Annotated in this window: 52 protein-coding genes and 1 riboswitch (1 of these 53 running past the window's edge); of the genes, 22 read left to right on the top strand and 30 right to left on the bottom strand. The window is 75.0% G+C overall.

Annotated features, from left to right (window positions below):
• Positions 1–108 precede the first annotated feature (108 nt).
• Entirely contained in the window at positions 109–1,749 is a 1,641-nt protein-coding gene (locus ACZ462_RS21070; protein WP_467808787.1) for a solute symporter family protein, read from the bottom strand.
• The gene (locus ACZ462_RS21065) at positions 1,746–2,111 is read right to left on the bottom strand and encodes a DUF485 domain-containing protein (RefSeq protein WP_467808789.1); all 366 of its coding nucleotides are present in this window, start codon (positions 2,109–2,111) and stop codon (positions 1,746–1,748) included. The genes ACZ462_RS21070 and ACZ462_RS21065 overlap by 4 nt, the downstream gene beginning before the upstream one ends.
• A gap of 255 nt (positions 2,112–2,366) precedes the next feature.
• Here ACZ462_RS21065 and ACZ462_RS21060 point away from each other — a divergent pair, with 255 nt between their 5' ends.
• On the top strand, positions 2,367–3,902 hold the full coding sequence (locus ACZ462_RS21060) for a S8 family serine peptidase (RefSeq protein ID WP_467808790.1): 1,536 nt from the start codon (positions 2,367–2,369) through the stop codon (positions 3,900–3,902).
• Positions 3,903–4,061: 159 nt separating this feature from the next.
• Here the strand turns inward: ACZ462_RS21060 and ACZ462_RS21055 are convergent, their stop codons facing one another.
• Both ACZ462_RS21055 and ACZ462_RS21050 read right to left on the bottom strand, forming a co-directional pair.
• On the bottom strand, positions 4,062–4,799 hold the full coding sequence (locus tag ACZ462_RS21055; protein ID WP_467808791.1) for a lysoplasmalogenase: 738 nt from the start codon (positions 4,797–4,799) through the stop codon (positions 4,062–4,064).
• The gene (locus ACZ462_RS21050; protein ID WP_467808793.1) at positions 4,796–5,716 is read right to left on the bottom strand and encodes a sterol desaturase family protein; all 921 of its coding nucleotides are present in this window, start codon (positions 5,714–5,716) and stop codon (positions 4,796–4,798) included. Before ACZ462_RS21050 ends, ACZ462_RS21055 begins: the two co-directional genes overlap by 4 nt.
• A gap of 235 nt (positions 5,717–5,951) precedes the next feature.
• On the opposite strand from ACZ462_RS21050, the gene ACZ462_RS21045 reads away from it, so the two are divergent.
• The 4 genes from ACZ462_RS21045 to ACZ462_RS21030 all read left to right on the top strand — a co-directional run bounded on the left by ACZ462_RS21045 (position 5,952) and on the right by ACZ462_RS21030 (position 8,857).
• Positions 5,952–6,923 (top strand): DEDDh family exonuclease, encoded by a 972-nt coding sequence (locus ACZ462_RS21045; protein WP_467808794.1) that lies wholly within the window; start codon positions 5,952–5,954, stop codon positions 6,921–6,923.
• Between the two features lie 63 nt (positions 6,924–6,986).
• Complete coding sequence (locus ACZ462_RS21040) at positions 6,987–7,220, top strand: hypothetical protein (RefSeq protein ID WP_114057021.1); 234 nt, start codon at positions 6,987–6,989, stop codon at positions 7,218–7,220.
• 73 nt (positions 7,221–7,293) lie between these two features.
• Positions 7,294–8,091: an SURF1 family cytochrome oxidase biogenesis protein gene (locus ACZ462_RS21035; RefSeq protein WP_467808795.1), complete on the top strand. Its 798-nt coding sequence runs from the start codon at positions 7,294–7,296 to the stop codon at positions 8,089–8,091.
• Positions 8,092–8,101: 10 nt separating this feature from the next.
• Complete coding sequence (locus ACZ462_RS21030; protein ID WP_467808796.1) at positions 8,102–8,857, top strand: SDR family oxidoreductase; 756 nt, start codon at positions 8,102–8,104, stop codon at positions 8,855–8,857.
• 57 nt (positions 8,858–8,914) lie between these two features.
• Here the strand turns inward: ACZ462_RS21030 and amaP are convergent, their stop codons facing one another.
• From amaP to ACZ462_RS20980, 10 genes are all read right to left on the bottom strand, one after another.
• Positions 8,915–9,472, bottom strand: a complete 558-nt coding sequence (amaP, locus tag ACZ462_RS21025; protein WP_467808797.1) for an alkaline shock response membrane anchor protein AmaP — start codon at positions 9,470–9,472, stop codon at positions 8,915–8,917.
• Between the two features lie 5 nt (positions 9,473–9,477).
• Entirely contained in the window at positions 9,478–10,116 is a 639-nt protein-coding gene (locus ACZ462_RS21020; protein WP_467808799.1) for a DUF6286 domain-containing protein, read from the bottom strand.
• On the bottom strand, positions 10,113–10,487 hold the full coding sequence (locus tag ACZ462_RS21015) for an Asp23/Gls24 family envelope stress response protein (protein ID WP_467808834.1): 375 nt from the start codon (positions 10,485–10,487) through the stop codon (positions 10,113–10,115). The genes ACZ462_RS21020 and ACZ462_RS21015 overlap by 4 nt, the downstream gene beginning before the upstream one ends.
• Before the next feature lie 14 nt (positions 10,488–10,501).
• Positions 10,502–10,693 (bottom strand): hypothetical protein, encoded by a 192-nt coding sequence (locus tag ACZ462_RS21010; protein ID WP_467808800.1) that lies wholly within the window; start codon positions 10,691–10,693, stop codon positions 10,502–10,504.
• Between the two features lie 12 nt (positions 10,694–10,705).
• Positions 10,706–11,131, bottom strand: coding sequence for an Asp23/Gls24 family envelope stress response protein (locus ACZ462_RS21005; RefSeq protein ID WP_467808801.1), 426 nt, complete (start codon positions 11,129–11,131; stop codon positions 10,706–10,708).
• Between the two features lie 136 nt (positions 11,132–11,267).
• On the bottom strand, positions 11,268–12,047 hold the full coding sequence (locus tag ACZ462_RS21000) for an enoyl-CoA hydratase/isomerase family protein (protein ID WP_467808802.1): 780 nt from the start codon (positions 12,045–12,047) through the stop codon (positions 11,268–11,270).
• A 175-nt stretch (positions 12,048–12,222) separates the two neighbouring features.
• Positions 12,223–12,444, bottom strand: a complete 222-nt coding sequence (locus ACZ462_RS20995) for a helix-turn-helix domain-containing protein (protein WP_361087662.1) — start codon at positions 12,442–12,444, stop codon at positions 12,223–12,225.
• 353 nt (positions 12,445–12,797) lie between these two features.
• Positions 12,798–14,396, bottom strand: coding sequence for an ABC-F family ATP-binding cassette domain-containing protein (locus tag ACZ462_RS20990; protein WP_467808804.1), 1,599 nt, complete (start codon positions 14,394–14,396; stop codon positions 12,798–12,800).
• A gap of 804 nt (positions 14,397–15,200) precedes the next feature.
• A complete protein-coding gene (locus ACZ462_RS20985; RefSeq protein ID WP_467808805.1) occupies positions 15,201–16,643 on the bottom strand; it encodes a hypothetical protein in 1,443 nt (480 codons plus the stop codon).
• 172 nt (positions 16,644–16,815) lie between these two features.
• Complete coding sequence (locus ACZ462_RS20980; protein ID WP_467808806.1) at positions 16,816–17,946, bottom strand: alpha/beta hydrolase family protein; 1,131 nt, start codon at positions 17,944–17,946, stop codon at positions 16,816–16,818.
• Positions 17,947–18,311: 365 nt separating this feature from the next.
• Between ACZ462_RS20980 and ACZ462_RS20975 the strand changes: the two genes are divergently transcribed.
• From ACZ462_RS20975 to ACZ462_RS20945, 7 genes are all read left to right on the top strand, one after another.
• The gene (locus ACZ462_RS20975) at positions 18,312–19,571 is read left to right on the top strand and encodes an inorganic phosphate transporter (RefSeq protein WP_467808808.1); all 1,260 of its coding nucleotides are present in this window, start codon (positions 18,312–18,314) and stop codon (positions 19,569–19,571) included.
• A gap of 20 nt (positions 19,572–19,591) precedes the next feature.
• Positions 19,592–19,813 (top strand): hypothetical protein, encoded by a 222-nt coding sequence (locus ACZ462_RS20970; protein WP_467808809.1) that lies wholly within the window; start codon positions 19,592–19,594, stop codon positions 19,811–19,813.
• 163 nt (positions 19,814–19,976) lie between these two features.
• A riboswitch (cobalamin riboswitch) is annotated at positions 19,977–20,071 on the top strand.
• Positions 20,072–20,128: 57 nt separating this feature from the next.
• A complete protein-coding gene (locus ACZ462_RS20965; protein WP_467808810.1) occupies positions 20,129–21,088 on the top strand; it encodes a cobalamin biosynthesis protein in 960 nt (319 codons plus the stop codon).
• The gene (locus ACZ462_RS20960; protein WP_467808812.1) at positions 21,085–22,608 is read left to right on the top strand and encodes a cobyric acid synthase; all 1,524 of its coding nucleotides are present in this window, start codon (positions 21,085–21,087) and stop codon (positions 22,606–22,608) included. The genes ACZ462_RS20965 and ACZ462_RS20960 overlap by 4 nt, the downstream gene beginning before the upstream one ends.
• 166 nt (positions 22,609–22,774) lie before the next feature.
• Positions 22,775–24,871, top strand: a complete 2,097-nt coding sequence (locus tag ACZ462_RS20955) for a putative cobaltochelatase (RefSeq protein WP_467808813.1) — start codon at positions 22,775–22,777, stop codon at positions 24,869–24,871.
• On the top strand, positions 24,871–25,470 hold the full coding sequence (gene cobO, locus ACZ462_RS20950) for a cob(I)yrinic acid a,c-diamide adenosyltransferase (protein WP_467808814.1): 600 nt from the start codon (positions 24,871–24,873) through the stop codon (positions 25,468–25,470). Before ACZ462_RS20955 ends, cobO begins: the two co-directional genes overlap by 1 nt.
• Positions 25,464–26,870, top strand: a complete 1,407-nt coding sequence (locus ACZ462_RS20945; protein ID WP_467808815.1) for a cobyrinate a,c-diamide synthase — start codon at positions 25,464–25,466, stop codon at positions 26,868–26,870. Before cobO ends, ACZ462_RS20945 begins: the two co-directional genes overlap by 7 nt.
• Before the next feature lie 2 nt (positions 26,871–26,872).
• Here the strand turns inward: ACZ462_RS20945 and ACZ462_RS20940 are convergent, their stop codons facing one another.
• A complete protein-coding gene (locus ACZ462_RS20940) occupies positions 26,873–27,631 on the bottom strand; it encodes a ZIP family metal transporter (protein ID WP_467808816.1) in 759 nt (252 codons plus the stop codon).
• A 94-nt stretch (positions 27,632–27,725) separates the two neighbouring features.
• Between ACZ462_RS20940 and cobC the strand changes: the two genes are divergently transcribed.
• Both cobC and ACZ462_RS20930 read left to right on the top strand, forming a co-directional pair.
• Positions 27,726–29,153, top strand: a complete 1,428-nt coding sequence (gene cobC, locus ACZ462_RS20935; RefSeq protein WP_467808817.1) for an Rv2231c family pyridoxal phosphate-dependent protein CobC — start codon at positions 27,726–27,728, stop codon at positions 29,151–29,153.
• Positions 29,154–29,377: 224 nt separating this feature from the next.
• Complete coding sequence (locus ACZ462_RS20930; RefSeq protein WP_467808819.1) at positions 29,378–30,619, top strand: CapA family protein; 1,242 nt, start codon at positions 29,378–29,380, stop codon at positions 30,617–30,619.
• Between the two features lie 21 nt (positions 30,620–30,640).
• On the opposite strand, the gene ACZ462_RS20925 is transcribed toward ACZ462_RS20930, so the two are convergent.
• Positions 30,641–31,594 (bottom strand): SCO1860 family LAETG-anchored protein, encoded by a 954-nt coding sequence (locus ACZ462_RS20925; protein ID WP_467808820.1) that lies wholly within the window; start codon positions 31,592–31,594, stop codon positions 30,641–30,643.
• A gap of 316 nt (positions 31,595–31,910) precedes the next feature.
• The gene (locus ACZ462_RS20920; RefSeq protein ID WP_467808822.1) at positions 31,911–32,999 is read right to left on the bottom strand and encodes an amidohydrolase family protein; all 1,089 of its coding nucleotides are present in this window, start codon (positions 32,997–32,999) and stop codon (positions 31,911–31,913) included.
• Between the two features lie 67 nt (positions 33,000–33,066).
• On the opposite strand from ACZ462_RS20920, the gene ACZ462_RS20915 reads away from it, so the two are divergent.
• Positions 33,067–34,149 (top strand): pyridoxal-phosphate-dependent aminotransferase family protein, encoded by a 1,083-nt coding sequence (locus ACZ462_RS20915; RefSeq protein WP_467808823.1) that lies wholly within the window; start codon positions 33,067–33,069, stop codon positions 34,147–34,149.
• A 61-nt stretch (positions 34,150–34,210) separates the two neighbouring features.
• On the opposite strand, the gene ACZ462_RS20910 is transcribed toward ACZ462_RS20915, so the two are convergent.
• The 6 genes from ACZ462_RS20910 to ACZ462_RS20885 form a co-directional block, all read right to left on the bottom strand.
• The gene (locus ACZ462_RS20910) at positions 34,211–34,918 is read right to left on the bottom strand and encodes a DsbA family oxidoreductase (RefSeq protein ID WP_467808824.1); all 708 of its coding nucleotides are present in this window, start codon (positions 34,916–34,918) and stop codon (positions 34,211–34,213) included.
• Positions 34,919–35,044: 126 nt separating this feature from the next.
• A complete protein-coding gene (locus ACZ462_RS20905; protein WP_467808826.1) occupies positions 35,045–36,493 on the bottom strand; it encodes a peptidoglycan D,D-transpeptidase FtsI family protein in 1,449 nt (482 codons plus the stop codon).
• Positions 36,494–36,555: 62 nt separating this feature from the next.
• Positions 36,556–37,218, bottom strand: coding sequence for a response regulator transcription factor (locus tag ACZ462_RS20900; protein WP_467808827.1), 663 nt, complete (start codon positions 37,216–37,218; stop codon positions 36,556–36,558).
• Positions 37,215–38,474, bottom strand: coding sequence for a sensor histidine kinase (locus ACZ462_RS20895; RefSeq protein WP_467808835.1), 1,260 nt, complete (start codon positions 38,472–38,474; stop codon positions 37,215–37,217). The genes ACZ462_RS20900 and ACZ462_RS20895 overlap by 4 nt, the downstream gene beginning before the upstream one ends.
• Before the next feature lie 192 nt (positions 38,475–38,666).
• Positions 38,667–39,782 (bottom strand): hypothetical protein, encoded by a 1,116-nt coding sequence (locus tag ACZ462_RS20890; protein WP_467808828.1) that lies wholly within the window; start codon positions 39,780–39,782, stop codon positions 38,667–38,669.
• A 111-nt stretch (positions 39,783–39,893) separates the two neighbouring features.
• Positions 39,894–40,757 (bottom strand): IclR family transcriptional regulator, encoded by an 864-nt coding sequence (locus ACZ462_RS20885; protein WP_467808829.1) that lies wholly within the window; start codon positions 40,755–40,757, stop codon positions 39,894–39,896.
• 160 nt (positions 40,758–40,917) lie between these two features.
• Between ACZ462_RS20885 and ACZ462_RS20880 the strand changes: the two genes are divergently transcribed.
• From ACZ462_RS20880 to ACZ462_RS20865, 4 genes are all read left to right on the top strand, one after another.
• Complete coding sequence (locus ACZ462_RS20880; protein ID WP_467808830.1) at positions 40,918–42,447, top strand: aldehyde dehydrogenase (NADP(+)); 1,530 nt, start codon at positions 40,918–40,920, stop codon at positions 42,445–42,447.
• A gap of 46 nt (positions 42,448–42,493) precedes the next feature.
• The gene (locus ACZ462_RS20875; RefSeq protein ID WP_467808831.1) at positions 42,494–42,715 is read left to right on the top strand and encodes a hypothetical protein; all 222 of its coding nucleotides are present in this window, start codon (positions 42,494–42,496) and stop codon (positions 42,713–42,715) included.
• Positions 42,716–42,815: 100 nt separating this feature from the next.
• Positions 42,816–44,069 carry a TerD family protein gene (locus ACZ462_RS20870; protein WP_467808832.1) on the top strand — a complete coding sequence of 418 codons (1,254 nt, stop codon included), beginning with the start codon at positions 42,816–42,818 and terminating at the stop codon, positions 44,067–44,069.
• A 113-nt stretch (positions 44,070–44,182) separates the two neighbouring features.
• The gene (locus ACZ462_RS20865; protein ID WP_467808833.1) at positions 44,183–44,368 is read left to right on the top strand and encodes a hypothetical protein; all 186 of its coding nucleotides are present in this window, start codon (positions 44,183–44,185) and stop codon (positions 44,366–44,368) included.
• A gap of 31 nt (positions 44,369–44,399) precedes the next feature.
• Here the strand turns inward: ACZ462_RS20865 and ACZ462_RS20860 are convergent, their stop codons facing one another.
• Both ACZ462_RS20860 and ACZ462_RS20855 read right to left on the bottom strand, forming a co-directional pair.
• The gene (locus ACZ462_RS20860) at positions 44,400–45,839 is read right to left on the bottom strand and encodes an alkaline phosphatase PhoX (RefSeq protein WP_468252539.1); all 1,440 of its coding nucleotides are present in this window, start codon (positions 45,837–45,839) and stop codon (positions 44,400–44,402) included.
• A gap of 274 nt (positions 45,840–46,113) precedes the next feature.
• On the bottom strand, positions 46,114–47,688 hold the full coding sequence (locus ACZ462_RS20855) for a hypothetical protein (RefSeq protein ID WP_467806655.1): 1,575 nt from the start codon (positions 47,686–47,688) through the stop codon (positions 46,114–46,116).
• Positions 47,689–48,020: 332 nt separating this feature from the next.
• On the opposite strand from ACZ462_RS20855, the gene ACZ462_RS20850 reads away from it, so the two are divergent.
• Complete coding sequence (locus ACZ462_RS20850; protein ID WP_467806654.1) at positions 48,021–49,865, top strand: endonuclease/exonuclease/phosphatase family protein; 1,845 nt, start codon at positions 48,021–48,023, stop codon at positions 49,863–49,865.
• Between the two features lie 228 nt (positions 49,866–50,093).
• The gene (locus ACZ462_RS20845) at positions 50,094–50,354 is read left to right on the top strand and encodes a hypothetical protein (RefSeq protein ID WP_467806653.1); all 261 of its coding nucleotides are present in this window, start codon (positions 50,094–50,096) and stop codon (positions 50,352–50,354) included.
• A gap of 114 nt (positions 50,355–50,468) precedes the next feature.
• Here the strand turns inward: ACZ462_RS20845 and dapD are convergent, their stop codons facing one another.
• The gene (gene dapD / locus ACZ462_RS20840) at positions 50,469–51,449 is read right to left on the bottom strand and encodes a 2,3,4,5-tetrahydropyridine-2,6-dicarboxylate N-succinyltransferase (RefSeq protein ID WP_467806651.1); all 981 of its coding nucleotides are present in this window, start codon (positions 51,447–51,449) and stop codon (positions 50,469–50,471) included.
• 9 nt (positions 51,450–51,458) lie between these two features.
• Complete coding sequence (locus ACZ462_RS20835) at positions 51,459–52,685, bottom strand: MFS transporter (RefSeq protein ID WP_468252535.1); 1,227 nt, start codon at positions 52,683–52,685, stop codon at positions 51,459–51,461.
• Between the two features lie 124 nt (positions 52,686–52,809).
• Here ACZ462_RS20835 and ACZ462_RS20830 point away from each other — a divergent pair, with 124 nt between their 5' ends.
• Positions 52,810–53,691, top strand: a complete 882-nt coding sequence (locus ACZ462_RS20830) for a winged helix-turn-helix transcriptional regulator (protein WP_467806649.1) — start codon at positions 52,810–52,812, stop codon at positions 53,689–53,691.
• A 142-nt stretch (positions 53,692–53,833) separates the two neighbouring features.
• On the opposite strand, the gene ACZ462_RS20825 is transcribed toward ACZ462_RS20830, so the two are convergent.
• The 3 genes in view from ACZ462_RS20825 to ACZ462_RS20815 are tightly spaced (at most 35 nt apart) and all read right to left on the bottom strand, a layout consistent with a single transcriptional unit that may run on beyond the window.
• Entirely contained in the window at positions 53,834–54,178 is a 345-nt protein-coding gene (locus ACZ462_RS20825; protein ID WP_007263433.1) for a metal-sulfur cluster assembly factor, read from the bottom strand.
• Positions 54,175–54,636 carry a Fe-S cluster assembly sulfur transfer protein SufU gene (gene sufU, locus ACZ462_RS20820; RefSeq protein WP_114057060.1) on the bottom strand — a complete coding sequence of 154 codons (462 nt, stop codon included), beginning with the start codon at positions 54,634–54,636 and terminating at the stop codon, positions 54,175–54,177. The genes ACZ462_RS20825 and sufU overlap by 4 nt, the downstream gene beginning before the upstream one ends.
• Before the next feature lie 35 nt (positions 54,637–54,671).
• Positions 54,672–55,074: the end of a cysteine desulfurase gene (locus ACZ462_RS20815; RefSeq protein ID WP_467806647.1), read on the bottom strand. Its footprint extends 854 nt past the window's final position; only the last 403 of its 1,257 coding nucleotides appear in the window; its start codon lies off the right edge, out of view; the stop codon is at positions 54,672–54,674.

Genomic DNA, 55,074 nt, shown 5'->3' with positions numbered 1-55,074 from the left:
GAGGTCACGCGGCGGGATACCCGATCGAACGAGGTACGGCGCGGCCGTGTCGTAGGGACGTACGACACGGCCGCGCCGGGTGGGGGCGCCCGCTCCGCCGGGCGGCGGTCAGTGGGCCCCGGTGCCGGTCAGGGAGCGGACCTCCAGCTCGGCGAACTTCGCCGGGTCGGCCTTCTCCTTGGACAGGACGGTGCCGAGCCAGCCGAGGAGGAAGCCCAGCGGGATGGAGACGATGCCGGGGTTCTCCAGCGGGAACCAGTAGAAGTCGGCTTCCTTGAACATCGAGGTGGGCTTGCCGGAGACGACCGGGGAGAAGAGCACCAGGACGACGGAGGAGACGAGGCCGCCGTAGATCGACCACAGGGCGCCGCGGGTGGTGAACCGCTTCCAGAAGAGGCTGTAGAGGATCGTCGGCAGGTTGGCGGAGGCGGCGACCGCGAAGGCGAGCGCGACGAGGCCGGCGACGTTGAGGTCGCGGGCGAGGGCGCCGAGGAAGATCGCGGCGGCGCCGATGACGACGGTGGACCAGCGGGCGGCGCGGACCTCCTCCTGCTCGGTGGCCTGCCCCTTGCGGATCACGTTGACGTACAGGTCGTGGGCGAACGACGAGGACGAGGCGAGGGTGAGGCCCGCGACGACGGCGAGGATGGTGGCGAAGGCCACGGCGGAGATCACGGCGAGCAGGACGGCGCCGCCGGTGGAGCCGGCGCCTCCGCCGAGTTCCTGGGCGACGAGGGGGGCCGCGGTGTTGCCCGCCTTGTTGGAGGCGATGATGTCGGTCCGCTCCAGCAGGGCGGCGGCGCCGAAGCCGAGGGCGATCGTCATCAGGTAGAAGGCGCCGATGATGCCGATGGCCCAGTTGACGGACTTCCGGGCGGCCTTGGCGGTGGGGACCGTGTAGAAGCGGATCAGAATGTGCGGCAGGCCGGCGGTGCCGAGGACGAGGGCGATGCCGAGGGAGAGGAAGTCCAGCTTGCTCGTCGCGTCCTGGCCGTACTTGAGGCCCGGTTCGAGGAACGCGGCTCCCTGGCCGCTGTTCTCGGCGGCCTTGCCGAGCAGCTCGGAGACGTTGAAGTCGAACTTCAGCAGCACCAGGAAGGTGATCAGCAGGGCGCCCGCGATGAGCAGCACGGCCTTGATCATCTGGACCCAGGTGGTGCCCTTCATGCCGCCGATGGTCACGTACACGATCATCAGGACGCCGACCAGGGCGACCACGGCGATCTTGCCGCCGTCGCTGGTGATGCCGAGCAGCAGCGAGACGAGGACGCCGGCGCCGGCCATCTGCGCGAGCAGGTAGAAGATCGACACGACGATGGTGGAGGTGCCGGCGGCGGTGCGCACGGGCCGCTGGCGCATCCGGAAGGCGAGGACGTCGCCCATCGTGTAGCGGCCGGAGTTGCGCAGCGGCTCGGCGACCAGCAGCAGCGCCACGAGCCAGGCGACGAGGAAGCCGATGGAGTAGAGGAAGCCGTCGTAGCCGAAGAGGGCGATGGCGCCGGCGATGCCGAGGAAGGACGCGGCGGACATGTAGTCGCCGGAGATGGCCAGGCCGTTCTGGAAGCCGGTGAACTGGCGGCCGCCGGCGTAGAAGTCGGCGGCGTCCCGGGTCTGCCGGCCGGCCCAGACGGTGATGATCAGGGTGGCGACGACGAAGAGCCCGAAGAGGGTGATGATCAGCGGCCGGTGGTCGCCGGCGCCGGAGGCGAGCACGGGGGCGGTGGCCGCCGCGAGGTCGTGGGTGCTCATCGGCCGTTCTCCATCCGCGCCTTGATGGCGTCCGCCTTGGGGTCGAGCTTCGCGGCCGCGTGGCGCGCGTAGAGCCAGGCGATCAGGAACGTCGTGGCGAACTGGCCGAGGCCGAGCACGAGGGCGACGTTGACGTTCCCGAAGAGCCTGGTCCCCATGAAGCCGCCGGCGTAGTTCGACAGCAGCACGTACAGCAGGTACCAGGCGACGAAGGCCACGGTCAGCGGGAAGGCGAAGGAGCGGTGGGAGGTGCGCAGGGCGGCGAACTCGGGGCTGCGCTGGACGGCCTCGAACTCTTCGGCGGTGGGGCTTGCCGGGGACGTTCCCGCGCCGCCCGGGGGCGGTGCTGCTTCGGTGGTCACGGGGGGCTCTCCTTGTGACGCGGGTGCAGTGGGGACGGACAAATCAACCTCCGGGTGGGGAGCGGGCGTGCCGTTCCCCCCGACAAGGGCACGTACCGCATGCTGCGGCGGTTCAACTCCGCCGGATTCTTTGGAAACTGATTCCTCGAACGGATGGCGCAAAGGCGAACACCGGCATTAGGTTCACCTGTCATGAACCCGTCGTCCTGCGCGACCGCGCGCGGACGACTTTTTCACGGATGATGTGGAGAACCCATGGCTCATCTGGGATCCGGCCGTCGGCGCCTCGCCGTTCCGGTCGGCCTGGCCCTCACCGCCTCGCTCGCCTTCCTGCCCTCGGCCGCGGCCTCCGCCGCCCCGCTGGGCACCACGGCGGACACCGCGGCGGCGGAGCAGACCACCGGCCCGAAGCTGTCCTACGTGGCGAACCTGACCGCGTACGGCACGGCGAAGCAGGCGAAGAAGGCCATCGAGCGCGCGGGCGGCACGGTGGTGACGTCCTACGACCAGATCGGCGTGGTCGTCGCGCACTCCCAGAACCCCGACTTCGCGAAGACCCTGCGCGCCCAGCGCAGCCTGTTCGTGTCGGTCGGCGCCACCCGCACGGCCCCCCTCACGGCGGCGAAGACCACCGACGAGGGCGCCACCCAGAAGCTGAGCGCGGCGGACGCCGCCAAGGCCGCCGCGGCGGCGCAGACGGGTCAGGAGCCGCTGGAGCCCAACCAGTGGGACCTGCGGGCGATCAAGGCCGACCAGGCGCACAAGATCAACGATGGCAGCCCCGACGTGACCGTCGGCGTCATCGACACGGGTGTCGACGACACCCACCCCGATCTGGCCCCGAACTTCGCCAGGTCCCAGTCGGCCAACTGCGTCGGCGGTGTCGCGGACACCTCCGAGGGCGCCTGGCGCCCGTACCCGGACGGCAGCGACCACGGCACCCACGTCGCCGGCACCATAGCCGCGGCCCGCAACGGCGTCGGCATCACCGGTGTGGCGCCGGGCGTCAAGGTCGCCGGCATCAAGGTGAGCGAGCCCGGCACCAGCCTCTTCTACACCGAGGCGGTCGTCTGCGGCTTCATGTTCGCCGCCGAGAAGGGGATCGAGGTGACCAACAACAGCTACTACGTCGACCCGTGGCTCTACAACTGCAAGTCGGACAGCGACCAGGGCGCGCTGGTGGAGGCCCTCACCCGGGCCACCCGCTACGCCGAGCGCAAGGGCGTCCTCAGCGTCGCCTCGGCCGGCAACTCGAACCACGACCTGGCGGCCGACTCGATCCTCGACGACTCCAGCCCGAACGACACCACCCCCGGCCCGCGCACCATCGACCCCAGCACCTGCCTGGACCTGCCGACGCAGCTCCCCGGCGTGGTGACCGTCAGCGCCACCGGCGACAAGGGCCTCAAGTCGTACTACTCCAGCTACGGCCTCGGCGTCGTGGACGTGGCGGCCCCCGGCGGCGACAAGTGGCAGGTCCCGGCCACCCCCGACGCCAACGGCCGCGTGCTCTCGACGGTCCTCGGCGGCGGCTGGGGCTACAAGCAGGGCACCTCGATGGCCGCCCCGCACGTGGCGGGCGTCGCAGCGCTGCTGAAGAGCGCCCACCCGAACGCCACCCCTTCCCAGCTCCAGCGCATGCTGAAGTCGCAGTCCACCAAGGCGGACTGCCCGGCCCAGGTGTACGACGCCTCGGGCAACCTGGTGGACGCCGCCACCTGCCAGGCCAAGTGGGGCCAGACGGGCTACTACGGCGCCGGCGTCGTGGACGCCCTCAAGGCCGTGAAGTAACACCGCCCGCACCGCAGGCGGCGGAGGGGCCGGCCGGGATCACTCCCCGGCCGGCCCCTCCGGCCGTCCCGCCCCGGCCAGGCCCGTCCGGCGGATCAAGGGGCGGACAGGCCGCGGCGTCCGGTGCCTCGCAAGGCGCGGGAGGGTCGACAGCAGGAGCTAACGGGGCACTTCGGCAACGCGGCGAGGTGCCGTGCCGGACGCCCCGGCCCCGGCGAGGACCCCGGCGGCCAGCAGGTACTGGGCCGCCGAGTAGGTCGCCATGATCCAGAAGTCCGGGCGGGGCGGCTGCGGCCAGGCGGCCACCCCCGTCGCGATCAGGGTGTCGGAGAGCAGGAACAGGGCGCCGCCGAGCCCGGCGCGCGGGCCGAACGCCCCCGAGCGGAACGCCATCGCGGTCAGCAGCAGGCTGTAGCAGGCGACGGGGATCCGCAGGTCGGCCGGCAGGTCGCCCCACAGCAGCCCGACGGTCCCGACGAGCGCGGCGGCGTACGCGGCCCCCAGCCACGGGTGCGCCCTGCCGCGGCGGAAGAGCAGGAGGTAGCAGACGTGCCCGGCGGCGAAGGAGCCCATGCCGGCCAGGAAGGCGGGCTCGGCGTCGAAGAGCAGGGCGACGTCCCCGCCCCAGCCGAAGATCAGCGCCGCGACCAGCAGGCGGGGGCCGCGGCGGGTGAGCACGCACGCGGCGAGCAGCGGCATCAGCAGCGGCTTGGCGAGGATGTGCCCGGTGTCCCAGCCGGCGAGCAGCGAAGCGAGGTCGGCGGCCGCGGCGGCGGCGAAGGCGGCGAGCAGCAGGCGCCCGGTGCGCTCCCGGCCCCCGGTGCCGCCGGCCGGGCCGGGCCGCGGGCCCCGCTCCGCTCCCCCGGGCGCCGCGGCGCGGCCGGAGGGGGCGCTCACGCGGCCCGCTCGGGGGCGGGTGACGGTGCGGGGGCCTCGGCGGCGGGCTCGGCGGGCGGCGCGGCAGGCTCGGCGGGCGGCGCGGGCGGCGCGGGCTGCCAGCCCGGGCCGCGGAAGACGCGCCCGGCGCGCTCCCGCCAGGTGCGGGCGGCGCGCACGTCGCGGGCGATGGCGGCGTACTCGTGGGTGGCGACCCGGAGCGGGTTGTAGGTGGAGATGTTCTTCGTCAGCCCGTAGACGGGCCGCTCCTCCTCGCCGACCCAGGAGCCGAACATGCGGTCCCAGACGATGAGGATGCCGCCGAAGTTGCGGTCGAGGTAGCCGCCCTGCGAGGCGTGGTGCACACGGTGGTGGGAGGGCGTGTTGAAGACGTACTCGATCGGCCGGGGCAGCTTCCCGATGCGCTCGGTGTGGACCCAGAACTGGTAGGCGAGGTTGATGCCGTAGCAGAAGGGGATCGCGGCCGGGTGCACGCCGAGCGCCACCATGGGCAGGTAGAACCACCAGGTGGTGGCGCTCGTCCAGGGCTGGCGCAGGGCCGTCGTCAGGTTGAAGCGGCGGCTGCTGTGGTGGACGACGTGGCAGGCCCACAGGATGCGGACGACGTGGTGGCTGCGGTGCTGCCAGTAGTAGAGGAAGTCCTGGACGAGCAGCATCAGCAGGACCGTCCACCACAGGAACGGCACGCGCAGCGGGGTGAGTTCGTAGACGGCGGTGAAGACGGCGACGACGGGGATCTTCCACAGGAGGTCGAAGCCGATGCTGCCGAGCCCCATGGCGATGCTGGTGGCGGCGTCCTTGGCCTCGTACCCGGCGGCGTCCTCGTCGGGATGGAGGCGGTAGCTCACCGCTTCGATGACGGTGAGCAGCACGAAGGCGGGTATGGACCACAGCACCACATCGGGCAGGTTCGGCATGTCGGCACCATAGAGGCGCCCTCCGGGCCGCCGCTAGAGGTTGTTACCGATCGGTATCCATCGGAGTTACCGGCGGTTCGCGACGGGGGCTGCGGACGCCCCGGACCGGCCTCCCCGTCAGCCCCGCGACGGGCCGAGGGGCTGACGGGGCGACAGCAGGCCGGGCTCCGCGGAGGCGGACGGGGCGCGGCCGCGTGGGCCGGGGTGTCGGCGGGGGCCGATATCCTCTGTGACCATGCTCGACGACCGTACGACCGCAGAGACGACGTGGCCGGCCGCGTACCCCACCGGGTACGCGGTCGTCGACGTGGAGACGACCGGCCTCGCCCGCGACGACCGCATAGTCTCCGCCGCCGTCTACCGGCTCGACGCGCAGGGCGACGTGGAGGACCACTGGTACACGCTGGTCAACCCGCAGCGGGATCCCGGGCCGGTGTGGATCCACGGGCTGACCGGCGACATGCTCCGGGACGCGCCCCTCTTCGCGGACATCGCGGAGGAGTTCGCGAGCCGGCTCGAAGGCCGGGTGCTCGTCGCGCACAACGCCATGTTCGACTGGCAGATGATCGCCCGCGAGTACGCGCGGGCCTCCGCGGCCGTCCCGGTCCGCCAGCGGCTGTGCACCATCGCCCTGTCGAAGGAGCTCGACCTCCCGCTGCCCAACCACAAGCTGGCCTCCCTCGCCGCGCACTTCGGGGTGGTCCAGCAGCACGCGCACCACGCCCTCGACGACGCCCGCGTCCTCGCCGAGGCGTTCCGCCCCTCGCTGCACGCGGCGGCCGCCGGAGGGGTGCGGCTGCCGCTGCTGGAGTGCCGCCCCCTGACGGAGTGGTCGGACTCCCCCGCCTCCCCGCGGATCGGCCGGCAGGCCTCGTACCGGGGTTCGGGCTGGCGTCCCTCGCGGAAGCGGCCGGCATGCCCGCACCCCAACCCGGGGCGCTTCGAGGACGGCAAGCCGCTCAAGCAGGGCATGCGGGTCGCCTTCTCGGGCGACACCTCCGTCGACCGCGAACTGCTGGAGGACCGCGCCGTCGAGGCCGGCCTGCACGTCGCGACGAGTGTGTCGCGGCTCACGAGCCTGCTCGTGACGAACGACCCCGACTCGGCGACCTCCAAGGTCGCCAAGGCGAGGGCGTACGGCACCCCCGTGGTCGACGAGGCGGCCTTCGCCCAGCTCCTGCGGGACGTGGCTGCGGCAGACGGGTGAGCGTCCGGCGACTCGCCCCGCGCCCGCTTCCCCGGCCCGCCCCGCGGACCCACCCTGTGGCGCATGGCACGTTGTGAGGTCTGCGGAAACGATTACGGCATGTCCTTCGAGGTGCACGCGCAGGGCGCGGTGCACGTCTTCGACTGCTTCGCCTGCGCCATCCACCGCATGGCGCCCATCTGCGAGCACTGCCGGGTCCAGATCATCGGGCAGGGCGTCGAGGTCGAGGGCCAGTGGTTCTGCGGGGCGCACTGCGCCCGCGCGGAGGGGAGGGTGGGCATCGTCGACCGCGTGTGACGTTCGCGGCACCGGGGCCCCGGACGGCCACCCGGCCGCCGGGGCCCCCGCCGCTGCGGGTACCGTCGGGGGCGTGTACCGCTTCGTGCTGACCCGGCAGTGGGTGTCCCTCACCCTCGTCGCCCTCGTCCTCATCCCCGTGATGGTCAAGCTCGGGTTCTGGCAGTACCACCGGCACGAGCACCGGGTCGCGCAGAACGGGCTGATCGAGGCGAACCTGGCCGCCGAGCCGGTGCCCGTGTCCTCCGTCACCTCGCCCGGCCACCGCGTGCCGCGGGCCGACTGGTGGCGGGCCGTCACCGCCACCGGCACGTACGACACCGCGCACGAGGTCGTGGTCCGCATGCGGACCTCCAACGACGACCGGCTCGGCTTCCACGTCCTGACCCCCCTCCTGCTGGCCGACGGCCGGGCGGTGCTCGTCAACCGCGGCTGGGTGCCGGGCGGGGCGGACTCCCGGTCGCACCCGCAGGTGCCGCCGCCGCCCGCGGGCGAGGTGACCGTCACGGGCCGCCTCAAGGCCGACGAGACCAGCGGCGGCAGCGGCATCAAGGACCGCAAGGGGCTCCCGGACCGCCAGGTGATGCTCATCAACAGCGGGCAGCAGGCCGAAGCGCTGGGCCGGCCCGTGCTGGGCGGCTACCTCGAACTGACCGGTCCGCTTCCGGCCGACGGCTCGCCGCAGGGCATCGGCGACCCCGACCACGACTCGATCGGCGCCCACATGGCGTACGCCGTGCAGTGGTGGCTGTTCGCGGCCGGGGTCCCGGTGGGCTGGGCGGTCCTGGTGCGGCGCGAGCGGCGCGACCGGGAGGCCGCCGCCCGGGCCGCGGCGGAGACCGCCGGGCGGGAGACGGCCCCGGCGGCGTAGGGTCTGCCGCATGGATCTTGGACTGAAGGACCGCGTCTACATCGTCACAGGCGCCACCCGCGGGCTCGGCCTCGCGGCGGCCCGCGAGCTGTCGGCCGACGGCGCGAAGGTCGTGCTGACGGGCCGGGACCCGGAGCGCGCCGCCGCGGCCGCGGCCGGACTCGGCGGGAACGCCGTCGGCGTCGGCGCCGACAACGCCGATCCCCAGAGCGCCGCCCGGCTCGTCGCCGCGGCGAAGGAGCACTTCGGCCGGCTCGACGGCATCCTGATCAGCGTCGGCGGCCCGGCGCCCGGCACGGCCGCGGACAACACGGACGAGCAGTGGAGCGCCGCCTTCGACACGGTGTTCCTCGGCGCGGTGCGGCTCGCCCGGACCGCCGCGGCCGAACTCGGCGAGGGCGGCGTCATCGCGTTCGTCCTGTCGGGCTCGGTGCACGAGCCGATCCCCGGACTGACCATCTCGAACGGGCTGCGGCCCGGCCTGGCGGGCTTCGCGAAGTCGCTGTCCGTCGAACTCGGGCCGAAGGGCGTCCGGGTCCTCGGCCTGCTGCCCGCCCGGATCGACACCGACCGGGTGCGGGAGCTCGACGAGCTGTCCGGGGACGCCGCCGCGGCCCGCGCCGCGAACGAGGCCCGCATCCCGCTGGGGCGCTACGGCACCCCGCAGGAGTTCGGCCGGACCGCGGCGTTCATGCTCTCGCCCGCCGCCTCCTACCTGACGGGCGTCATGCTGCCGATCGACGGCGGCTTCCGGCACGGCTTCTGACGGGCCGGCGCCCGGGGCGCGCCCACCGGGTCTCCCGTACGGTGTGCGCGCCGTGTGTCAGGCGACCCGGCGGGCGCGGTGCGCCGGCACGCGGAAGCGGGCGTCCGCCGACAGGCCGGGCAGCCCGGAGGAGGCCCGCGCCCGGCCGAGGACGGGCCCGGCCAGCGCCGCCAGCACGTCCGCGGGAACGGCGTGCGGCTCCAGGTCGAGCAGGAACCGCAGGACGGGGCCGCCGCGCCGGCGCCGCAGGGAGACCCTGCACCGGGCGACCCCCTCCAGCGCGCCGGCCTCGGCGGTCACCGCCTCCTCCAGGGCCCGGCCGCGCAGCAACGCGAAGGCGCCGTCGCCGGTGTCGACCGCCACCGACGGCAGCCGCGACCTCCGCAGCTGGGACAGCAGCCACCACAGTGCGAGCAGGACGCACACGGCGAGGCCCGCGAAGACCGCCCACTGCGTCCAGCCCTCGGCAGGCCAGAGGCGGTTGCGGGTCGGCGCGGCCAGCAGCGGCCGGTACCGCCCGCCGAGCGGCGGCGCGGCCGCGAAGACCACCGCCGAGGCGGCGAGGAGCAGCAGCCCGGCGAGGCCGAGCAGGATCCGGTTGACCGTTCCGAGCACCGGCCTCACCTCTTCCCGGCCGCGGCCCGCGCGACCCGGACCCGCGGGTGCGGCGGCTGAGCGAGGCCCAGTTCCCCGATGCCGGCGCCGAGGGCCCGCTCCAGGTCGGCCCGTACCTCGTCCAGTTCGCGGAAGTGCGAGGCGGCGGCCACGGAGACGCGCCGCCGGCGGACCCGGACCCGGACGGACCGCACCCCCGGCACCTCCATGACGCGGTCGCGGAGCACCCGGGCGGCGTCCCGGCGGCCGATCCCGGCCCGGACCTCCCCCGCAGGTCCCCGGTCCGCGTCCTTCGCCGCCTCCGGTTCCGGTTCCGGTGCCGGATCCGGCGCCGGGGGCAGCATCATCAGCACGCGGCGCAGCCCGGGGGCCAAAGCCAGCACCAGGAGGACGGCCCCGATCGCGGCCAGGACGCCGGCGGCGACGAGCACCTCGGGGTCGGCGGGCACGTACCGGTCGAGGGCGTCCGCGACGCTGTGGCGCCACTGCAGGGCGGGCCGCCCGGCCCGTACGGCGGCCAGGTCGTACAGGAGGAGGCCGGCCGCGGCGAGCAGGACGAGCGCGAGGAGCGCGGCGGGGAGCCGCCGCGACGACCGGAACCGCCGGACCGGCCGCGCCCGGACCGGCGGAGCGGGTGCCGTCACCGCGGCTTCCCCCGCAGGGCGGCACCCGGCGTGCCCGGCGGGTGCAGGTGCTCGATGTCGATGTCGACCTCGGGGACGGACATGGCGGCGCACTCCTCGATGCGGCGGACGACCCGGCTGCGGACGGCAGCGCACTGGGCGCCGAGGTCGGAGGGGTAGCCGAGCTCCACGCTGATGCGGACCCGCGCGACGTCGTGGTGGACGGTGACCGTGGCGTGCGGGGCGGCGGGCCGCTCCCGGCCCGCTCCCCGCGTCCGGCCGTCGGGGTCGCCGGCCAGCGCCTCGCGCGCGGCCTGGGCGGCGATCTTCGCGATGACCCGGTCGGCGATGTGGGTCGCCCCGCGCTCGGCGGGCGGAACCGGCGGCGGCATCGGCCGCGGGGTGCTCACCGGGGCCCCCTGCCGCGGTCGCGGGGCCGGAAGAACTCACCGGGATCGAGGTCCCCGTCCAGGAACCGCCCGGCGACGAAGCCCACCGCGCCCAGGGCGGCGACCAGCACGAACGCCCCGAAACCGCCGAAGTATCCGGCGAAGGCGAGGGCCATGCCGGCGAAGAGGCCGACGACAGCCATCCTCATGCGGCCTCCCTCCTACTGGATCCGGGGTTCCGGCTCGTCATCGGGGTCGTCGGGCAGTTTGACGTCGCTGACCGCGATGTTGACCTCGACGACCTCCAGGCCCGTCATCCGCTCGACGGACGCGATGACGTTCTCCCGGACGGCGCCGGCGACGTCGCGGATGGCCACGCCGTAGTCGACGACGATCTCCAGGTCGAGGGCGGTCTGAACCTCGCCGACCTCGGCTTTGACGCCCCGGGTGACGGACTGCTTGGTCCCGCCGGGGACGCGGTCGCGGACGGCGCCCAGGGTGCGGGCCATGCCGCTGCCCATGGCGTGGACGCCGTCGACCTCGCGGGCCGCCATTCCGGCGATCTTCTCGACCACGCCGTCGGCGATGCTCGTACGGCCGCGTTCCGCGGGTGCGCGCGCGGCGCCCCCGGCTGCGGATTCACTCATCGCAGATCCTTTCGGACGGATTGATCCCCTTTGCACCACGGTAAGCGCGGTGGCGTGAGGGCGCTCCGGGAACTGCGCCGGCCGGGTCGGCGGGCGGCCCCGGCCGGGGTGCGGGGCCGTCCGCGGGCGGATCGGATCAGTCGGAGAGGCCGGCCAGGTCGCGCAGGCGGCGGGCCTGGGCGGCGCGCTCGGCGGCGCGCTGGTCGTCGTAGCCGCGGGACTGCGCGTCGCGCAGCAGGGCCTTGGTCTCGATGACGGCGTCGCGGGGCGGTGCGACGAGGGCCGTGGCGAGGTCCTTGACGGCGGCGTCGAGTTCGTCCGCGGGCACGACGAGGTTGGCGAGCCCGATCCGCTCGGCCTCCTCGGCGTGCACGAAGCGGCCCGTCGCGCAGATCTCCAGCGCACGGGCGTAGCCGACGAGCGAGGTCAGGGGCCGGGTCCCGGCCAGGTCGGGCACGAGCCCCAGGCTGGTCTCGCGCATCGCGAACTGCACGTCGTCGGCGACGACGCGGAGGTCGCAGGCCAGCACGAGCTGGAAGCCGGCGCCGATGGCGTGGCCCTGGACGGCGGCGATGGAGACGATGTCGTTGCGCCGCCACCAGGTGAACGCCTCCTGGTATGCGGCGATGGTGGAGTCGAGCAGCTCGTCCGACCCGCGTGCGAGGTCGAGGAAGGACGGTTCGCCCTCGAAGCCCTCGGGGGTGAACGCCTGCCGGTCGAGCCCCGCGGAGAAGGACTTGCCCTCACCGCGCAGTACCACGACCCGGACGGTGCCGGGCAGAGACCGTCCGGCCTCCGTCAACGCCCGCCAGAGCGCAGGGGACTGGGCGTTCCGCTTGGCCGGATTGGTCAGTGTCACCGTGGCGACGGCGTCGTCCACGGTGAGCCGTACGCCGTCCTTGTCGAGCAGAGCCATCTGTGTGCCTCCGGTGTGCAGTCGGCCGCGGTGTCGGCCTAAGTGACTGCACAGTAACCACCCGGTCGGCCGTTCGACCGGCCGGGGGTCACCGAAGGAACCGCGGTGCAGGCAGCCAGTGCTGCGGCCTGGGCGCCGCCGGTCCGGACCCCGGACCTGCGGCCGGGGTCGCTCTTCAGATCGAAGTCGCCTTCTTGCCGCGCGTCGCACCACCGCGGCCGCGCAGCACGACTCCGGACTCGCTGAGCATCCGGTGGACGAACCCGTAGGACCGGCCCGTTTCCTCGGCCAGCGCCCGGATGCTCGCACCGGAGTCGTACTTCTTCTTCAGGTCTGCCGCGAGCTTGTCGCGCGCGGCGCCGGTCACCCGGCTGCCCTTCTTCAGAGTCTCGGCCACCCGTGCCTCCTCATGGGAAGTGCGCTCTGGTCTTCTCATGATCACCCCTCCCCGGCTTCCTGGCCACCCATTCAGCAAGGTCGGTACGACGGCATTTCCCGGGCCGTGGACGCCCGAGCAGAGCGGAATCCTTGCTTCCGCCGCATGACGTCCGTCACATCCGCCCGGCAGCGCAAGGAATCTCCAGGTCAGCGGTGCCGCACCGGAAGAACGAAGCCCCGGCGCGGCGCCGCGGGCGGCGCGGCCGGGGCCGTCTTCCAGAGCGCGGCGGTACGAGACCGTCTCACTCAGATGATGGAGAAACACCTGGGCCGAATGATCGACAAGGAACTGGATCAGCCCGCGGCGGGGGGTCAGGCGAGGGCGACGAGGTCCCGGTAGTCCGGCCCCCACAGGTCCTCCACGCCGTCCGGGAGCAGGATGATCCGCTCCGGCTCCAGCGCGTCGACCGCGCCCTCGTCGTGCGTGACGAGGATGACGGCGCCCTTGTAGGTGCGCAGTGCGCCGAGGATCTCCTCGCGGCTGGCCGGGTCGAGGTTGTTCGTGGGCTCGTCGAGGAGGAGCACGTTCGCCGAGGACACGACCAGGGTCGCGAGCGCGAGGCGGGTCTTCTCGCCGCCGGACAGCACCCCGGCCGGCTTGTCCACGTCGTCGCCGGAGAACAGGAACGAGCCGAGCGTCTTGCGGACGTCGACCAGGTCCAGGTCGGGCGCCGCGGAGCGCATGTTCTCCAGCACCGTGCGGTCCGGGTCGAGGGTCTCGTGCTCCTGCGCGTAGTAGCCGAGCTTCAGGCCGTGGCCGGGGGTGACGGCGCCCGTGTCGGGCTTCTCGGCGCCCGCGAGCAGCCGCAGCAGCGTGGTCTTGCCGGCGCCGTTGAGGCCGAGGATGACCACGCGGGAGCCCTTGTCGATGGCCAGGTCGACGTCGGTGAAGATCTCCAGCGAGCCGTACGACTTCGACAGGCCCTCGGCGGTCAGCGGGGTCTTGCCGCAGGGCGCCGGGTCCGGGAAGCGCAGCTTGGCGACCTTGTCCTGGGCGCGCACGGCCTCCAGGCCGGACAGCAGCCGGTCGGCCCGCTTGGCCATGTTCTGCGCGGCGACCGTCTTGGTCGCCTTGGCGCGCATCTTGTCGGCCTGGGCGTTGAGGGCCGCGGCCTTCTTCTCCGCGTTCTGGCGCTCGCGCCTGCGGCGCTTCTCGTCGGCCTCGCGCTGCTGCTGGTAGAGCTTCCAGCCCATGTTGTAGACGTCGATGACCGAGCGGTTGGCGTCGAGGTAGAAGACCTTGTTGACGACCGTCTCGACCAGGTCGACGTCGTGGGAGATCACGATGAAGCCGCCGCGGTACGTCTTGAGGTAGTCCCGCAGCCAGATGATCGAGTCGGCGTCGAGGTGGTTGGTCGGCTCGTCGAGGAGCAGGGTGTCGGCGTCCGAGAAGAGGATCCGGGCGAGCTCGACGCGGCGGCGCTGGCCGCCGGAGAGGGTGTGCAGGGGCTGGCCGAGGACGCGGTCGGGCAGGCCGAGGGCGGCCGAGATGGTCGCGGCCTCCGACTCGGCGGCGTACCCGCCCTTCGTGAGGAACTCGGTCTCCTGGCGCTCGTACTGGCGCAGGGCCTTCTCGCGGGTGGCGCCCGAGCCGGTGGCGATCCGGTCCTCGTTCGCGCGCATCTTGCGCAGCAGGACGTCGAGGCCGCGGGCGGAGAGGATCCGGTCGCGGGCGAGGACGTCGAGGTCGCCGGTGCGCGGGTCCTGCGGCAGGTAGCCGACCTCACCCGAACGGGTGATGGAGCCGGCGGCGGGCTGCCCCTCCCCCGCGAGGCACTTCGTCAGGGTGGTCTTGCCCGCTCCGTTGCGGCCGACCAGGCCGATGCGGTCGCCCTTGGCGACGCGGAAGGAGGCGGACTCGATGAGGATGCGGGCGCCGGCGCGCAGCTCGATGCCGGTGGCGGTGATCACGGAAATGCTCCAGAGCGGTGGGAACGGCGGAAGGGGGCGGGGGAACGGGCTTCGACGCCGCTAATCCGCGAGGAGATTTGCCATGGGAGTCAGTCTACCGGGGGTGCGCAACCACTTTTCGGGCCGCCGGCCCGGCGGGCGCACGCCCAGGCGCGGCGCGGCCCAGCCCGGCGCGGCCCGAGGCGTCCCGGCGCGGCGCGGGCAGCACGGCGCGGGCAGCACGGCGCGGGCCGCGCGCCCGCGGCGGCGAGACGCCGTCGGGGGCGGGGGTGGGTGACGGGGGCTTCGGGGCCGCTGCGCGGAGCCGGTTCCCCTCCCCGCCCCTTTTCCCGAAACCGCGGGCTCCGCCCCGGCCCCCGGACGGGCGTTTCCGCAGCCGCGGGCCGGCCTGAACGGGCGCTCCGCGCCCGTGCGCTCAAACGCCGCGCAGGCTTGGCAACGCCCCGTCGGCCGCATCAGGCCGACGCCGGCCTCATCCGGCCGCTCCCTCGCCCGACGCCGGGCAGATCCAGACGCCGCCGGGCAATCCAGCCCCGCCGGCGCTTGAGGCGCGGGGCATGGGGCAGCGCCCCCGAAACCACCCACCACCGGACACCGAACCCGAACAGCGACCCCGTCCGGCCCCGCCGGCGCTTGAGGCGCAGGGGCACGGGGGCTGCGCCCCCCGAAACCACCCACGGCCGGGGAGCCGGAGACGAACGGCGGCCACCCCTGGCCCCAGGCACGGGGGCAGCGCCCCCGGAGCCGTCCGCGGGCGGGTGGCCGGAAGCGGCGGGCACCGCTGGGGGCCTGGGAGGCGGCGGGTTATTCGCCGCCCGTGTGGACCTGGAACGCGGCGCGGCGGACCGCCTTGGCGAGGGCCGGGTCGGGGTGGGCGGCGGCCAGGGCGACAAGGACCTGCACGGTGCGGGGGTGGCCGACGGCACGCACCTCCTCCAGCAGCCTCGGCACGGTGGTCCGCACGGCCGAGTCCAGGTGGCGGGCCAGCAGCTCCGCCTCGCCGTGGTCGGCGATGGCGGCGGCGGTGTCGACCCAGAGCCAGGTGGATTCCTCGGCGGTGAGCACGTCCTGGGCCTCGTCGGGGTCGACGCCGTCGTGCTCGGCGAGCCAGAGGAGTGCGTACGGGCGCAGGGCGGGCTCCCGGGCCGCGGCCCGGACCTCGGGTTCGGCGGGGGCGCCGACGACGCGGAGCGCCTCGAAGGCGAGGCCGCGCAGGAGGGCGTCGTCGCCTCGGGCGGCGTCGAGGAGTTCGGCGACGGCGTGGCCGACGGGCCGGGCGGCGAGCCAGGCCCGGTATTCGGCCCGGGCGGGGCCGGGGGTCAGGCCGGCGCAGCCGTGCAGCATGGCGGCGGCGGACTGCTCGATGTTGCCGGCGGGGCTCTGCGCGGCCACGCAGATCTGCTCGAGCTTGACCCAGACGGCCCAGCTGCCGAGCGGGGTCAGCGAGGCCTGGGCGGGGCCGAGGGCGACGGCGTCGACGGCGGCGAGGCCGCCGAGGGCCCAGCGCAGCAGCCGGGCGAGCGGCCCGGGTCCGGCCGCGGGGCCGGGTGCGGCGTCCGCGGCGCCGGGGGCGGCGGTGCTGTCGGGGGCGGGCTGGGGGCCGTAGGGGACCTCGCACCGCTCGTCCCGCAGTTCGGTGACGCGCTGCCCGAGCAGGTCCAGCAGGTCGGGGACGGTGACGGGGCCGGCGGACAGCTGGAGCAGGGAGAGCAGCTGGGGCATCGCCTCGACCACCTCGGCGACGACCGCGGGCGCGATGTCGGCGGGGGCTGGGTGCACCAGCGACCAGGCGTCGAAGAGGGCGACCCAGCCGCGCAGCACGGCGGTGTCGTCGCGGTCCCAGGCGCGCAGCCGCCAGCCGGGCCGGGCGTGGCCGCCGTGGACCTCGACGAGTCCGGCGAGGCGTGCGCGGTCCCAGCCGGCCCGGATCTGCCCGTGTGTCAGCCGCAGTTCGGCGGCGGCCCGTTCGACGTCCGCGGCGGGCAGTGCGCCTGCCGGTGCGGGCCGGTTGCCGTCGCCCGCGCCGAGGTTGGCCTCGGCCCAGCGGGCGAGCCGTACGGCGTCGGCGAGGGACGCCCGCGCCCGGTGGGCGAGTTCGGCCGTGCCGGGGGTGCCCGCCGGGGGGCGGGGGGCCGGCCGGGTGCGCCGGTCGGTCACCGCCTTGCGGGCGGTGGCGACGGAGCGCGGGGAGACGAGTCGGAGTCTGGAGTCGCGAACCAACTGCTCATCAGGCTTTCGGGACGTCACGGAGGAAGTCTCGCCCGTCACCGGCCGAAAGCCCAAACGGAACCAGCTGTTATCGGCGGTCGATACCAGATCAAAGCAGGCATATGCCTCGTCGTGGTGCCCGTATGGCCCGGGATCCGGTGACCTTTCACATCACGGCGGTGAGCGGTTCACGCGGGGCGCCGGGCGCCCGTCACATGAGCGGGGTGAGGAAGCGCCGCAGGGCCTCCTCGTACCGCTCGGGGTCGGCGTTCCACATGGCGCCGTGCGGGGCGTCGGGAACGGTGCGGAGGGTGACGAGGTCGGGGCGGGCGGCGGCGAGCCGGCGCGACGGCTCCCACGGGGCGATCGTGTCGTCGGGGCCGTGGAAGAGGAGGACGGGGACGCGGAGGGCGCCGGGGTCCTCCCCGGGGGCCCGGCGCCCGGCGCGGAGTCCGGCCCGCCCTTCGGCGGCGCGCACGGCGAGCGGCAGCAGGGCGGCCGGGGTGTGGCGGGCGGCGGCCAGCGCGCGGAGGGTGGCGTGCCAGTCGAGGACGGGCGAGTCGAGGACGAGCCCGCTGATGCGGTCGGCGAGCGCGGAGCGCTCTGCGGTGTGGAGGGCCATGGCGGCGCCGGTCGACCAGCCGTGCAGGATGACGCGGCGGGCGCCGTAGCGCAGGGCGTAGCGGATGGCGGCGTCCACGTCGCGCCATTCGGATTCGCCGAGGTGGCCGAGGCCGTCGGGGGAGGCCGGGGCGCCGAGGTCGCCGCGGTAGGCGAGGGCGAGGACGGGCAGGCCCAGCCGGTGCAGGGAGGGCATGACGACCATGGGGTGCTCGCGTCCGGCGCCGAGTCCGTGGACGGCGATCACCCAGGTGGCACGGGGCCCGGGCACGAACCAGGCGGGCATGCCGCCGAGCTCGCCGGGGATGTCGACGTCGGCGTGTTCGAGGCCGAGCGCGCTGCCGGGGTCGCCCAGGTGGACCTGGGGCGTGAGGACGACGCGGGTGCCGGGGTCGAGGCTGCCGTGGGTGACGGCGAGGAGCCGGCGCACGACGGTGTCGGGGTCGCGTTCGGCCTCGTCGAGGACCTCGCCGACGACGGCGTGGACGCCGGGGGCGGCGAGCCCGTAGGTGCCGGGGCGCAGCGAGGCCAGCGAGCGGGTGAGGGCCACCGAGCCGGGGGCGGTGGAGTGGACGCTGAGCCGCGGGCCGCCCGGGAGGGGGCGGCCGGGGGCGGGCCGCAGGGCGGCGTCCGCGGCGAGCCGGCCCGCCGCTACCGCGGCCGCGCCGGCACCGAGGAGGGTGGTCGCGACGGCCGCTGCCGTCACCGTGGCGGTACGCACCGCTCCAGTGTCGGACCGGGTGCGCGGGCCGGCCACCGGAGGGCTCCGTGAGGGGACGGAAGCGGAATGTGATCGCGGGCGGGCGGGCGGGCGCTCGCGCCGCCGTCCGCACGGGGTTCCGGCCTGTGAGGTGGATCACTTGCGGAGGGGTTTGGGAACCGGCGGAGGGGCTGCGCGGGACGCCCGGAGGGACTCGTTAACCCCGCTTTGACGTGCATTAATCGGGATACGTCCGCCTAATAGGGGAGGAACAGGCCGCTCCGGAAGCGGCCTCGTACATCGCACCGCCCGTGTCAGTTCATCTTCCGTTCACCCAGGTTGCCTACGGTCGCCGTGCCACTGACGCCAAACAGAAGCCTGGGTAAATGGAGCACATAACGCTTCTCCTCGGGATCGTGATCATCACCGCTCTCGTGTTCGACTTCACGAACGGTTTCCACGACACAGCCAATGCGATGGCGACCACCATCTCGACCGGCGCCCTCAAGCCCAAGACGGCGGTGGCCATGTCCGCCGTGCTCAACCTCGTCGGCGCGTTCCTGTCCGTGGAGGTCGCCAAGACGATCTCCAAGGGCCTCGTCAACGAAGAGGGCATCCAGCCGGAAGTGATCTTCGCCGCGCTCGTCGGCGCGATCCTCTGGAACCTTCTGACCTGGCTGGTCGGACTCCCCTCCAGCTCCTCCCACGCCCTGATGGGCGGTCTGATCGGTGCCGCGGTCGCCTCGGCCGGCCTCGGCGCCGTCAACGGCGGCACGCTCGTCACGAAGGTCCTCCTCCCCGCGATCGCCGCGCCGATCGTCGCCGGCGTCGCCGCGATGCTCGCCGCCAAGGTCACGTACAAGCTCGGCGCCAACGTCGGCGAGAAGACCTCCGCCAAGGGCTACCGGGCCGGGCAGATCGCCTCCGCGGGCCTGGTCTCCCTGGCGCACGGCACCAACGACGCGCAGAAGACGATGGGCATCATCACCCTGGCGCTCATCGCCGGCGGCGCCCTCGCGCCCGACGCCGACCCGCCGGTCTGGGTCATCGTCTCCGCCGGCCTGGCCATCGCGCTCGGCACCTACCTGGGCGGCTGGCGCATCATCCGCACCATGGGCAAGGGCCTGACCGACCTCCAGCCGCAGCAGGGCTTCGCCGCGCAGACCTCGGCCGCCGCCGTGATCCTCGCGTCCTCGAACCTCGGCTTCTCGCTCTCCACCACCCACTCCTGCTCCGGTGCGGTGATGGGTGCCGGCCTCGGCCGCAAGGGCGGCGTGGTCCGCTGGTCCACCGCCACCCGGATGTTCGTCGCGTGGGGCCTGACCCTGCCGGCCGCCGCGCTGGTCTCGGCGCTCGCCGAGCTCGTCATGCGCAGCGGTGACATCGGCATCGCGGCCGTGACCGTCTTCCTCGTCGGCTCCTGCCTGGCCATCTGGCTGGTCTCCCGCCGCCAGGTCGTCGACCACAACAACGTCAACGAGACCGACGCCGAGGAGCCGGGCGTGGTCACCACCGCCATCGCGGCCGTCGCCGTCCCGCCGGCCGGCGTCGCGGCCGACGCGGGCACCGACCTGAAGGCCACCATCCCCGCCCCCGTCGCCCACGCGGCCGGCGAGACCCCCGCGGCGCCCGCCGCCGCGGTCTGATCAGAGAAGGTTCAGCCACTATGAAGATCGACTGGGCAGCTCTGGGCTCCGTCTTCGGAGTCAGCCTCTCCGCCACCGTCGCCCTCGTGGCCCTGTTCACCCTCGGCATGGTGGGCCTGTCCAAGCACGAGGCGGCCACCGACGCCGGCGGCAGCGCCACCCTGGCCCGCACCGGCGCGTACGCCTGCTTCGCGCTCTGCACCGCCGCCGTGGCGTACGGGATCTACCTGATCGTCGCCTGATCCGCCGCGGGCCCGCCGCCCGCAGGCACCCGCGCAACCACTCCCCCCGGGCCCGGCCCGGGGGGAGTTCCCGTATGTACGTCCCCGTTCGGCCTGGTCAACGGCAAGTTGACGGGCGATCGCGGTGCGTGGTGGACTGCCGGAGCCATCACGGCGGCAGCAGAGGAAGTCCGGTGCGAATCCGGCGCGGTCCCGCCACTGTCACCGGGGAGCACGGCCGGCGCCCGCACCGGGCCGGCGCCCCGGGAGCCAGGAACTCTCGCCGCCGGACACGTCGAACCAGGGCGCGGACCCTGAGTGAGGACATACCTGCACATGCGTGCCGATCGCGTCTTCGCGTACGGCGCGACGGCGGGCCTGATCGCCGACCGGATCCTCGGTGATCCGCGCCGCGGGCACCCCGTCGCCGCCTTCGGACGAGCCGCCGCCGCCGTGGAACGCGCCCTGTGGCGCGACCGGCGGTCCCGCGGCGTGGCGCACGCCGCGGTGTGCGCCGGGGGCGCGGCCGCGCTCGGCGTGCTCGCCGCCCGCGCCGTACGCTCCCGCCCCGCAGCCGCCCGTATCGCCCTGACAGCAGCCGCCACCTGGGCCGTCGTGGGCGGCACCTCCCTGGGCCGGGAGGCCCGCGCCATCGGCGGCGCCCTCGCCGCCGGCGACGTGGAGGTCGCCCGGGAGCGGCTGCCGCACCTGTGCGGGCGCGACCCGCACGCCCTCGACGGGCAGCAGATCGCCCGCGCCGTCGTCGAATCCGTCGCCGAGAACACCTCCGACGCCGTCGTCGGCGCCCTGGTGTGGGGGGCCGTCGCGGGCGTCCCCGGACTGGCCGCCTTCCGCGCCGTCAACACACTCGACGCGATGGTCGGCCACAAGTCGCCCCGCCACCTCAACTACGGCTGGGCCTCCGCCCGCCTCGACGACCTCGCCGGCTGGCCCGGAGCCCGGCTGACGGCCCTGGCCGCCCTGGCCGCCGGGCCCGACCGGCGCGGGGCGCTGCGCGCCTGGCGCGCCGACGCCGCCGCCCACCCCAGCCCCAACGCCGGGCCGGTGGAGGCGTCCTTCGCGGGCGCCCTCGGGGTGCGGCTCGGCGGCACCCTCGCGTACGGCGGGCGGGTCGAGCACCGGGCCGTGCTGAACGGGGCGTACGGGCGGCCCGTCGAGACCGCCGACATCGAACGCGCGGTGCGGCTCTCGCAGCGCGTGACCTGGCTGGCACTGGGGGCGTGCGTCGCACTGCGGTTCGCGGTGTCGCGCCGCCCGGGGAAGGGGCGCGGATGAGCGGCGGCAGCGGGCGGGCGGGGGGTCTCCTCGTCGCGGGGACGACCTCGGACGCCGGCAAGAGCGTGGTCACGGCGGGCATCTGCCGCTGGCTGGCCCGGCAGGGCGTGAAGGTGGCGCCGTTCAAGGCGCAGAACATGTCGCTGAACTCGTTCGTCACCCGCGAGGGCGCCGAGATCGGGCGGGCGCAGGCCATGCAGGCGCAGGCGGCGGGCGTCGAGCCGACCGCGCTGATGAACCCGGTCCTGCTCAAGCCGGGCAGCGACCGCAGCAGCCAGGTCGTCCTGCTCGGCAAGCCGGTCGGCGAGATGAGCGCCCGCGGCTACCACGGCGGACGGCAGGAGCAGCTCCTCGGCGTCGTCACGGACTGCCTGGAGCAGCTGCGGGGCACGTATGACGCCGTGATCTGCGAGGGGGCGGGCAGTCCGGCCGAGATCAACCTGCGCCGGACCGACATCGTGAACATGGGCATCGCACGGGCCGCCCGGTTCCCGGTCGTCGTGGTCGGGGACATCGACCGCGGCGGGGTCTTCGCGTCCTTCTTCGGGACGACGGCGCTGCTGTCGGAGGCCGACCAGTCGCTGGTGGCGGGCTACCTGGTGAACAAGTTCCGCGGCGACGTCTCGCTGCTGGAGCCGGGCATGGAGATGCTGCGGTCCCTCACCGGCCGCGCCACGTACGGGGTCCTGCCCTACCGGCACGGGCTCGGCATCGACGAGGAGGACGGCCTGCGGGTCTCCCTGCGCGGAGCCGTGCGCGAGTCGGTCGTCGCCCCGCCGGTCGGCGCGGACGTGCTGCGGGTCGCGGTCTGCGCGGTGCCGCTGATGTCCAACTTCACGGACGTCGACGCGCTGGCGGCGGAACCGGGCGTGGTCGTGCGGTTCGTGGACCGGGCCGAGGAAGTCGCCGACGCGGACCTGGTCGTCGTACCCGGCACCCGCGGCACGGTGAAGGCCCTGGAGTGGCTCCGCGAGCGCGGGCTCGCCGATGCGCTGGCCGGGCGCGCCGCGGAGGGGCGGCCGGTGCTCGGCATCTGCGGCGGCTTCCAGGCGCTCGGCGAGCACATCGAGGACGACGTCGAGTCCAGGGCCGGATCCGTGGCCGGGCTCGGCCTGCTGCCGGTCCGGGTCCGCTTCGCGCGGGAGAAGACCCTGGCCCGGCCGACCGGGACGGCGCTCGGCGAGTCCGTCGAGGGGTACGAGATCCACCACGGCGTGGCCGAGGTGCTGGGCGGGGAGCCGTTCCTGGACGGCTGCCGGGTCGGCGCGGTCTGGGGCACCCACTGGCACGGCTCGCTGGAGTCCGACGGGTTCCGCCGGGCCTTCCTGCGGGAGGTCGCGGCCGCGGCCGGCCGGCGGTTCGTGCCGGCCCCGGACACCTCCTTCGCGGGGCTCCGCGAGGAGCAGCTCGACCTGCTCGGCGACCTGATCGAGGAACACGCCGACACCGGAGCCCTGCTCCGGCTCATCGAGGGCGGCGCCCCCGCGGGCCTCCCCTTCCTCCCGCCGGGGGCGCCGTGACCGCCGCCGTCCCCGCACGTGCGGGGAGCACGGAAGCACCTCGGCGAGGTGGTCGTGCAGCAGCGGGCCGGCCCTGCGGAGGCGGGGAGCATGCAGCCGGTCCGGTTCCCCCCGGACGCCTGAGCGTGCGCATCGACGACAAGCCACTCGAAGGAGTGATCGGTTCATGAGCAGCGCCCTCTTCCCCTTCTCGGCCGTGGTCGGCCAGGACGACCTCCGGCTGGCGCTGCTGCTCAACGCCGTCAGCCCGGCTGTCGGCGGGGTGCTGGTACGCGGCGAGAAGGGCACGGCCAAGTCGACGGCGGTGCGTGCGCTGGCCGCCGTGCTGCCGGAGGTCGACGTCGTGCCCGGCTGCCGCTTCAGCTGCGCGCCCGCCGCCCCGGACCCGGCCTGCCCCGACGGCCCCCACGAGCCGGGGCCCGGTACGGCACGGCCCGCCCGGATGGTGGAGCTGCCGGTCGGCGCCTCCGAGGACCGCCTGGTCGGCGCCCTCGACATCGAACGGGCTCTCGCCGACGGGGTGAAGGCCTTCGAGCCCGGCCTGCTCGCGGCCGCGCACCGCGGCATCCTCTACGTCGACGAGGTCAACCTGCTCCATGACCATCTGGTGGACTCGCTGTTGGACGCCGCGGCCATGGGCAGTTGCCACATCGAGCGCGAAGGCGTCTCCGTCCGGCACGCCGCGCGGTTCCTGCTCGTCGGCACGATGAACCCGGAAGAGGGCGAGCTGCGCCCGCAGCTGCTCGACCGGTTCGGGCTGACCGTGGAGGTGGCCGCCTCCCGGCAGCCGGAGCAGCGCGTCGAGGTGGTCCGGCGCAGGCTCGCCTACGAGGACGACCCCGCCGCCTTCGCGGCCCGCTGGGCCGGTGACGAGGCCGAGGTCCGGGCCGGTGTGGTGGCCGCACGGGCCCTGCTGCCGAAGGTCCGGCTGGGCGACGACTCCCTGCTGATGATCGCGGCGGTCTGCGCCGGCTTCGAGGTGGACGGCATGCGCGCCGACATCGTCATGGCCCGCACGGCGGCCGCGCTGGCCGCCTGGGCCGGGCGTACGGCGGTGCTGAAGGAGGACGTCCGGCAGGCCGCCCTGCTGGCCCTGCCGCACCGCAGGCGGCGCAACCCGTTCGACGCGCCCGGCCTGGACGAGGCCCTGCTGGACCGAATCCTGGACGGCTTCCCCGACGACGAACCGGAGCCCGACCCGGAGCCGGAGCCCGACCCGGAGCCGGATCCCGGCCCCGACGGCGGCGGCCCGGACGGCGGCGGCCCGGACGGCGGCGGCGTGCCCCCGCAGGGCGGCGGCCCGGAGGCCGCTCCCGAGCAGTCGGCGGATCCGGCCGAGGGCCCCCAGACCCCCGAGGCCCCCTCCCCCGCTTCGGCACCGGCCGCCGAGCAGGCCCCCGTACGGGCCGCAGAGCCGTTCCGGACGCGGATGTTCAGCGTGCCGGGCCTCGGCGAGGGCGCGTCCGGCCGCCGTTCGCGCGCCCGCACCGCGCACGGCCGTACCACCGGCGCCCAGCGCCCGCGCGGCCAGCTGACGAAGCTGCACCTGGCCGCGACCCTGCATGCCGCCGCTCCGCACCAGACGGCCCGCGGCCGCAGCGGCCGCGGGCTCGTGGTCCGCAAGGACGACCTGCGCCAGGCGGTGCGGGAGGGCCGCGAGGGGAACCTGGTGCTGTTCGTCGTCGACGCGTCGGGCTCGATGGCCGCCCGGCAGCGTATGGGCGCGGTGAAGGGCGCCGTGCTGTCGCTGCTGCTGGACGCCTACCAGCGGCGGGACAAGGTCGGCCTGGTGACGTTCCGCGGCTCTGCCGCGGAACTGGCGCTGCCGCCGACCTCCTCGGTGGACGCGGCCGCGGCGCGGCTGGAGCGGCTGCCGACCGGCGGCCGCACCCCGCTCGCCGCGGGCCTGCTGAAGGCGCGGGAGGTGCTGCGCGTGGAGCGGCTGCGGGATCCCAGCCGCCGCCCGCTGCTGGTGGTCGTCACCGACGGGCGGGCCACCTCGGCCGGCGCCCTCGGCGGCGACGCCCGCGAGGCCGCCGCGCGCAGCGCCCGCCTGCTGGCCGCGGACGGGGTGGCGTCGATCGTCGTGGACTGCGAGGCGGGGCCGGTCCGGCTGGGGCTGGCCGGGGCGCTGGCCGCCGACCTGGGCGGGCCGGCCGTCACGCTGGACGGGCTGCGGGCCGACGCGCTGGCCGGGCTCGTGAAGGACGTACGCACATCGGTGGCGACCGCGTCACCGCACACCAACAGGAGGGCCGCGTAATGCCCAAGGGACAGCCGACCGTCATCCCCGACGACGGACTCACCACACGGCAGCGCCGCAACCGCCCGCTCGTCTTCGTGCACACCGGGCCGGGCAAGGGGAAGTCGACGGCGGCGTTCGGGCTGGCGCTGCGCGCCTGGAACCAGGGCTGGCCGATCGGGGTGTTCCAGTTCGTCAAGTCGGCGAAGTGGAAGGTCGGCGAGGAGAACGCGCTGAAGGTGCTCGGCGCCTCCGGCGAGGGCGGCCCCGTCGTCTGGCACAAGATGGGCGAGGGCTGGTCGTGGGTGCAGCGCGACGCGCAGCTGGACAACGAGCAGGCCGCGAAGGAGGGCTGGGAGCAGGTCAAGCGCGACCTGGCCGCCGAGACGCACCGGCTGTACGTGCTGGACGAGTTCGCGTACCCGCTGCACTGGGGGTGGATCGACGTCGACGAGGTCATCGAGGTGCTGCGCGACCGGCCGGGCACCCAGCACGTGGTCATCACGGGCCGCAACGCGCCGGAGAAGCTGGTGGAGTTCGCCGACCTGGTCACGGAGATGACGAAGGTGAAGCACCCGATGGACACCGGCCAGAAGGGCCAGAAGGGCATCGAGTGGTGACCTCGCACACCGTCGCCGTCCCCCGCCTGGTGATCGCCGCCCCCTCGTCGGGGAGCGGCAAGACCACCGTCGCGACGGGGCTGATGGCGGCCTTCGCGGGGCGCGGCCTGGCCGTGTCCCCGCACAAGGCCGGCCCCGACTACATCGACCCCGGGTACCACGCCCTCGCCACGGGCCGGCCGGGGCGCAACCTCGACGCGTACCTGTGCGGGCCGGAGCTGGTGGCTCCGCTGTTCGCGCACGGGGCGGCGGGCTGCGACCTGGCGGTCGTGGAAGGCGTGATGGGCCTGTACGACGGGGCGGCGGGGCGCGGTGAGCTGGCGTCGACGGCGCAGGTGGCGAAGCTGCTGCGGGCGCCGGTGGTGCTGGTGGTCGACGCGTCGTCTCAGTCCCGGTCGGTGGCGGCGCTGGTGCACGGCTTCGCGTCGTTCGACCCGCTGGTGCGCCTGGGCGGGGTGATCCTGAACAAGGTGGGCTCCGACCGGCACGAGGCGATGCTGCGGGAGGCGCTGGAGGAGGCGGGCACCCCGGTGCTGGGCGTCCTGCGGCGTGCACCGCAGGTCGCGGCGCCGTCGCGGCACCTGGGGCTCGTACCGGTGGCGGAGCGGCGGGCGGACGCGGTGGCGTCGGTCGCGGCGCTGGCGGAGCAGGTGCGGGCCGGCTGCGACCTGGAGGGGCTGCTGGCGCTGGCCCGGTCGGCGCCGCCGCTGGACTGCGCGGCGTGGTCGCCGGAGCAGGCCGTGGCCGCCGCGGCCGCGGCGGCACCGGCTGCTGCGGGGCCCGGCCCGGGGCGGCGGCCCGTCGTCGCCGTCGCCGGCGGGGCCGCGTTCACGTTCTCCTACGCCGAGCACGCGGAGCTGCTCGCCGCCGCCGGAGCCGAGGTCGTGCCCTTCGACCCGCTGGCCGACGAGGCCCTGCCCGAGGGCACGTCCGGGCTGGTCGTCGGGGGCGGCTTCCCCGAGGTGTACGCCCCGGAGCTGGCCGCGAACGAGCCGCTGCGCAAGGCCGTCGCCGACTTCGCCGCGGCCGGCGGGCCGGTCGCCGCCGAGTGCGCGGGCCTGCTGTACCTGGCGCGGTCGCTCGACGGCCGGCCGATGTGCGGGGTCCTCGACGCGGACGCGGTGATGTCGCAGCGGCTGACGCTCGGCTACCGGGAGGCCGTCGCGGTGTCGGACAGCCCGCTCGCCGCGGCGGGGACGCGGCTGCGCGGCCACGAGTTCCACCGCACGGTGGTCGAGCCGGGCGCAGGCCCCGCCCCGGCGTGGGGGTTCACGCACCCGGAGCGGCGCGTCGAGGGGTTCGTCCACCGGGGCGTGCACGCCAGCTACCTGCACACCCACTGGGCGGCGGCGCCGTCGGTGGCCCTGCGTTTCACGGCCGCGGCGGCAGCCCACCGGTGACGTCACTCCGCGAGGCCCACCACGAGCCAGATCCCGGCCACCCCGCCCACCGTGCACATCAGCGTGGACAGGGCGGGGTGCCGGTGGTGCGCCTCCGGCAGGATCTCGGCGGCCGCGAGGTAGAGCAGCCCGCCGGCGAAGAAGCTCAGGTAGGCCCCGAGCGGTTCCTCCGGAAGGGTGAACAGCGCAGTGGACGCCGCGCCCACGACGGGGGCGGCGGCGTCCGCGAAGAGCATCATCAGCGCGCGCTTGCGGGCGTTCCCGTAGAGCCGCGTGAGGGTGTAGGTGTTGAAGCCGTCGGCGAAGTCGTGGGTGACCACGGCCAGGGCGACCGCGGCGCCCATGCCGCCGCCGACCTGGAAGGCGGCGCCGAGCGCCACCCCGTCGGCGAGGCTGTGGCCGACCATCGCGGCGGCGGCCGTCATCCCGACCTGGGGCGCCCGGCCGACGACGCCCTCCCCGCCGTTCTCCCCGTTGCGGCCGCCGGACGCGCCGTGTGCGGCCTGGCGTACCGCCAGGAGCCGTTCCACGACGTGCGCGACGAGGAACCCGGCCACGAAGAGCAGCAGCGCGAGCGGTACGCCGAACACCGGCCGGCCCGCCGCCTCCAGGGACTCCGGCAGCAGGTCCAGGCCCACGACGCCGAGCATCAGCCCGCCGGCGAGGCCCAGTACGAGGTGGCGGCGGTCGGTGACGCGCTGCGCCGTCCACCCGCCCGCCAGGGTCATCAGGAACGCGCCCAGCGCCACGATCACGGCCATGCGCCCTTGGATACCGACTGCCGGCCGCGCGTGCACGCGAGCGCGCGGGCGGCGGTCCACGCACGATTGACGACCGGGAAGGGGCAGGAGCCCGATGGGTGAGAACGCGACGCAGCTGGTGGTCGGGGTCGGCGGCCGGGCGGGGGTGTCCGTCGCGGAGGTCTGCGCCCTGGTCGAGGAGACCCTGCGCGGGGCCGGCCTGGCGGCCGGATCGGTGAAGGCGCTGGCGACGGTGGAGTCGAAGGCCCGCGAGGCCGGGATCACGGGGGCGGCGGAACGTTTCGGCGTGCCGCTGCTCAGCTACCCGGCCGAGGAGCTGGCGGGCATCGCCGTGCCGCACCCCTCGGACGCGGCCCGCCAGGCGGCCGGAACGCCCTCGGTGGCGGAGGCCGCGGCGCTGGCGACGGGCGGCGAGCTCCTCGTGCCGAAGCGCCGGTCGGTGGCGGCGACGTGCGCCGTGGCGACGGCGCAGGCCCACGACCTGCGCCACCACGGCGACGCCGAGGTCCGCGACGACGGCGGATCGCTGGTGGACCTCGCGGTGAACGTACGGGCGCACATGCCGCCGGAGTGGCTGAAGCAGCGCATCGCGGCTTCGCTCGGCGGTCTCTCCGCCTACCCCGACGGGCGCGCGGCCCGCGCGGCGGTGGCGGCTCGGCACGGGCTGCCGGTCGACCGGGTGCTGTTGACGGCCGGGGCCGCGGAGGCGTTCGTCCTGCTCGCACGAGCCCTGGACGTGCGGCGGCCGGTGGTGGTGCACCCGCAGTTCACGGAGCCGGAGGCCGCGCTGCGGGACGCCGGGCACCGGGTGGAGCGGGTGCTCCTGCGGGCGGAGGACGGCTTCCGGCTGGATCCGGCCGCGGTGCCGGAGGAGGCGGACCTGGTCGTCGTCGGGAACCCGACGAACCCGACGTCCGTGCTGCACCCGGCGGCCGCGCTGGCGGCCCTGGCCCGGCCGGGCCGGATCCTCGTCGTGGACGAGGCGTTCATGGACGCGGTGCCCGGGGAGCCGGAGGCGCTGGCCGGCCGCACGGACGTGCCGGGCCTGGTGGTGCTGCGGAGCCTCACCAAGACGTGGGGGCTGGCGGGGCTGCGGATCGGGTACGTGCTGGCGGAGCCGGAGGTGGTCGCCCTGCTGGCGGCGGCGCAGCCGCTGTGGCCGGTGTCGACGCCCGCGCTCGTCGCGGCGGAGGCGTGCGTGGCTCCGGCGGCCCTCGCGGAGGCGGAGGCCGCGGCCCGGCAGATCGAGGCGGACCGGGAGCACCTCCTCGCCGGGCTCGCCGAGTTCGAGGAGCTCACGGTGTCGGGGACGGCCCGGGGGCCGTTCGTCCTGGTCCGGGTGGCCGGGGCGGCGCAGGTCCGGATGCGGCTGCGGGCGCTGGGCTTCGCGGTCCGCCGCGGGGACACCTTCCCCGGCCTGGACGAGGACTGGCTGCGCCTGGCGGTGCGGGACCGGGCGACGACGGGCCGCCTCCTCCAGGCGCTGGACCACGCCCTCACCCTGACGGCCGCCGCCCGCTGACCCCGGCGCCCCGGCCGGCCGGGCGGCCGCCGGGAACCGGCCCCCCCGGGGCGCGTCCTCCGCCGCGGACCCACGGCCGGGAGCCGCCCGTGGGGAACGCCGAGCGGAGCCACCGCAAGCTGCTGACCTGCGCTGATGTCCGGCTTCGGCGGGGGTTGCGGGTGGCGTCGGCGGCGTGCCCGGGGGATGATCTGCGCAGGACGGCCATGCAGGGGGGACGCAGGATGAACGTTTCGGCAAAGGCGGGCGCGGCCGCGGTGGGGCTGGCGGCGGTGGCGGCCGCGGCGGTGTTCGCCGGCCCCGCCCTGCTCGGCGGCGGCGGGGAGCAGCGCGGCGCCGCGGAGCAGCGGCTCTCGGGCGGGCGGCCGGAGGCCGGCGCGGCGAGCCCCTCGGCGCCGCCGGGGGCGCGCCCGTTCACGCTCGTCGCGACGGGCGACACGATCCCGTACCCGTCGATCATCGCGCAGGCCGCGAGCGACGCGGCCGGCAGCGGGGCGGGGCACGACTTCCGGAGGATACTGGCCGGGGTGAAGCCCGTGGTGGAGGCCGCCGACCTGGCCATATGCCACCACGAGATACCGTACGGCCGGCCCGGCGGCCCCTACACCGGATACCCGGCCTTCAAGGCCCCGCACGAGCTGGCCGACGCGCTGCGGGACGCCGGCTACGACAGCTGCTCGACGGCCTCGAACCACACGCTGGACGACGGGTGGGACGGCCTGGTCCGCACCCTCGACCACCTCGACCGCGTCGGCATCAAGCACGTCGGCTCGGCCCGCACCGCCGAGGAGGCGAAGGCCCCGGCGATGCTCTCCGCGGGCGGCGCGACGGTCGCCCAGCTGGACTACACGTACGGTACGAACGGGATCCCGCTGCCGGCCGGGAAGCCGTGGGCCGTGAACCTGATCGACCGGGACCGGATCATCGCGGACGCCCGCGCGGCCCGCGCCGCGGGCGCCCACGTCGTCGTCCTCAGCATCCACTGGGGCTCCGAGTGGCAGACGGCCCCCGACAGGCAGCAGCAGGACCTGGCGCAGGCGCTCACCGCCTCCCGCGGTGCGGACGGCCTCCCCGACATCGACCTGGTCATCGGAACGCACAACCACGTCCCGCAGCCCTACGAGAAGGTCAACGGGACGTGGGTGGTGTACGGGATGGGCGATCAGATCGCCAGCTTCTACGAACCGGAGAAGCTGCGCGGCAACATGTCGTCCATCCCCCGCTTCACCTTCGCGCCGGCGGCCGCGCACCCGGGCCGCTGGGAGGTGGTGAAGGCCGAGTACCTGACCTCGTTCTCGGACCGGGGGGCTCCGTTCCGGGTGGTGTGCACGTCCTGCACGGCCGACGGCGGCGCCGGGGCGGGTGCCGCGAAGCGCTCCGAGTACGCCGCCGTCGACCGGCAGGTCGGCGAGGCCGTGCTGTCGCGCGGGGCCGGCGGCCAGGGGCTGCTGCGCGCCACGCAGTGACGCAGGCCGGCGCCCGCGGCGTCAGGAGGAGCGGCGGCGGGTGACGAGGAGCGCGACGCCGCCGAGGCAGAGCAGGACGAGCGCCCCGCCCGCGACGTACGGGGTGGCCGAACTGCCGCCGGTCTCGGCCAGGTTGGCGTTGCTCGCGATGACGGCGCCGGTCCCGGAGGCACCGGTCTGCGGCTTGACGTCGGACCGGGCGCCGCCGCCGGGGGTGCCGGAGGGCTCGGGGGCGGCGGAGGGCGGCGGGCCCGCCGGCGTCTGGCAGCGCGCCTCGGCCAGGACGATCTCGCCCTCGACCTGGGCCACGTTCAGGTCGAGCGGGTTGACGGACACCTTCAGCCGGAGCGCGGCCGCGGCGGCGGTCGTGGAGGTCGTCTCCGTGCCGGAGAGCTCCAGGCTGACCATGCCGACCTTCGGCACCTCGACCTTGGTGGGGCCTCCTGCGGACAGGGTGGCCTTCTTGCCGAGGACGGTGACGGAGCCCAGCACGTTGGAGGTGGCGGACGGCTGGCGCCCGGACTCGCACACCGCCTTGGAGGTGACCTTCTCCACCTCGATCAGCGACAGCGCGGGCAGTCCGGGAAGGTGGACGCGGGCCCGCGCGAGGTTGGCCTCCGCCTCGGCGCGGCCGCGGGCGGCGGTGGCCTTGGAGGTGGCGGTGTCGGCCTTGAGGATGTGGACCGGCCGGCCGCCCTCGACGCCGTCGAGGGTGACGGAGAGGGCGGTCTTCTGGGCGGAGGCCGGGGCGCTGACCTCGTTGAGGGTGGTCTTCAGGGGGACGTGGACGGCCTTGTTGAGCAGGCCCACGTCGAGTCCGGCGCGCAGGACGGCGGCTTGGGCCCGGCCGTCGCCGGCGCCGCCGGCCGCGGTTCCCGCGCCGCCCGTGGCGTGGGCGGGCGGGGCGGCGAGGAGGGCGACCGCGCCCGTGGCGAGCAGGGCGGCCGCGGGCATGCGGAAGGTGTAGCGGTTCAAGGTGGTGGAACCCCCGGGGAGATGGGGGCCGCCGCGCAGCCAATGGGGGACATCGCGCGTCGGCGGCCTGTTACCCGGGGAATTTTTTACGCACGGAGAGTGAACGCACAGCGACCTGAGGTGAGTTCACCCCAACGGGTGGTTTCCATCCACGTATTCGATTGCTTTCGCATCAGGCGGAACGGGAGTTCTTTTCCGCCACACCCCCGGGGACGGAGCCCGCGCGCCGGGCCCCCGCGCAGCGGTCTCCAACGACCGGCGGGGCGTCCGCGTCACGCCGCGTCAACCCGGTGGTGCCGCGGGGAGGTCCGGCCGGTCAGGCGCGGACCGCGCCGTTCACCACGACCCGCAGCGGCTGCGCCAGCGCCCGTACGTCGGCCCGCGGGTCGGTCGCGTAGACGACGAGGTCCGCGGGGGCGCCCTCGGTGAGGCCGGGCCTTCCCAGCCATGCGCGCGCCGCCCACGTCGTCGCCGACAGGGCGTCCAGCGGCGGGATCCCGGCGCGCACCAGCTCCCCGACCTCGTCCGCGACGAGCCCGTGCGGCAGGGAGCCGCCCGCGTCGGTGCCCACGTACACGGGGATGCCCGCGTCCCAGGCGGAGCGGACCGTGTCGTACCGCCGCTCGTGCAGCCGCCTCATGTGCGCCGACCAGCGGGGGAACTTGGCGTCGCCGCCGGCCGCGAGCTTCGGGAACGTCGCGATGTTCACCAGCGTCGGGACGATCGCCACCCCGCGCTCCGCGAACAGCGGGATGGTGTCCTCGGTGAGCCCGGTGGCGTGCTCGATGCAGTCGATGCCGGCCTCGACCAGGTCGCGCAGCGAGTCCTCGGCGAAGCAGTGCGCGGTGACCCGTGCGCCCAGCCGGTGCGCCTCGGCGATGGCCGCCTCGACCTCGCCCCGCGGCCAGCAGGCCGTCAGGTCGCCGGCGTCGCGGTCGATCCAGTCCCCGACCAGCTTCACCCAGCCGTCGCCGCGCCGGGCCTCGCGGCCGACGTACTCGACGAGGTCGGCCGGCTCGATCTCGTGGGCGTAGTTGCGGATGTAGCGGCGGGTGCGGGCGATGTGCCGCCCCGCCCGGATGATCTTCGGGAGGTCGTCGCGGTCGTCGATCCAGCGGGTGTCGGAGGGGGATCCGGCGTCGCGGATGAGCAGGGTGCCCGCGTCGCGGTCGGTCAGCGCCTGCCGTTCGGCGGTACCCGCGTCGACGGGGCCGTGGGCGTCGAGCCCCACGTGGCAGTGCGCGTCGACGAGGCCGGGCAGCACCCAGCCGGACACGGCGGTCGTGTCGCGGGCGCCTGCCGGGCGCTCGTAGGAGATCCGGCCGCCGACCACCCACAGCTCGTCGCGGACGTCGTCGGGCCCGACGAGCACGCGTCCCTTCACATGCAGCACGTCATCCGTCATGACCGAACTGTACGTGCGCCCCGGATAGGGTTCCCGGGTAGTCCCCGCACCAAGAGAGAGCACCCCCGTGGACCACCCCTTCCTGGACCTGCCGCCGCTGACCGCGGAGCGCTTCGCGTCGATCGAGCGGCGCGTGGCGGACCTGCTCGGCACCCGGCAGGACGTGGTGATCACGCAAGGCGAGGCGCTGCTGCCGCTGGAGGGCTGCATCCGCTCGGGCGCCCGGCCCGGCTCGGCCGCGCTCAACGTGGTCACGGGCCCGTACGGGAACACGTTCGGCAACTGGCTGCGCGACTGCGGTGCCGAGGTGGTGGACCTGGAGGTGCCGTTCGACACCGCGGTCACCGCCGGGCAGGTGGCCGGAGTGCTGGAAGCGCACCCGCGGATCGACTTCGTGTCGCTGGTGCACGCGGAGGCCGCGACCGGCAACACCAACCCGGTCGCGGAGATCGGCGAGGCGGTACGGGCCCACGGGGCGCTGTTCATGCTGGACGCGGTGGCGTCGGTCGCGGCGGAGCCGCTGCTGACCGACGCGTGGGGCGTGGACCTGTGCGTGATCGGGGCGCAGAAGGCGATGGGCGGACCGGCCGGCGTGTCCGCGGTGTCGGTGTCGGCGCGGGCCTGGGAGCGGTTCGCGGGGAACCCGGCCGCGCCGCGCCGCTCGTACCTGTCCCTGCTGGACTGGAAGGAGCGCTGGATCGACGGCGGGCGCCGGGCGCTGCCGCACGCGCCGGCGCAGCTGGAGATGCTGGCGCTGGAGGCGTGCCTGGACCGGATCGCGGCCGAGGGCCTGCCCGCGGTGCAGGCCCGCCACGCGGCGGCCGCGGCGGCGGTCCGGGCGGGCGCGGAGGCGCTCGGCGTCGCCCCGTACGTGAAGCGCGCGGCCGAGGCGGCTCCGGTGGCGACGACGCTGCGGGTGGCGGACGCCGCGGCGGTGGCGGCCAGGGCGCTGGCCGCCGACCCGGGGACGCCGCTCGCGGCGGGCGCCGGTGGGGCGGCCGGGGAGATGCTGCGGGTCAACCACTACGGGGCGGCCGCCTCGCGGCCGGTGGTGCGCGCCTGCCTGGCCGCGCTGGCGACGGCGCTGTCGGCGCACCCGGCCAAGGCCCTGGAGGCGGCCGACGCGGCCTGGGAGGCGGCGGCGCACTGAGCCCCGCCCGCCGCCGCGGATCGGCGGCGGAGGGCGGAACCCGGAGGCGGGGCCGCGGTGTTCAGGCCTGCGGGACGGCGCAGGCGCCCTCCGCGTCGCACGCGTCGGCCGCCGGGGTCGGCCCCGCGGCCACCCGGCCCTCCCAGGCCTGCTCCAGGGCGCGGGTGAACACCTCGGCGGGCTGGCCGCCGGAGATGCCGTAGCGGCGGTCGAGGACGAAGAACGGCACGGCGTTGGCGCCGAGTTCGGCGGCCTCCCGCTCGTCGGCGCGGACCTGCGCGGCGTAGGCGGTGCCGTCCGCGAGGACGGCGCGGACCTCGGCCTCGTCCAGGCCGGCCTCGACGGCGACGGCGGTGAGCACCTCGGGGTCGAAGACGGACCGATCCTCGGCGAAGTTGGCGCGGAACGCCCCGTCGAGGAGCTCCTCCTGGAGACCGCGCGCGGCGGCCAGGTGCAGCAGCCGGTGGATGTCGAAGGTGTTGCCGTGGTCGCGGCCCTCGGTGCGGTACTCCAGGCCCTCGGCGCGGGCGGCGGCCGCGACGTGCTCCTCCATGCCGCGGGCCTCGTCGAGGGTGCGGCCGTACTTCTCGGCGAGCATCTCGACGACCGGGGCGGTGCTGCCCTTGGCGCTGTTCGGGTCGAGCTCGAAGGAGCGGAAGACGACCTCGACCCCGTCGCGGTGCGCGAACGCGGCCAGCCCCTTGGCGAAGCGGGCCTTGCCGATGTAGCACCAGGGGCAGGCGATGTCGCTCCAGATCTCGACGCGCATGTTCCTTCTTCTCTTTCCGGTCGCGGGAGGGCGGGCAGGCGGCGCGACGGTGGGGCCGCGGCGGTTTCGCCTTCAACAACCTGTCGGAACATCTCATTCCCCGGACGGGCCGGGACGCGCCGCGGACTACTTCCTCAGCCAGGTCTCCATCATCTTCTGGGCGATGGGGGCCGCCAGGCGGCCGCCGCCGATCTCGGAGCGGTCGGTGTCGGAGTTCTCGATCATCACGGCCACGGCGATCTGCTTGTCCTTCGCCTTGCCGTAGGAGGTGAACCAGGCGAGCGGTGGCAGGTTGTTCTTCACGCCTCGCTGGGCGGTGCCCGTCTTGCCGCCGACCTCGGCGCCCGAGACCTGCGCGGGCTTGCCGCCGCCCTCGGTCGCGACGGTCTTCATGACGTCGCGCAGCATCGCAGCGGTCTTCGGGTTCATGGCCTGCTGCGTCTTGGGGTTCTTGAAGCTCTCCAGCACGCTGCCGCCCGCGTCGGTCACCTCGGAGACCGAGTGCGGGGCGACGAGCTTGCCGTCGTTCTCGATCGCGGCGGTTACCATCGCCATCTGGAGCGGGGTCGCCTGGACGTCGAACTGGCCGATGCCGGTCTGCGCGACCTGGTCGACGGACATCTTCGCGGAGGGGTACTTGCTCGGCACGCGGGTGGTGACGGGCGTCTCCACGTTCGTGTTGAAGCCGAGCTTCTCCGCCATCGCCCGCATCTTGTCCTGGCCCAGCTTGGAGGCGAGTTCGGCGAAGACGTTGTTGCAGGACAGCTTCATCGCGGTGCGCGCCGAGACGCCGTTGCAGGCGGCGGAGCCGGCCTCGCTGGGCAGCAGCGTCCTGGTCCCGGGGATGGTGTACGGGTCGGGGATGCCGGTCGGGGCGTCGACGTTGGCGACGAGCCCGTTCTCGATGGCCGCCGCCAGGGTGACCAGCTTGAAGGTGGAGCCGGGCGCCTGCGGCTTGCGCAGCGCGACGTTCTCCATCGCCTTGCCGTTGTCGGCGGACAGCTCCTTCCAGGCCTCCGTGTCGTTGGCGCCGGAGATCCGGCCGGGGTCGAAGGAGGGGTTGTTCACCATGGCGAGGATCTCGCCGGTCTTCGGGTCGATCGCGACGGCGGAGCCCTGCTTGCCCTGGAGCGCCTCGTAGGCGGCCTTCTGGACGTCCTTGTCGATCGTGGTGATGACGTTGCCCGGCGAGGCCCGCTTGTTGAGCAGCAGGTCCATGACGGTCTTCAGGCGGTCGTCCGAGCCGTTGAGGACCTTCTTGTAGACGCCTTCGAGCATGCTCGTCCCGAAGGCCTGCGAACTGAAGCCGGTGATCGGGGCGTAGAGCGGCCCGTCCGCGTACGTCCGCTTGTACGCGAAGTCCTTGCCGCCGGTCTTGACGGAGCCGGTGATCGCCTCTCCGCCCACGATGATGTTCCCCAGCGGGTTCTCGTACTGCCCGATGAGGTTCCGGCGGTTGTGCTCGTTGTCTGCGAGGGCCTGGCCTTGGTAGGCCTGCACCCAGGTGACCCGGACCAACAGGGCCAGCACCAGGAGCAGGCAGAAGACCGACGCACGCCTGATCGTCTTGTTCATCTCCCGAAAGGACGCTCGACGGCCCGCGTGCGTTCCTCCCCGCTGCGAGTGTGGCCCGTTTCTCAGCCCCTTCTCATCACGAAGCCCCCTTCGTAGGCGGCGATGACCGCCTGGGTGCGGTCGCGCGAGCCCGTCTTGGCGAGGACGGCCGCCACGTGCGTCTTGACGGTCTGGGGGCCGACGCCGAGGCGGGCGCCGATCTCGGCGTTCGACAGCCCGGCGGCCATCAGCCGCAGCACGCCGGCCTCCCGGTCCGTGAGCCGCCCCGCCCAGGCCGCCGTACCGCCCGCAGCGGCGGCGTGGTGCGCGGCCAGCGAGCGGACGGCCTCAGGGAAGAGCAGGGAGTCGCCGCGGGCCACCAGCCGCACCGCGCCGAGCAGTTCGTCGGGGTCGGCGCGCTTCAGCAGGAACCCGGCGGCGCCGGCACGCAGCGCGTCGTACACGTGGGCGTCGTTCTCGAAGGTGGTGACGACGAGGATCCTGGGCGGTTCGGCCGCGCCGGCCAGGATCCTCTCGGTGGCCCGTATGCCGTCGATGCCGGGCATACGGACGTCCATCAGCACCACGTCCGGAGCGAGGGCGCGCACGGTGGACACCGCCTCGGCGCCGTCGGCGGCCTCTCCGACGACCTCCAGGTCGGGCTCGGCGTCGAGGATGACCCGCAGGGCGGTGCGGACCATGCGCTCGTCGTCGGCGAGGACGATGCGCAGCGGGGGCCGGCTCATCGGCCGCTCCCGCCGAGGGGGAGGACGGCTCTCAGGCGCCACAGGCCGCCGTGCCGCCCGGCCTCGACGCTCCCGCCGAGGAGCCGGGCCCGCTCGGCGGCCCCGTGCAGGCCGTGGCCGCCGCCGGTGCGCGGGGTGGGGCCGCCTGCGGCCCCGGGCGGATTGGTCATGGTGATCTCCAGTTCCCGGTGTGCGGTGTTGCCGGGGCCTCCGTCCGGTACGTCCCGGACGGCGATCCGCAGCTCGACGGGCCCGGTCCCGTGCCGCAGGGCGTTGCCGAGGCCCTCCTGCACGATCCGGTACGCCTCCCGGGACGCGATCGCGGGAAGCTGCGACCAGTCCCCGGCGGGCCCCGGCTCCTGGCGGGCGGTGACGGGGGTGCCGGCGGCCCGGGTGCGGGCCAGCAGCCCGTCCAGGTCGGAGGCCAGGGTGGGGGCGGGCGCCGCGGCCCGGCCGGCGGGGTCGCCGTCCCGCAGCAGGCCGAGCACCCCGTCCAGCTCGCCCACGGTCCGCCGGGCGGTGTCCTCGATGGCGGCGAGGGCCTCCCGGACGAACTCCGGGTCGCGGTCGAGGACCCGGCGGGCGGCGACCGCCTGGAGGGTGACCGCGCTCAGGGCATGGCCGACGGCGTCGTGCAGCTCGCGGGCGAGCCGGTTGCGCACGGCGAGGTCGGCGGCCCGCTCCTCGGCCGCGGCCAGCCGGTCCGCCGCCGTCGGCCCGAGCAGCACGGGCGCCGCCCGGGCCAGCAGCTCCCCCGCCGCCGCGGCGACCACGACCAGCCCGGCCAGCATCCCGAAACCCATGAGCGGTGCCACCCAGGAGGCGGTGTCGTCGGGGAACCAGACCAGCGGCAGCGGGTCCTCCCGCAGCGCCCGCACCGCCGGCACCGCGATCAGCACCACCGCCATCGGCGGAACCGCCAGGCTCATCCCGGCGACGGCCGCCCCGACCCCCAGGTGCAGCGACCACCAGGCGGCGGTCCTGCCGCGGGCCGCCCAGGACCGGGCCGGCCCCTCGGCCAGCACCTCCCCAGGCACCCCGCACAGCATCCGCACGGCACCCGCCGACATCGGCCGGACCGGCCCGAACACGCCGGTCACCGCGGCGAGGGGCACGGACAGGCCGTAGGCCGCGAACACCAGCGGCGTGTACGCCAGCGCGTTCACCCCCCCGGCCGCCACCCCGACGGCGACCTGCGCCAGCAGGAAGTACGGCATCAGCAGCGCCCCGCCGAGCACCAGGTGCACCCACCGCATCCGCGCCCGCGCCCCCAGCAGCAACCCCACCCCGGCCCGCGTCCTGCGCACTCCCCCGCACCGCCGCCCGTCCGCGCCGGCTCCGCACCGCCGCCCTCCCGCGCCGCCGACTCGTCTCCCGGCCTGCATCCCGGCTCTCCCCCCGTGACCGGCCCGCCCGCCGTCCGTGCGCCCGCGTCAGGCCCCGGGCGTTCAGGCCGGTGTGCGCCGCCGGGTCCCGAACGCGGTCAGGACGACCGCCGCGAGGCATCCCGTGACCACCTGGCCAGCGTAGGCCAGCAAGATCACGGAGGGTGTGCTTCCGCCCTCCCCGATGCCGGGAGCGAGCGGTATGACCAGGAGGAGGTACAGGCCCCAGCACAAAGTCGTGGCCGACCCGATCCACCCCGCGGCCAGCGGCCACGCCGGCCGCAGCGACCCGCCCCGGGCCAGCACCACCGCGCACCAGCCGGCGAGCAGCGCGCACACCGCGTGCACTCCCGACACCACCCCCGTCTCCGCCGAGTGCTGGACAGCCCGCTCCGCGCCGAGCCACGCCGTGCCTCCGAGGGCCCAGTACGCGTACAGCGCGCCCAGGGCCGTGCCGAGCGCGGCCGCCGCCCCCGCCGCCACCCCCGCGGGCGCCGGAAGCCGCGGACCGGCCGCACCCTGCCAGACACGTCCCCAGCGCCCGCGCGCATAGGGCACGAACAGACCTGCCAGGGCGAGGCCTTGGACGGTGAAGCCGCTGTAGACGAGGAGGTACACCCAGCCGTGGAGGAAGGGCTCCCCGGAGGCCTCCGCCGCAGGATCGGCGCCCAGTCCGACGGCTTTGAGGACGAGTTGGGCGGGGAAGCCGGCGAGTATCGGCGTGAGCAGCCCGGTCGCCGTGAAGACGGGGACGAGCAGCAGCGGCGCCGGCACCCGCCGGCCCCACGGCCGGGTCAGCAGCAGCGCCAGCACGATCACGGCCGCGTCCATGGCCACCGTCACGGCATTGGCCACCGTGAAGAACACCCCCGGATCGAGCAGCACGCTGCCCTCCGGTATGCCGACATCGCTCCCGGCCAGCCAGGCCGCCTTCAGGGCCAGGTACGGCAGCGTGGCGGCCACGGCCACCGCGCGCAGCAGTGCCGCCCCCGCCCCGGCGGCGGAGGGCGCGCGGGCCGTGGCAGCCGTGCCGCTCACGGCAGCCGTACCCGGCCCGCCGGGTGTCCCGGTGGTCCCGTCGACCGCCCCGGTCGTGCCCATCGCATCGGTCGTGTCGGTCGTGTCGGTCGTGTCGGTCTTCCCGGTCGGACCCGTCTGGTGCGTCGTTCGCCCGTTCATGGCCCTACGGTCCCCCGCCCCGCACCCCTGCCGCCTCCCCCGCCGAGGGGATCCGCCTCCCCCGCCCGGGGGAGGAACCGTCAGCCCGGCGGAGGAGCCGCGCCAGGCCGGTCACATCCGCCGTGTCACCACCGACAGCCGGTCCCGGGCGGCGAACAGCGCCGCCTTGATCAGCTCCTCGTGCTCCTCCGTCAGCCGCGCCACCGGCACCGAGCAGCTCACCGCGTCCCGGGCGGGCGTCCGGTACGGCACCGCCACGCCGAAGCAGCGCAGTCCGAGCGTGTTCTCCTCCCGGTCCTCCGCGTAGCCCTTCGCCCGCACCACCGCGAGTTCCGCGATGAGCCGCTCCCGGTCGGTGAGGGTGTGCTCGGTGACCGCCTCCAGCCTCCGCGGCAGCAGCGCCCGCACCTCCTCGTCGGAGTGGGTGGCGAGCAGCGCCTTGCCCAGCGCCGTCGAGTGGACGGGAAGCCTCCGCCCGACGCGCGTGAACGGCCGCAGGTGGTGCCGGGACTGGCGGGTCGCCAGGTAGACCACGCTCGTCCCGTCGATCCGGGCCAGGTGGATGGTCTCGGTCGTGTCCTCGGAGAGCCTGTCGAGGGTGGGCCGGGCCGCTGCCACCACCTCGTCCCCGTCGATGTACGAGCTGCCGACGAGCAGGGCCCGTACGCCGATGCCGTACCGGGTGCCCGTCGCGTCCGTCTCGACCCAGCCGAGGTTCACGAGCGTGCGCAGCAGCATGTACAGGCTGGACTTGGGCAGCCCCAGGTCGTGCTGGATGTCGGCCAGGCTGTGCAGGCCGGGCCGGGCCGCGAAGTGCTCCAGCAGGACGACCGTGCGGACGGCGGACTTGACCGCCGCGGGCGCCCCCGCGGGCTCTCCGCCCGGTTCTGCGCCCCGTACCGCCGCCCCGCCGGCGCCGGCGCCGGTGCCGGTCCCGGTGTCCGTGCCCCTGCCTGTGCCTGCGCCTGTGTCCATGCGCCTCGTGCCCCTCTTCGCCTTTTGTCACGGTCTCTTGTCACGCCGTGGACGCGGAAATAGAGTCCGGAACGGATGGAGATCATTCACCCACCAGGACGGCGTTCAGAATACTGAACGACCCTGGTGGAGCCGACCCGGATCCAGGAGGCAGTGCGGCATGGCAGCAGGGACACCAGTCTGGAGTGTGGACCCCCGCACCGGAAAGCAGCGGGAACAGGTCACCCTCGAGGCCACCCCCGCGTGCGTGGACGCCGCCGTTCGCGCCGCACACGCCGCCCGCGGCGCGCTCGCCGACCGCGCCGCACGCACCGCCTTCCTCCGCGCGGCCGCCGACCTGCTCGACGGGGAGGCCGCCCGCATCGTGGAGGCCGCCGACGCCGAGACGGCACTCGGCCCGGCCCGCCTCACCGGCGAACTCGCCCGGACCACCGGCCAGCTGCGCGCCTTCGCCGACGCCGTGGACGAGGGCTCCTACCTCGACATCCGCATCGACCGCGCCGACGCCTCGCTGACCCCGCCCCGCCCCGAACTGCGCCGCTACAAGGTGCCGCTGGGCGTGGTCGCCGTCTACGCCGCCTCCAACTTCCCGCTCGCCTTCTCCGTCCCCGGCGGGGACACCGCGAGCGCCCTGGCCGCTGGCTGCCCCGTGGTCGTCAAGGCCCACCCCGACCACCCGGCCGCTTCCGAGCTGTGCGCCTCGCTGCTGCGCCGCGCCGCTGCGGCGGCCGGGCTGCCGGAGGCGGTCGTGTCGGTGGTCCACGGCTTCGACGCGGGCCTGGAGCTGATCCGGCACCCGCTGGTCACCGCCGCCGGGTTCACCGGGTCGGTGCGGGGCGGGCGCGCCCTGTTCGACGCGGCCGCCGCCCGGCCGGTACCGATCCCCTTCCACGGCGAGCTCGGCTCCCTGAACCCCGTCGTGGTCACCCCGGACGCCGCGGCCGAGCGGGCGGAGGAGATCGGCGCGGGCCTCGCCGCCTCGGTCACCCTCGGGAACGGCCAGTTCTGCGTCAAGCCGGGCCTGGTCCTCGTACCGGAGGGGGCGGCCGGCGACCGGCTGGCCGCCGCGCTCGCCAAGGCGCTCGGCGAGACCGGGCCGGGCATCCTGCTCGACCGCCGGATGCGGGACGCCTTCACGGCCGGGGTGGCCGAGCGGGCGGCGCTGCCCGGCGTCACCGCGCCCGTCGCGGCCGGGGCCGCCGGGGAGCACGCCGTCGGCGCCGGCTGCCTGGCCGTGCCCGCCCGCGCCCTCCTCGCCGGCAGTCCGCCCGACCTGCTGCTGGAGGAGTGCTTCGGACCCGTCACGGTCCTCGTCCGGTACGCCGGCCAGGACGAGGCGGCCGCCGTGCTGGACCGCCTGGCCGGCAACCTGAGCGCGACGCTCCACGTCTCCGCGGCGGAGGCGGAGGGGGCGCCGGGCCCGGCGGCCGCGCTGGCGGCCCGCGTGACGGAGCTGGCGGGGCGGATCGTCGTCAACGGCTGGCCGACGGGGGTCGCGGTGGCCCCGGCCCAGCACCACGGCGGCCCGTACCCGGCGGCGACCTCGCACTCCACGTCGGTCGGGGTGACCGCGATCGAGCGCTGGCTGCGGCCCGTCGCCTTCCAGTCCGTGCCGGAGGCGCTGCTTCCGCCCGAGCTGCGGGAGGCGAACCCGCTGGACCTGCCGCGCCGCGTCACCGGGGCGGCCTGACCTAATCCGGTTGCCTGCCCCGGCCGGGGCGGGGCAGGCTGCGCGCATGCCGAGACCACAGGGATTCACGTACGGGCAACGGAGCGACGGCACCGTCGCCATCACCCACCGCGGCCGGTCCGCCGCCACGCTGCGCGGGCCGCGGGCGGAGAAGTTCCTCGCCGAAGTGGAGTCCGGCGACGCACAGCTCGTGATGGCCCGCTGGACGGGCGCGTACAGGTTCGGGAACGAGCGCACCGCCCGCGACCACCCGCGCAACCGGCGCTGACGCCGTCCCGGCGCCGCCGTACGGGCGCCCGCCCGCCGCCCGTACGGAGGAGCGGAGGGCGGGCGGGGAACGGCGCGGCACCCCCGGTCGTTCTCCGGGCATGACCGCTATGACCCCTGGTTCCAACCTGCCGCTCGAAGCCGTCCGCGTGACGGTCGAGGTGGCCGCCCCGGTGCGGCTCGACGTCTCGGGGCTCCTCCTCGCGGCCGACGGCAAGGTCCGCTCCGACGCCGACTTCGTCTTCTACAACCAGCCGTCCGGGCCGGGCGTCAGCCACCGCTCCGGCGGCGGGGCGGGGCCCGACTCCGTGACCGTGGACACGGGCGCGCTCCCGCCGGACATCGAGCGCGTCGTCGTCACGGCCAGTCCGGACGCGGCCGGGCAGACGTTCCAGGGCATCGAGCCGACCGCGACCGTGCGGCAGGCGGACACGGGCGCGGTGATCGCGACGTTCACGCCGCCGCGGCTCGGGACGGAGACGGCGCTCGTGGTGGTGGAGGTGTACCGCCGCGGCGGCGCGTGGAAGGTGCGCGCGGTCGGCCAGGGGTACGCCGACGGCCTCGCCGGCATCGCCACCGACTTCGGGGTCTCCGTGGAGGAGGAGCCCGCCCCGCCCGCCCGGTCCACCGCGCCCGCGGCCCGGCCGGCTGCCCCCGCCCACCAGCCGCCCCCGCCGGTGAGCCCGCCCGTGACGGTGCCGCCGCCGGCGCCGGCCCCGGCCGGACCGGTGCCCGCCGCGCCGCCCGCGCCCCCCGCGCCGGCCCCCGCCGGCACCGGGAAGATCAACCTGGACAAGGGCCGCGTCAGCCTGCAGAAGAACCAGACCGTCTCCCTCGTCAAGCACGGCAGACCGCTGCTGTCGCAGGTGAAGATGGGCCTCGGCTGGGAGCCCGCCTTCCGCGGCCGCGACATCGACCTGGACGCCTCCGTCATCGCGTACGGCCCGCAGCGCAACCACATCGACAGCTGCTACTTCGGCCGGCTGTCGATCCTCGGCGGCGCCATCAAGCACTCCGGCGACAACCTCACCGGCGAGGGCGCCGGCGACGACGAGGTCATCGTCGTCGACCTCGGACGGCTGCCCGCCGAGGCGACCGGCCTGGTCTTCACCGTGAACTCCTTCTCCGGCCAGAAGTTCACCGAGGTCGCCAAGGCCTACTGCCGCCTCCTCGACGCCGCCACCGGCGAGGAGCTCGTCCGCTTCGACCTCACCGGCGCCGAACCGCAGACGGGGGTGATGATGGCGAAGCTGATCCGGCAGTTCTCCGGCGAATGGGAGATGACGGCGATCGGCGACTTTGTGAAGTCCCGCACAGTGCGCGGCATGGTCAAGCCCGGCGCCGACGCACTCTGAGCAGGTGGGCGGGCACGCGGAGCCACCGCGGGCCGGGCCGGGGGCCGGCGAGGTGATGGATCGCACCCGAAAAGCGGGGGTGACTGTCCGTGCCCGCCCGTAGCCTTGAAAGCATGAAGAGCACACTCCGGCCCGCGGGTCCCGCCCGCCCGTCCGCCGCCGAGGCGAACGAGGCGATCCGGTACCTCGTCGAGTCCAGGGTGGACGGAGAGTGGCCCTCCGAGGCGTACGAGTTCCTGCTCGAGCAATGGGCCAACGCCGTCCGCGCAGAGGACGCAGAGGTCGCCGCCGCCCCGTGAACGGGCGGCGGCACAGCCGCCGGCGGCGCGCTCAGTGCGCGCGCCGCCACGGCCCGGTGATGGCCAGCATGATCCCGGGGTGCTGGAGGCAGGCGAACAGGGTGCGCCCGTCCGGGGAGAAGCAGACGCCCGTGAACTCGGAGTACTCCGGCTGCTCGGCGGTCCCGATGTTCAGTTCGTTGCGCGCCAGCGGGTAGGTGCGACCGGATTCGGTGGCGCCGAAGAGGTGCTGGAGCCCCTCGCCGTCCTCGGCGATGACCAGGCCCCCGTATGGGGACACCGTGATGTTGTCGGGCCCGTCGGCCGCGCCGCCGCGGGACGGGTCGGCGTTCACGCCGAACAGCACCTCCAGCGTGATCGTGCGCCGCTTCGGGTCGTAGAACCACACCTGGCCGTCGTGGGCCGTGCCGGGGCTCTCCGAGCGGGCGAACGAGGAGACGAAGTAGGCGCCGCCGTCCCCCCACCACATGCCCTCCAGCTTGCGGCCGCGCGTCACCGCGCCGTCGCCGAACTGCTTGCGGACCGACTGGGTCCGAGCGTCGCGGTCCGGGACTTCCACCCAGTCGACGCCGTAGACGGTGCCGGTCCGCGTGGCACGCGTCAGGTCGTCGACGAAGCGGCCCCGGTTGTCGAAGCACCTGGCAGCGGCGAGCACTCCGGCGTCCGGGGCGAGGGTGCGCAGGCGGCCGCGGCCGTGCCGGAACCCGGCGGGCGGCGTCCAGCGGTAGAACAGGCCGCTGGGGCCCGAGGCGTCCTCGGTGAGGTAGGCGTGGCCGCGGCGCGGGTCGATGACCACCGCCTCGTGGGCGTAGCGGCCGAAGGCCTTGACGGGCCGCGGGTCGCGGTTGGCGCGCCGGTCGTGCGGGTCCACCTCGAAGACATAGCCGTGGTCCTTGGCCATGCCGTTCCGGCCGGCCAGGTCCTCGGTCTCCTCGCAGGTCAGCCAGGTGCCCCACGGGGTGGCGCCACCGGCGCAGTTGGTCGACGTACCGGCGATGCCGACCCATTCGGCGACCTCCCCGCCCTGGCGGACCTCGACGACCGTGCAGCCGCCGGCCGCTGCGGGGTCGTAGACGAGGCCCTCGGCGAGCGGGACGGGGCGGGCCCAGTCGGTCCGCCTGCCCTTCAGCTCGTGGTTGTTGACGAGGAGGGTGACCCCGCGGGGGCCGGCGAAGGCGGCGGTCCCGTCGTGGTGCGAGGGGGTGGGCTCGCCGGACTCCAGGGTGGTGACGCCGCTGTGGGTGAGGATCCGGTAGCGGAACCCGGCGGGCAGGGCCAGCACCCCCGCCGGATCGGGGAGGAGCGGCCCGTAGCCGGGCCCGCAGGGCCGGCCCTGTGCGTCACTGTGCGTGCTGTCGTCGGCCGCCAGCGCCCCCGGGGCGGTGGCGAGCGCGCCGACCGTCCCGGTGAGCGCGACACCCGCGCCGGCGAGGGCGGTGCGGGCGGTGAAGTCTCTACGGCTGAGCGGCATGGGGTCTCCAGGAGGCGTGGGGGCATGCGCTGCGCGTACGGGGCGGTGTACCGGGTGGTGCCGGTGGTGCGGCCCGGCGGGCCCCGCGCCGCCCGTACGTGAACGGCGGCTGGCGTACCCGCGTCGGGGCGGCGGCCCTCGCCCCGCCGCCGCAATGGCCGACATCCACCGCTGAACGGCGGGTTCCGCCCCCAGCGCCGCCGCACTCCCCCGGTGCGCCCGGCCGGATCCCGCACCGTCCGCCGCGGCCGCGGCCCCGGGGCCCGGAGGGGTCTCAGCGGGTGCGGGAGCGGGCCTTGTAGGCCGCCTTGCGGGCCTGCTTCGCCGCCTGCTTGTCCGGGTGCAGGCGGCCCATCGCCTCCAGCACGTCGGCCGTCGCCGGGTGCTCCACCCGCCACGCCTGGTCGAAGAAGCCGGCGTGGTGCGCGGTCAGCGACTCCATGAGCAGCGGCAGCTCCTCCGCCTCGTCCGCCTCGCCGCCGCCGAGCTGCGCGGCGATCGTGTCGACGGCCAGCCAGTACACCAGCGCCCCGTCCGGAGCGGGTACGTCGGCTGCGCCCAGCTCGGCCAGCCAGACCCGGGCGAGCCCGCCGAGTTCGGGGTCGTCCAGGACGGCCCGGACCGCCGGTTCGGCCTGCGGGCCGGCCACCGCGAGGGCCTGCTGGCAGCGCAGCCGGCGCGAGGGGCCGCCCGGGTCGGCGCCGCGGGCCGCGTCCAGCAGCTCGGCGGCCGCCGCGGGGAGTTCCCGGGCGTCGAGCCACTGCCGGATCTCCGCTTCGGCGGCGGCTTCGGGGTAGTCGCAGACAGCGTCGAGCAGCGCGTCGGCGCCCTTGCCGGCGAGTTCGCCGCCGGCGGGGGCGGCGACGCCGGCCTCCAGCAGGCGGGCGCGGATGCCGTACAGGCCGAGGGGTGTCAGGCGGACGGTGCCGTACCGGGAGACGTCCTCCGGGTCGAGGGCTGCGCGGGTGCCGGGGGCGCGGGCCGCGGAGCCGGCGGCGGGTTCCTCGTCGTCCGGGGACAGGAGCACCGCCTCGTCGACGGGCCGGAACTCGACGAGCCCGATCGGCTCCAACTGCCGGAACTGCCCGTCGAGGCGCATCAGTGCGTCGGCGACGCGCTCCAGGACGGCGGGCCCGGGCCGGGCGATCCCGCCCGGGGCGGCGACGGCGGCGGCGAGGACCGGCAGCGGGACCGTGCCGCCGGCCGTGCCGCGCCCGCCGGCCATGAGGAGGTAGAGGTGGGCGAGGACGGCGTCGAGGAGGTCCGCCTCGCGCTGCGGGTTCCAGTCGAGCCGGTCGAAGTCGATACCGCCGTCCGCGTCCAGGGCGTCGACGAGGCCGTCGAGGTCGGGGACGGCCGCGTCCGCGAGGACGGCGTCGCAGGCGGCGAGCCACAGGCCGAGCACGTCGGCGGGGGCGCCGCCGATCACGAGGGCGAGGTCCTCGCCGGCCGCGGCCGTCGCAAACTGCTCACCGTCCGCCCCTGCATGCCCCGTTCCGTCACCGTCCGCTCGGCCGCGCCCCGTTCCGCCCGGTTCCGCCGCCGTGCCGCCGTCGGGCTGCCCCTGCCCCGCCAGCTCGACGAGGCCCGTGTCCAGGGCGACCCGCCATGCCCGGCTCGCGTGCGCCCCCGCGTCCGGGTCCGCCGGGTCGAGGCCGAGCGCGGCGGCCGCCTCCGGGACGCGGGCGGGCGGGAGTTCGCCGGCGTCGTCGACGCGCGTGCCGGCGCCCGCCCAGCGGGCCAGCCGCACCGCCGCGGCGAAGAGCGGGGCGGCGAGGGCGTCTCGGGCGAGTTCCGCCTCGGACGGCAGCCGGACCGGCGGCAGCGTTTCGTGCGGCTGTGCGGGCATGGGGCGGTCTCCTCGCCGGTGGTGTGCGGCCGCGGTCCACGGCCTTCCGGCGCCCCAGAGTAGACGCATTTCGGACGTGTCCGGCGCCTCTTGTTTGGTTCATCTCACAGTCGCCTTGCAGATGCCCTGGAGGTCTTGACAACGTCCCTGGCCACCCAGGACATTGACGCGCGTAGACATCGGGGGACCCTTCGGGAGCCCTGCGGAACCGCGGCCGGGGGCCGTCGACCGCCGCAGGTTTCCCGCCAGTTCACAGGCACCACGCACCACGTACGAGCACCGCGTACGCCCCCCCTCCGCTCCACTCCTCCACACACCGGAGTTCCTTGACCATGCGCTCCTCGCATTCCCGTTCCGCCGCCGTCGCGGCCGTCGTCGCCAGCGCCCTGGCCACCGGCCTGCTGGCGGGCACCGCCGACGCCGCCGAAGGCGCCGCGTCCGCCGAGGCGGTACGCATCCACGACATCCAGGGCACCACCCGGATTTCCCCCCTGAACGGCAAGCAGGTCGCCGACGTCGCGGGCATCGTCACCGGCGTGCGCACCTACGGCTCGCGCGGCTTCTGGATGCAGGACCCCGACGCCGACGACGACGCGGCCACCAGTGAGGGCATCTTCGTCTTCACCGGTTCCGCTCCGACGGTCGCCGTCGGCGACGCGGTCAAGGTCTCGGGCCTGGTCGGCGAGTACGTCCCCGGAGGCGTCAACTCCGGCAACCAGTCGATCACCCAGATATCCAAGCCGGCCGTGACCGTGGTCTCCTCGGGCAACGCCCTCCCCGAGGCCGTCGCCGTCAACGAGTACACGGTGCCCGCCGAGTACGCCCCCGCGGGCGACCCGGCCGCCGGCGGCAGCATCAACGGCCTCGCCCTGGAGCCCTCGCGCTACGCCCTCGACCACTACGAGTCGCTGGAGGGCATGAACGTCTCCATCCGCAACTCCCGCGTCGTGGGCGCCAGCTCCGCGCAGCACGGCGAGCTCTGGGTCACCGTCAAGGGCTGGGAGAACAGCAACAAGCGCGGCGGCACCGTCTACGGCTCCTACGAGGCGCAGAACACGGGCCGCCTGAAGGTGCAGCAGCTCGCCCCCCTCGCGCAGCAGCCGTTCCCGGTGGCCAACGTCGGCGACAAGCTGACCGGGACCACCGAGGGCCCGATGGACTACAACCAGTTCGGCGGCTACACGCTGGTGGCGCGCACCCTCGGCACCGTCGCCAAGGGCGCCCTCGCCCCCGAGAAGACCAAGGCGCAGGCGCAGGGCGAGCTCGCGGTCGCCACGTACAACGTCGAGAACCTCGACCCGGGCGACCCGCAGGAGAAGTTCGACGCGCTCGCCAAGGCGGTCGTGGAGAACCTCGCCTCTCCGGACATCCTGGCCCTGGAGGAGATCCAGGACGACAACGGCGCCAAGAACGACGGCACGGTCTCCGCCGAGCAGACCCTCGCCAAGTTCACGGCGGCCATCGCCGCGGCCGGCGGCCCGTCCTACCAGTGGCGCACCGTCAACCCGGAGAACAACAAGGACGGCGGCGAGCCCGGCGGCAACATCCGCCAGGTGTTCCTCTTCAACCCGGACCGCGTCTCCTTCACCGACCGCGCCGCCGGCGACGCCGCCACCGCAACGGGCGTGACCACGGTCCAGGGCCGCGCGGCCCTCACCCACTCCCCCGGCCGCATCGACCCGGCGAACCCGGCGTGGCAGGACAGCCGCAAGCCGCTCGCGGGCGAGTTCACCTTCCGCGGCCGCACGGTCTTCGTGATCGCCAACCACTTCGGCTCGAAGGGCGGCGACGAGGGCCTGACCTCCCACCGCCAGCCGCCGGTGCGCTCCTCCGAGGCCAAGCGCCTGCTGCAGGCGCAGTCGGTGAACGCCTTCGTCAAGCAGCTGCTGGCAGCCGACAAGAACGCCCGCGTCCTGGCCCTCGGCGACATCAACGACTTCGAGTTCTCGGAGACCACGAAGGCGCTGGAGGACGGCGGCGCGCTGTACTCGGCGGTCAAGTCGCTGCCGAGGTCGGAGCGGTACTCGTACGTCTTCCAGGGCAACGCCCAGGTGCTGGACCAGATCCTGGTCAGCCCGGCGATCAAGTCGTACACCTACGACAGCGTGCACATCAACGCGGAGTTCGCGGTGCAGAACAGCGACCACGACCCGCAGGTCCTGCGCTTCCGCCCGTGACGGCGGGCAGGTGACCAAGGGCCCGACCGCCTCCTCCGGCCCCGGCCGGGGGCCGGCGCGGTCGGGCCCCGCGGCGTTCGGCGGACGGGGCTCCCGCGCCTGGCGGCGGGCGAGATGGGGAGTTTGCGCCCTGGCGTGACGCTCGACACATCATGGCCCGTTCGACCCGGGTTGTGGTGTTGAGTATCCCCACGCTCGATCCCGTCCCCCGTCCTCCAGGAGGACCGCGTGTTCCCCTCCGTCCCGCTCGCCCAGGAGGTCGGCCTCGCCGTCCTCTTCCTGGCCGCACTCGCGTCGGTGGCCGGCTTCGGCCGCATGCTGTGGGGCTCCCGGCTGCACCGTCCCGAGCCCGTCGCCGCCGCCCCCGAGGGCCTGGCGGCCCTCCCCGCCCAACGGGTCGCGGCGGGGCACCCGATGGAGACGGTCGAACTGACCGAGGCCGAGGAGGAGGCCTTCGCCGGTCTCGTCCGCACCATCGCCCTGCGCTGACCCGGCCGCACGGCCGGCCCGGCCCCGGCGGCCCCGCCCGTCCGGCCCCGGACACGCCTGCGGGCGCTCCCCCGCTCGGGGAGGGAGCGCCCGCGGGCCGGTGGCGGCGGTGGGTCAGTTGTGGCTGTGCAGGACCTCGTTCAGGCCGCCCCAGACCGCGTTGTTCGGCCGGGCCTCGACGGTGCCGGTGACCGAGTTGCGGCGGAAGAGGATGTTGCTGGCGCCGGACAGCTCCAGCGCCTTGACGATCTGGCCGTCCGGCAGCGTCACGCGGGTGCCCGCGGTGACGTACAGCCCGGCCTCGACGATGCACTCGTCGCCCAGTGCGATGCCGACGCCGGCCTCGGCGCCGATCAGGCAGCGCTCGCCGATCGAGATGATCTGCTTGCCGCCGCCGGAGAGGGTGCCCATGGTGGACGCGCCGCCGCCGATGTCGGAGCCGTCGCCGATGACGACGCCCGCGGAGATGCGGCCCTCGACCATGGACGTGCCGAGCGTGCCGGCGTTGAAGTTGACGAAGCCCTCGTGCATGACGGTGGTGCCCTCGGCGAGGTGCGCGCCCAGGCGGACCCGGTCCGCGTCGGCGATGCGGACGCCCTTGGGGGCGACGTAGTCCGTCATCCGCGGGAACTTGTCGATCGAGGTGACCTGGAGGTGGAGGCCCGCGGCGCGGGCGTTCAGGCGCACCGTCTCCACCCGGTCGACGGCGACGGGGCCGAGCGAGGTCCAGGCGACGTTGGCGAGGAGGCCGAAGACGCCGTCGAGGTTCTGGCCGTGGGGCTTGACCAGGCGGTGGCTGAGGAGGTGCAGGCGCAGGTACGCGTCGTGCGCGTCGAGCGGCTTGTCCTCCAGGGAGGCGATCACGGTGCGGACGGCTACGACCTCCACCCCGCGGACCTCGTCCTCGCGGATCGCCTGGGCCGCGGCGGCGCCCAGCAGCTCCACGGCCTGCTCGGCGGTGAGGCGCTCGGTGCCTGCCGGGCCGGGCTCGTCGGCGAGCGCGGGGGCGGGGAACCAGGTGTCGAGGACGGTGCCGTCGGCGGCAAGGGTGGCAAGTCCGGCGGCGACGGCGCCGGTGGTACGCGTGGCAGTCATGTCGGAAACCTAACCGGCGGCGGCCTGCCTGGGCGAACCGGTCTCATGTGCCGGGCCCCCGCCGCGCCCCGCGGGCCCGCGCGCCCGGCGCCGCCCGGCGTACAGGACGGCCGTGCCCGCGCCCCCGGCGAGCGCCGCGCACACCGGCCACAGCAGGCCCGGCGCCGCCGCGTACAGGGCGCCGCCGAGCGGCGGCCCGAGGACGGTGCCGCTGACGGAGACGCCCGCGTAGAGGCTCTGGAACCGCCCGGCCGCGTGCTCGGGCGCCCGGTCGGCGACGTAGGCGGTGGCGGTGGTCTTGTACAGGATCTCCCCGAGGCTGAGCAGGACGATCATCAGGGCGGCGGTGGCGATGCCCGCGCCGGGCAGCAGCGCGGCGTACCCGGCGCCGACGAGCACCAGCCCGGTCCCGATGACGGGCAGCGGCCGCCGGTCGCGCAGCAGCGCGGCGGCCGGCAGCTCCAGCAGCAGCACCACGGCGCCGTTGAGCGCGATGACGAAGCCGAAGTCGGCGGCGTCGAGGCCGTGGTCGGCGAGGAAGACGGGGAAGGTGCCGTACTGCTGGCGGTAGACGAGGTCGGTGGCCAGGACCGCGCCGAGCACCACCAGCACCGCGGGCCTCTCGCGCAGCTCCCGCCACAGGCCGCGCCCCGGCCGGCCGCCGCCTGCGCCTGCGGCCGCAGCCCGGGAGGCGCCGCGCGCGGGAACGACGCGGGCGGTCCACACGGCGAAGAAGAGGGTCCCGAGGCCGTCGGCGACGAAAAGCCAGTCGTACGAGAGCCCGGTCGCGACCAGCGCGCCCAGCGGCGGGCCGACGACGAACCCGCCGTTCGAGGCGGAGCGCACGACGGCGAAGGCCTGGCGGCGGGCCCCCTCGGGGACGGTCACGGCGACCAGTGCCGCGTTCGCCGCGCGGACGACGCCCGAGGCGTACTGCGCCAGCGGCAGCGCGGCGCACAGCAGCGGCCCCGGAAGCAGCGGGAACGACGCCAGGACCAGCCCGGCCGCGGTGGACGCGGCGAGCAGCACACGGCGGTGGCCGAACCGGTCGCCGTACCAGCCGCCGGTCAGGTTCCCCGCGACCAGGGCGAGCCCGCCGAGGCCGGTGACCAGGCCCGCCTGCGCGGTGCCGAGGCCGCGGGGGCCGGTCAGGTACAGGAACACGAAGACGAAGGTGAAGCTGACGACGGCGTTGGCGAACACGCCGGCCGCCAGCAGCCACACCGCTCTCGGCACGTCCTTGAAGGCACCTCGCACGCCTGCCGCTCCCCCCGCGATCCCCGCACCGGCGGGGTAAGTTCCTTTTGGGAACGGACTATGTCAGCATGACAGCCTTGGGTCAACGGACGAAGGAGCTTCCATGGCCCAGCGCACACACCTCGGTGACGCCGACTGCGCGATCGCCCAGGCCCTCGACGTCGTGGGCGACTGGTGGACGCTGCTGATCGTGCGCGACGCGGCCCGCGGCCTGCACCGGTTCGAGGAGTTCCAGCGCGAGCTGGGCGTCTCCCGCAAGGTGCTGGCCGAGCGGCTGCGGCTGCTGGTCGAAGCCGGGGTGCTGACGCGCGAGCCGTACCAGGAGCGCCCGGTGCGGCACGAGTACCGGCTGACCCCGCGCGGGCGGGGCCTGCTGCCGGTCCTGGTGGCCCTCCAGGACTGGGGCGACACATGGGTCCTGGGAGACGGAGAGATGACCGCCACGACGGACGGGGCCTCGCGCGAGGCGGCCCGGGTGAACGCGCTGAAGGGCGCCCGCCTGCCCGGGATGCTGCTGCCGGACCGCTTCGGCGAGCTGCGCGACCCGGTGGACGGCAGCCGGCCGTTCACGGTGCTGTACTGCTTCCCCGGCGCCTACGCGCGCGCCGACGCCTACCCGCCCGGATGGGCCGGCATCCCGGGGGCCAGGGGCTGCACCCTGGAGTCGTGCACGTACCGCGACCAGCTCGCGGAGTTCGCGGCCGCCGGCGCCGCCGTGCACGGCGTCTCCACCCAGCGGCCCGACGAGCAGCGCGACTTCGCGGAGGCGGAGAAGCTGCGCTTCCCGCTCCTGTCGGACGCCGGCCTGACGCTGACGACGGCGCTGCGGCTGCCGACGTTCCGGGCGGGGCAGATCCGGATCAAGCGGCTGACGCTGGTCGTGGACCGGGAGCGGACGGTGCGCGAGGTGTTCTACCCGATCGGCGACATCGGGGCGAGCGTCGCCGCGGCCCTCGCCGCGGTCCGCGCCCTGTCCGCCCCCTGACGGGGCAGGCCCCCGCCCGCCGCGCCCCGGCCGCCACCCGGCCGCCCGCCCCGCACGCCCCGCACGCCCCGCACGCCGGGATGCGAACGGGGCCCCCGGCACACCTCGTGTGCCGGGGGCCCCGTTCGCGCCGTCGAACGGCTCAGACGTTGAAGCCGAGCGCGCGCAGCTGCTCGCGGCCGTCGTCCGTGATCTTGTCCGGGCCCCACGGCGGCATCCACACCCAGTTGATGCGCAGCTCGTTGACGATGCCCTCGGTCGCCGACTTCGCCTGGTCCTCGATGACGTCGGTCAGCGGGCACGCCGCGGACGTCAGCGTCATGTCCAGGGTGGCGATGTTCGCGTCGTCGATGTGGATGCCGTAGATCAGGCCCAGGTTGACGACGTCGATGCCCAGCTCGGGGTCGACCACGTCGTAGAGGGCCTCGCGGACCTCCTCCTCGGTGGCCGGCTTGATGGACGCCTCGGGCGTCGCGTTCTCGGTCATGCCGTCTTCCTCTCCGCGTCGCCCAGCACCTGGGCGGTCGCGTCCTTCCACGCCATCCAGCTCAGCAGGGCGCACTTCACCCGCGCGGGGTACTTCGAGACGCCGGCGAACGCGACGGCGTCCTCCAGCACCTCCTCCATGGCCTCGTCGGGCTCGATCTTGCCCTTGGACTGCATCAGCTCCAGGAAGGTCTCCTGGATCCGCTGCGCCTCGGACAGCTTCTTCCCCACGAGCAGCTCGTTCAGCACGGACGCGCTGGCCTGGCTGATGGAGCAGCCCTGGCCCTCGTAGGAGACGTCGGCGAGCGTCTCCCCGTCGTACTTCACGCGCAGTGTGATCTCGTCGCCGCACGTCGGGTTGACGTGGTGCACTTCGGCGTCGCCCTCGCGCAGGCCGCGCCCGTGCGGGTGCTTGTAGTGGTCCAGGATCAGCTCCTGGTACATCGAATCCAGCTTCACTGCGGCTCCGTCTTCGTCACCCTCGTCTTCCCCGGTCAGCCGAAGAAGTTGCGTACGTGCTCCAGCCCGTCGACCAGCGCGTCGACGTCGGCCGGAGAGGAGTACAGGTAGAAAGACGCCCGCGTGGTCGCAGGAATTCCGTACCGCAGGCAGACCGGCCGCGCGCAGTGGTGGCCCACGCGGACGGCGATGCCCTGCTCGTCCAGGACCTGGCCCACGTCGTGCGGGTGGATGTCGCCGAGCGTGAAGGAGATCGCCGCGCCGCGGTCCTCGGCCGTCATCGGGCCGATGATGCGCAGGTCGGGGACCTCCAGCAGGCGGCGGACGGCGTACTCGGTGATCGCGTGCTCGTGCGCTGCGATCTTGTCCATGCCGATCGAGGCGAGGTAGTCCACGGCCGCGCCGAGGCCGACGGCCTGCGCGATCGGGGGCGTGCCC

This window comes from Streptomyces sp. NPDC031121 (assembly GCF_055570615.1).
The sequence above is the reverse complement of the archived record's forward strand: the minus strand, read 5'-3'. Positions and strand labels throughout refer to the sequence as shown.

What these genes read in the sequence shown, in the direction of transcription:
- ACZ462_RS21070 (WP_467808787.1), bottom strand. Translation starts at nt 1,749, where the DNA reads ATGAGCACCCACGACCTCGCGGCGGCCACCGCCCCCGTGCTCGCCTCC.
- ACZ462_RS21060 (WP_467808790.1), top strand. Translation starts at nt 2,367, where the DNA reads ATGGCTCATCTGGGATCCGGCCGTCGGCGCCTCGCCGTTCCGGTCGGC.
- ACZ462_RS21050 (WP_467808793.1), bottom strand. Translation starts at nt 5,716, where the DNA reads ATGCCGAACCTGCCCGATGTGGTGCTGTGGTCCATACCCGCCTTCGTG.
- ACZ462_RS21045 (WP_467808794.1), top strand. Translation starts at nt 5,952, where the DNA reads ATGCTCGACGACCGTACGACCGCAGAGACGACGTGGCCGGCCGCGTAC.
- ACZ462_RS21040 (WP_114057021.1), top strand. Translation starts at nt 6,987, where the DNA reads ATGGCACGTTGTGAGGTCTGCGGAAACGATTACGGCATGTCCTTCGAG.
- ACZ462_RS21030 (WP_467808796.1), top strand. Translation starts at nt 8,102, where the DNA reads ATGGATCTTGGACTGAAGGACCGCGTCTACATCGTCACAGGCGCCACC.
- ACZ462_RS21015 (WP_467808834.1), bottom strand. Translation starts at nt 10,487, where the DNA reads ATGCCGCCGCCGGTTCCGCCCGCCGAGCGCGGGGCGACCCACATCGCC.
- ACZ462_RS21010 (WP_467808800.1), bottom strand. Translation starts at nt 10,693, where the DNA reads ATGAGGATGGCTGTCGTCGGCCTCTTCGCCGGCATGGCCCTCGCCTTC.
- ACZ462_RS21005 (WP_467808801.1), bottom strand. Translation starts at nt 11,131, where the DNA reads ATGAGTGAATCCGCAGCCGGGGGCGCCGCGCGCGCACCCGCGGAACGC.
- ACZ462_RS21000 (WP_467808802.1), bottom strand. Translation starts at nt 12,047, where the DNA reads ATGGCTCTGCTCGACAAGGACGGCGTACGGCTCACCGTGGACGACGCC.
- ACZ462_RS20975 (WP_467808808.1), top strand. Translation starts at nt 18,312, where the DNA reads ATGGAGCACATAACGCTTCTCCTCGGGATCGTGATCATCACCGCTCTC.
- ACZ462_RS20970 (WP_467808809.1), top strand. Translation starts at nt 19,592, where the DNA reads ATGAAGATCGACTGGGCAGCTCTGGGCTCCGTCTTCGGAGTCAGCCTC.
- ACZ462_RS20965 (WP_467808810.1), top strand. Translation starts at nt 20,129, where the DNA reads ATGCGTGCCGATCGCGTCTTCGCGTACGGCGCGACGGCGGGCCTGATC.
- ACZ462_RS20960 (WP_467808812.1), top strand. Translation starts at nt 21,085, where the DNA reads ATGAGCGGCGGCAGCGGGCGGGCGGGGGGTCTCCTCGTCGCGGGGACG.
- ACZ462_RS20955 (WP_467808813.1), top strand. Translation starts at nt 22,775, where the DNA reads ATGAGCAGCGCCCTCTTCCCCTTCTCGGCCGTGGTCGGCCAGGACGAC.
- cobO (WP_467808814.1), top strand. Translation starts at nt 24,871, where the DNA reads ATGCCCAAGGGACAGCCGACCGTCATCCCCGACGACGGACTCACCACA.
- ACZ462_RS20940 (WP_467808816.1), bottom strand. Translation starts at nt 27,631, where the DNA reads ATGGCCGTGATCGTGGCGCTGGGCGCGTTCCTGATGACCCTGGCGGGC.
- cobC (WP_467808817.1), top strand. Translation starts at nt 27,726, where the DNA reads ATGGGTGAGAACGCGACGCAGCTGGTGGTCGGGGTCGGCGGCCGGGCG.
- ACZ462_RS20930 (WP_467808819.1), top strand. Translation starts at nt 29,378, where the DNA reads ATGAACGTTTCGGCAAAGGCGGGCGCGGCCGCGGTGGGGCTGGCGGCG.
- ACZ462_RS20920 (WP_467808822.1), bottom strand. Translation starts at nt 32,999, where the DNA reads ATGACGGATGACGTGCTGCATGTGAAGGGACGCGTGCTCGTCGGGCCC.
- ACZ462_RS20910 (WP_467808824.1), bottom strand. Translation starts at nt 34,918, where the DNA reads ATGCGCGTCGAGATCTGGAGCGACATCGCCTGCCCCTGGTGCTACATC.
- ACZ462_RS20905 (WP_467808826.1), bottom strand. Translation starts at nt 36,493, where the DNA reads ATGAACAAGACGATCAGGCGTGCGTCGGTCTTCTGCCTGCTCCTGGTG.
- ACZ462_RS20900 (WP_467808827.1), bottom strand. Translation starts at nt 37,218, where the DNA reads ATGAGCCGGCCCCCGCTGCGCATCGTCCTCGCCGACGACGAGCGCATG.
- ACZ462_RS20895 (WP_467808835.1), bottom strand. Translation starts at nt 38,474, where the DNA reads ATGCGGTGGGTGCACCTGGTGCTCGGCGGGGCGCTGCTGATGCCGTAC.
- ACZ462_RS20890 (WP_467808828.1), bottom strand. Translation starts at nt 39,782, where the DNA reads ATGAACGGGCGAACGACGCACCAGACGGGTCCGACCGGGAAGACCGAC.
- ACZ462_RS20885 (WP_467808829.1), bottom strand. Translation starts at nt 40,757, where the DNA reads ATGGACACAGGCGCAGGCACAGGCAGGGGCACGGACACCGGGACCGGC.
- ACZ462_RS20880 (WP_467808830.1), top strand. Translation starts at nt 40,918, where the DNA reads ATGGCAGCAGGGACACCAGTCTGGAGTGTGGACCCCCGCACCGGAAAG.
- ACZ462_RS20875 (WP_467808831.1), top strand. Translation starts at nt 42,494, where the DNA reads ATGCCGAGACCACAGGGATTCACGTACGGGCAACGGAGCGACGGCACC.
- ACZ462_RS20870 (WP_467808832.1), top strand. Translation starts at nt 42,816, where the DNA reads ATGACCGCTATGACCCCTGGTTCCAACCTGCCGCTCGAAGCCGTCCGC.
- ACZ462_RS20865 (WP_467808833.1), top strand. Translation starts at nt 44,183, where the DNA reads ATGAAGAGCACACTCCGGCCCGCGGGTCCCGCCCGCCCGTCCGCCGCC.
- ACZ462_RS20860 (WP_468252539.1), bottom strand. Translation starts at nt 45,839, where the DNA reads ATGCCGCTCAGCCGTAGAGACTTCACCGCCCGCACCGCCCTCGCCGGC.
- ACZ462_RS20855 (WP_467806655.1), bottom strand. Translation starts at nt 47,688, where the DNA reads ATGCCCGCACAGCCGCACGAAACGCTGCCGCCGGTCCGGCTGCCGTCC.
- ACZ462_RS20850 (WP_467806654.1), top strand. Translation starts at nt 48,021, where the DNA reads ATGCGCTCCTCGCATTCCCGTTCCGCCGCCGTCGCGGCCGTCGTCGCC.
- dapD (WP_467806651.1), bottom strand. Translation starts at nt 51,449, where the DNA reads ATGACTGCCACGCGTACCACCGGCGCCGTCGCCGCCGGACTTGCCACC.
- ACZ462_RS20830 (WP_467806649.1), top strand. Translation starts at nt 52,810, where the DNA reads ATGGCCCAGCGCACACACCTCGGTGACGCCGACTGCGCGATCGCCCAG.
- ACZ462_RS20825 (WP_007263433.1), bottom strand. Translation starts at nt 54,178, where the DNA reads ATGACCGAGAACGCGACGCCCGAGGCGTCCATCAAGCCGGCCACCGAG.